The 42,555-nt window shown below is 57.2% G+C and carries 40 protein-coding genes, 1 pseudogene and 1 riboswitch (1 of these 42 cut by a window edge); of the genes and pseudogenes, 28 read left to right on the forward strand and 13 right to left on the reverse strand.

Going from position 1 to position 42,555, the window contains the following annotated elements; genetic code table 11:
* The 4 genes from ACU6HM_RS18520 to ACU6HM_RS18535 form a co-directional block, all read left to right on the forward strand.
* A protein-coding gene (locus tag ACU6HM_RS18520) for a hypothetical protein (protein WP_021446777.1) crosses the window boundary here: on the forward strand, positions 1 to 388 show its 3' portion. Its footprint begins 29 nt before the window's first position; 388 of the gene's 417 nt are visible here — the last part of the coding sequence; its start codon lies off the left edge, out of view; it ends in the stop codon at positions 386 to 388.
* A 56-nt stretch (positions 389 to 444) separates the two neighbouring features.
* Complete coding sequence (locus ACU6HM_RS18525) at positions 445 to 1,062, forward strand: SCO family protein (protein WP_446764181.1); 618 nt, start codon at positions 445 to 447, stop codon at positions 1,060 to 1,062.
* A 20-nt stretch (positions 1,063 to 1,082) separates the two neighbouring features.
* The gene (locus ACU6HM_RS18530; RefSeq protein ID WP_021446778.1) at positions 1,083 to 1,562 is read left to right on the forward strand and encodes a copper chaperone PCu(A)C; all 480 of its coding nucleotides are present in this window, start codon (positions 1,083 to 1,085) and stop codon (positions 1,560 to 1,562) included.
* Between the two features lie 326 nt (positions 1,563 to 1,888).
* On the forward strand, positions 1,889 to 2,458 hold the full coding sequence (locus ACU6HM_RS18535) for an HdeD family acid-resistance protein (protein WP_009460967.1): 570 nt from the start codon (positions 1,889 to 1,891) through the stop codon (positions 2,456 to 2,458).
* A gap of 201 nt (positions 2,459 to 2,659) precedes the next feature.
* Here the strand turns inward: ACU6HM_RS18535 and ACU6HM_RS18540 are convergent, their stop codons facing one another.
* The 5 genes from ACU6HM_RS18540 to ACU6HM_RS18560 form a co-directional block, all read right to left on the reverse strand.
* On the reverse strand, positions 2,660 to 3,274 hold the full coding sequence (locus tag ACU6HM_RS18540; RefSeq protein WP_446764182.1) for an HAD-IB family hydrolase: 615 nt from the start codon (positions 3,272 to 3,274) through the stop codon (positions 2,660 to 2,662).
* A gap of 69 nt (positions 3,275 to 3,343) precedes the next feature.
* Positions 3,344 to 4,723: an NCS2 family permease gene (locus ACU6HM_RS18545; RefSeq protein ID WP_021446779.1), complete on the reverse strand. Its 1,380-nt coding sequence runs from the start codon at positions 4,721 to 4,723 to the stop codon at positions 3,344 to 3,346.
* A 316-nt stretch (positions 4,724 to 5,039) separates the two neighbouring features.
* Complete coding sequence (locus ACU6HM_RS18550) at positions 5,040 to 6,791, reverse strand: FUSC family protein (protein ID WP_021446780.1); 1,752 nt, start codon at positions 6,789 to 6,791, stop codon at positions 5,040 to 5,042.
* Complete coding sequence (gene mdtN / locus ACU6HM_RS18555; protein ID WP_021446781.1) at positions 6,778 to 7,827, reverse strand: multidrug transporter subunit MdtN; 1,050 nt, start codon at positions 7,825 to 7,827, stop codon at positions 6,778 to 6,780. Before mdtN ends, ACU6HM_RS18550 begins: the two co-directional genes overlap by 14 nt.
* Positions 7,828 to 7,834: 7 nt before the next feature.
* The gene (locus tag ACU6HM_RS18560) at positions 7,835 to 8,089 is read right to left on the reverse strand and encodes a YtcA family lipoprotein (protein ID WP_446764183.1); all 255 of its coding nucleotides are present in this window, start codon (positions 8,087 to 8,089) and stop codon (positions 7,835 to 7,837) included.
* 202 nt (positions 8,090 to 8,291) lie between these two features.
* Between ACU6HM_RS18560 and ACU6HM_RS18565 the strand changes: the two genes are divergently transcribed.
* The 4 genes from ACU6HM_RS18565 to ACU6HM_RS18580 are packed head-to-tail and all read left to right on the forward strand — an operon-like array spanning position 8,292 to position 13,648.
* Positions 8,292 to 9,926 carry a Na+/H+ antiporter gene (locus ACU6HM_RS18565; RefSeq protein WP_446764184.1) on the forward strand — a complete coding sequence of 545 codons (1,635 nt, stop codon included), beginning with the start codon at positions 8,292 to 8,294 and terminating at the stop codon, positions 9,924 to 9,926.
* Between the two features lie 41 nt (positions 9,927 to 9,967).
* Complete coding sequence (locus ACU6HM_RS18570; protein WP_446764185.1) at positions 9,968 to 11,440, forward strand: amidohydrolase family protein; 1,473 nt, start codon at positions 9,968 to 9,970, stop codon at positions 11,438 to 11,440.
* A gap of 20 nt (positions 11,441 to 11,460) precedes the next feature.
* Positions 11,461 to 12,147, forward strand: a complete 687-nt coding sequence (locus ACU6HM_RS18575; RefSeq protein ID WP_203144911.1) for a MarC family NAAT transporter — start codon at positions 11,461 to 11,463, stop codon at positions 12,145 to 12,147.
* Positions 12,148 to 12,157: 10 nt separating this feature from the next.
* Positions 12,158 to 13,648 (forward strand): TolC family protein, encoded by a 1,491-nt coding sequence (locus tag ACU6HM_RS18580; protein WP_446764186.1) that lies wholly within the window; start codon positions 12,158 to 12,160, stop codon positions 13,646 to 13,648.
* 99 nt (positions 13,649 to 13,747) lie between these two features.
* Here the strand turns inward: ACU6HM_RS18580 and ACU6HM_RS18585 are convergent, their stop codons facing one another.
* Entirely contained in the window at positions 13,748 to 14,881 is a 1,134-nt protein-coding gene (locus ACU6HM_RS18585) for an aminotransferase class V-fold PLP-dependent enzyme (RefSeq protein WP_446764187.1), read from the reverse strand.
* Between the two features lie 236 nt (positions 14,882 to 15,117).
* Between ACU6HM_RS18585 and ACU6HM_RS18590 the strand changes: the two genes are divergently transcribed.
* Positions 15,118 to 15,786, forward strand: coding sequence for a metallophosphoesterase (locus tag ACU6HM_RS18590; RefSeq protein WP_035268369.1), 669 nt, complete (start codon positions 15,118 to 15,120; stop codon positions 15,784 to 15,786).
* A gap of 1,109 nt (positions 15,787 to 16,895) precedes the next feature.
* Here ACU6HM_RS18590 and ACU6HM_RS18595 read toward each other — a convergent pair.
* The 4 genes from ACU6HM_RS18595 to ACU6HM_RS18610 are packed head-to-tail and all read right to left on the reverse strand — an operon-like array spanning position 16,896 to position 21,072.
* Positions 16,896 to 17,984: a c-type cytochrome gene (locus ACU6HM_RS18595; protein ID WP_446764188.1), complete on the reverse strand. Its 1,089-nt coding sequence runs from the start codon at positions 17,982 to 17,984 to the stop codon at positions 16,896 to 16,898.
* A gap of 21 nt (positions 17,985 to 18,005) precedes the next feature.
* A complete protein-coding gene (locus tag ACU6HM_RS18600; RefSeq protein ID WP_035269192.1) occupies positions 18,006 to 18,821 on the reverse strand; it encodes a c-type cytochrome in 816 nt (271 codons plus the stop codon).
* 8 nt (positions 18,822 to 18,829) lie between these two features.
* Positions 18,830 to 19,480 carry a cbb3-type cytochrome c oxidase subunit II gene (locus tag ACU6HM_RS18605; protein ID WP_009461016.1) on the reverse strand — a complete coding sequence of 217 codons (651 nt, stop codon included), beginning with the start codon at positions 19,478 to 19,480 and terminating at the stop codon, positions 18,830 to 18,832.
* Positions 19,477 to 21,072: a cbb3-type cytochrome c oxidase subunit I gene (locus ACU6HM_RS18610; protein WP_031232271.1), complete on the reverse strand. Its 1,596-nt coding sequence runs from the start codon at positions 21,070 to 21,072 to the stop codon at positions 19,477 to 19,479. The genes ACU6HM_RS18605 and ACU6HM_RS18610 overlap by 4 nt, the downstream gene beginning before the upstream one ends.
* Before the next feature lie 252 nt (positions 21,073 to 21,324).
* On the opposite strand from ACU6HM_RS18610, the gene ACU6HM_RS18615 reads away from it, so the two are divergent.
* Together ACU6HM_RS18615 and ACU6HM_RS18620 are read left to right on the forward strand one after the other, a co-directional pair.
* The gene (locus ACU6HM_RS18615) at positions 21,325 to 21,987 is read left to right on the forward strand and encodes a response regulator (protein ID WP_021446792.1); all 663 of its coding nucleotides are present in this window, start codon (positions 21,325 to 21,327) and stop codon (positions 21,985 to 21,987) included.
* Between the two features lie 12 nt (positions 21,988 to 21,999).
* A complete protein-coding gene (locus tag ACU6HM_RS18620; protein WP_324576222.1) occupies positions 22,000 to 23,352 on the forward strand; it encodes an ATP-binding protein in 1,353 nt (450 codons plus the stop codon).
* A gap of 92 nt (positions 23,353 to 23,444) precedes the next feature.
* Here the strand turns inward: ACU6HM_RS18620 and ACU6HM_RS18625 are convergent, their stop codons facing one another.
* Positions 23,445 to 23,654, reverse strand: a complete 210-nt coding sequence (locus ACU6HM_RS18625) for a cold-shock protein (protein ID WP_009461028.1) — start codon at positions 23,652 to 23,654, stop codon at positions 23,445 to 23,447.
* 404 nt (positions 23,655 to 24,058) lie between these two features.
* On the opposite strand from ACU6HM_RS18625, the gene ACU6HM_RS18630 reads away from it, so the two are divergent.
* The 11 genes from ACU6HM_RS18630 (at position 24,059) to ACU6HM_RS18680 (ending at position 34,801) form a co-directional block, all read left to right on the forward strand.
* Entirely contained in the window at positions 24,059 to 25,387 is a 1,329-nt protein-coding gene (locus ACU6HM_RS18630) for an FAD-dependent oxidoreductase (RefSeq protein WP_446764189.1), read from the forward strand.
* Positions 25,374 to 25,877, forward strand: coding sequence for a thiosulfate oxidation carrier protein SoxY (locus ACU6HM_RS18635; protein WP_254499519.1), 504 nt, complete (start codon positions 25,374 to 25,376; stop codon positions 25,875 to 25,877). Before ACU6HM_RS18630 ends, ACU6HM_RS18635 begins: the two co-directional genes overlap by 14 nt.
* Positions 25,878 to 25,890: 13 nt before the next feature.
* A complete protein-coding gene (soxZ, locus tag ACU6HM_RS18640) occupies positions 25,891 to 26,217 on the forward strand; it encodes a thiosulfate oxidation carrier complex protein SoxZ (RefSeq protein ID WP_009461038.1) in 327 nt (108 codons plus the stop codon).
* Positions 26,218 to 26,382: 165 nt separating this feature from the next.
* Positions 26,383 to 26,736 (forward strand): c-type cytochrome, encoded by a 354-nt coding sequence (locus ACU6HM_RS18645; protein ID WP_052159242.1) that lies wholly within the window; start codon positions 26,383 to 26,385, stop codon positions 26,734 to 26,736.
* Between the two features lie 2 nt (positions 26,737 to 26,738).
* Entirely contained in the window at positions 26,739 to 28,034 is a 1,296-nt protein-coding gene (locus ACU6HM_RS18650) for an NAD(P)/FAD-dependent oxidoreductase (RefSeq protein WP_026484494.1), read from the forward strand.
* A gap of 33 nt (positions 28,035 to 28,067) precedes the next feature.
* Complete coding sequence (locus ACU6HM_RS18655) at positions 28,068 to 29,075, forward strand: YeeE/YedE family protein (protein ID WP_258866301.1); 1,008 nt, start codon at positions 28,068 to 28,070, stop codon at positions 29,073 to 29,075.
* 98 nt (positions 29,076 to 29,173) lie between these two features.
* Positions 29,174 to 29,656 carry an isochorismatase family protein gene (locus ACU6HM_RS18660; protein WP_035269181.1) on the forward strand — a complete coding sequence of 161 codons (483 nt, stop codon included), beginning with the start codon at positions 29,174 to 29,176 and terminating at the stop codon, positions 29,654 to 29,656.
* 285 nt (positions 29,657 to 29,941) lie between these two features.
* Positions 29,942 to 31,303 (forward strand): SLC13 family permease, encoded by a 1,362-nt coding sequence (locus ACU6HM_RS18665; RefSeq protein ID WP_374697947.1) that lies wholly within the window; start codon positions 29,942 to 29,944, stop codon positions 31,301 to 31,303.
* Between the two features lie 581 nt (positions 31,304 to 31,884).
* Positions 31,885 to 33,546, forward strand: a complete 1,662-nt coding sequence (locus ACU6HM_RS18670; RefSeq protein ID WP_446764190.1) for a PepSY-associated TM helix domain-containing protein — start codon at positions 31,885 to 31,887, stop codon at positions 33,544 to 33,546.
* Positions 33,543 to 33,839, forward strand: a complete 297-nt coding sequence (locus ACU6HM_RS18675) for a DUF3649 domain-containing protein (RefSeq protein WP_060186954.1) — start codon at positions 33,543 to 33,545, stop codon at positions 33,837 to 33,839. Before ACU6HM_RS18670 ends, ACU6HM_RS18675 begins: the two co-directional genes overlap by 4 nt.
* A complete protein-coding gene (locus ACU6HM_RS18680; RefSeq protein WP_446764191.1) occupies positions 33,836 to 34,801 on the forward strand; it encodes a DUF3325 domain-containing protein in 966 nt (321 codons plus the stop codon). The genes ACU6HM_RS18675 and ACU6HM_RS18680 overlap by 4 nt, the downstream gene beginning before the upstream one ends.
* Positions 34,802 to 34,896: 95 nt before the next feature.
* Here ACU6HM_RS18680 and ACU6HM_RS18685 read toward each other — a convergent pair whose 3' ends face one another.
* Positions 34,897 to 35,322 carry a nuclear transport factor 2 family protein gene (locus tag ACU6HM_RS18685; protein WP_250756978.1) on the reverse strand — a complete coding sequence of 142 codons (426 nt, stop codon included), beginning with the start codon at positions 35,320 to 35,322 and terminating at the stop codon, positions 34,897 to 34,899.
* A 183-nt stretch (positions 35,323 to 35,505) separates the two neighbouring features.
* Here ACU6HM_RS18685 and aqpZ point away from each other — a divergent pair, with 183 nt between their 5' ends.
* The 5 genes and pseudogenes from aqpZ to ACU6HM_RS18710 all read left to right on the forward strand — a co-directional run.
* Positions 35,506 to 36,204 (forward strand): aquaporin Z, encoded by a 699-nt coding sequence (gene aqpZ / locus ACU6HM_RS18690; RefSeq protein ID WP_446764192.1) that lies wholly within the window; start codon positions 35,506 to 35,508, stop codon positions 36,202 to 36,204.
* A 247-nt stretch (positions 36,205 to 36,451) separates the two neighbouring features.
* On the forward strand, positions 36,452 to 36,871 hold the full coding sequence (locus ACU6HM_RS18695; RefSeq protein ID WP_081055479.1) for a lysozyme inhibitor LprI family protein: 420 nt from the start codon (positions 36,452 to 36,454) through the stop codon (positions 36,869 to 36,871).
* Positions 36,872 to 36,875: 4 nt separating this feature from the next.
* The gene (locus ACU6HM_RS18700; RefSeq protein ID WP_446764193.1) at positions 36,876 to 37,814 is read left to right on the forward strand and encodes a LysR substrate-binding domain-containing protein; all 939 of its coding nucleotides are present in this window, start codon (positions 36,876 to 36,878) and stop codon (positions 37,812 to 37,814) included.
* 145 nt (positions 37,815 to 37,959) lie between these two features.
* Positions 37,960 to 38,835 carry a DMT family transporter gene (locus ACU6HM_RS18705; RefSeq protein WP_446764194.1) on the forward strand — a complete coding sequence of 292 codons (876 nt, stop codon included), beginning with the start codon at positions 37,960 to 37,962 and terminating at the stop codon, positions 38,833 to 38,835.
* Between the two features lie 25 nt (positions 38,836 to 38,860).
* A pseudogene (locus ACU6HM_RS18710) lies at positions 38,861 to 39,115 on the forward strand (DoxX family protein); the annotation flags it as partial.
* A 51-nt stretch (positions 39,116 to 39,166) separates the two neighbouring features.
* Here ACU6HM_RS18710 and ACU6HM_RS18715 read toward each other — a convergent pair.
* Positions 39,167 to 40,111, reverse strand: a complete 945-nt coding sequence (locus ACU6HM_RS18715) for a rhodanese-like domain-containing protein (RefSeq protein WP_060186948.1) — start codon at positions 40,109 to 40,111, stop codon at positions 39,167 to 39,169.
* Between the two features lie 290 nt (positions 40,112 to 40,401).
* Positions 40,402 to 40,491: riboswitch (glycine riboswitch) on the forward strand.
* A 378-nt stretch (positions 40,492 to 40,869) separates the two neighbouring features.
* On the opposite strand from ACU6HM_RS18715, the gene ACU6HM_RS18720 reads away from it, so the two are divergent.
* On the forward strand, positions 40,870 to 42,276 hold the full coding sequence (locus ACU6HM_RS18720) for an amino acid permease (RefSeq protein ID WP_031232286.1): 1,407 nt from the start codon (positions 40,870 to 40,872) through the stop codon (positions 42,274 to 42,276).
* The last annotated feature ends 279 nt before the right edge of the window (positions 42,277 to 42,555 follow it).

Here is a 42,555-nt window from a genome sequence, read left to right on the forward strand (position 1 = left end):
AGGTACTCGCAGCCGGTTTTTACTGGTGCTGGCAATCTGCGCCCTGCTTTTGCGTGGTCTGATCCCCAATGGCTACATGCCCAGCGCCGACCCTGCCAATGCAGCCGCGCTCAGCCTGTGCGTTCAGGGCGACCCTTTCCTGGCGCAATGGAGCAGCCAGCTACCTGGCGGCCCGAAGCACGACGAACAACACAGCCTGCATGCGGCCTGTCTGTTCGCCCAGGCCCAGGCGCAAAAAGCCTTGAATGATGATCCCAGCCCTGCCTGGAATCTGACACCTACACCACGACATACCTGGGACACTGCCCAACAGGCGGCGGTTCCCGTTCTTCCCCTGACGGGCCCGCCCCTGAGTGCGCGCGGTCCCCCCTCCACGCTCGTTTCCTGACCAGCCTCGGCTGCCCGGCGCAGCCATCTTATGTTGTCAATTAGCGGGATATTTCTATGAACGCCTCCTTCTCACGCCGCCAGCTCCTGCTTGCCATGCTGGCGACTCCTCTGGTCCTGAGCGCCTGCGGCGACAAGGCCCCCAAGCAGCCCGCCTTTCGCAATCTGGAAGGTGTAGACATGAGCAGTGCCGACTTTGCCAAGGATTTCAGCTTGCTGGATACCGAAGGCCAACGTCACACCATGGCCGACTATCGCGGCAAGATCGTGCTGATCTTCTTTGGTTTTACCCAATGCCCCGACGTCTGCCCCACAGCCCTGACTCGTGCCGTCGACATCAAGGAACAGTTGGGCGAGGATGGCGACAAGCTGCAAGTCTTGTTTATCTCCATTGACCCGGAGCGCGACACGCCCGAACTGCTGCAGGCCTACATGCAGGCTTTCGACCCCAGTTTCGTGGCCCTGCGCCCCACCGAGGAAGAGCTGGCCAAAACCGCCAGCGACTTCAAAGTCTTCTATCAAAAGGTTCCTACCGGCTCCAGCTACACCATGGACCACAGCGCCTTGACCTATGTGTATGACACACAAGGCAAGTTGCAGATCGCCCTGCGTCATACGCAAACGGCTGAAGAAGCCGTGGCTGATATCCGCCAGGTACTGGCGCTGAGCAAGTGAACCCCAACAGGATTACCAACATGAAACGTACTATTGCTCGCTCTCTTTTTTCCCTGGCCGCCTTGCTGAGCCTGCCCACTCTGGCCCAGGCCGAAGTCACCGTGACCGATCCCTGGGTTCGCGCCACGGTTCCCGGCCAGCAAGCCACCGGCGCCTTCATGGTGCTGCAATCCACCGACAACGCCCAATTGCTGGGCGCCAGCAGCAGCTTGAGCAAACAGGTAGAGGTACACGAAATGGCGATGGAAAACGAAGTCATGCGCATGCGCCAGGTTGAAAAAATCGACCTGCCCGCTGGCAAGGCTGTGGAACTGAAACCCGGCGGCTACCACATCATGCTGCTGGGTCTGGACAAACAGGTTGAGGCGGGCAGTTCCGTGGATCTCACCCTGGAAATCCAGAATGCCGCCGGTCAAAAGGAAGAGCTGAAAATCAGCGCTCCGGTCCGTGCCTTGAACACCAAGGCTGGCCAGGGTCACCAGGGCGCACACGGCCACTAAGGCCCTGTTCCCACCCCTTCAAACCGCCTGTTTTACCGGTTTGAAGGGCTTTGTTTCAGACTTCCGGGTTTTCCATAATTGGCTGGTTTTGATTAGCTAACGTACATTGAAACCACTGACATAGTGTCAGTAAGCTGTCTGAAACACAGCTTTCCCAAACTGTCATCATGACAGTTCACCGCCGCCAGAGCGGCCCATAGGCCCTACCGCAACGGTAGGGCCTTCGTGTTTCTGCAGCAGGCTCTTTGCATATCACTAGGCCCTTGCCCGGGTCTGGAGTAAAGTTAAGACCGTAGCGTCGGTTTAACCTTGCAAGGAGTACATAGATGGCTCTAAGTCCACATGACAACAATCGCTCTGAGTTGCTACGTCAACTGCCCTTGAAACCAGGATGGTTTATTGGTTTGGGCATCGCCCTGATTATTCTGGGTCTGATCGCCTTGATCTACGTGGTTGGCGCCACGGTTGCCAGCGTGGTGTACGTCGGCATCCTGATGACCATAGGCGGCGTGCTGCATCTGGCTCATGCATGGAGTTCCAAAGGCTGGCGCGGCTTTCTGTTCTGGAGCTTGAGCGGCATTTTGTACTTGTTCGCCGGTTTGATTGCCATCAGCAACCCCTTGGTAGGTGCCACCGTCCTGACCCTGATTTTTGGCGCCTTCCTGATTGCTTCCGGCGCATTCCGACTCTGGATCTGGTTTCAGAACCGGGCCCAGGCAGGTGGCGGCTGGATGGCCTTTTCCGGCCTGATTACACTGGCAGCCGGTTTGATCATTGCCGCAGGCTGGCCCGGCAATAGTGTATGGATTCTGGGCCTGATACTGGGTATTGATTTGCTGACCCAAGGTTGGGCCAGCTTGTTGATTGGTATGGCAATCAAGCGCAATCAGAACTAAACCATCGGCCAGGATCAAACCCCTGCGTCGGGATTGATCTCCGCTGACTAAATCACTGCAAATCACTCCGAAAAAATGCCCGACCAGAAGCAGATTCTGGTCGGGCATTTTGCTATCTTGATCTCCCGCCCTGGACTGTAGATCTGCCACCAGGCTGCCAAGCCTGCAACTCACGCGGTACAGAGCAAACCCTACAATCGACTATCGGACTCCCAGAGCTGGCAGAGCGGCATCCCGTCCCCGCAGCCAGGGCTGACGCGTATGGGCCAGCATCTGCGCATCACCGGGGCTATCACCATAGGCCATATCCAGCTCCACGGGTTTATCTCCCAGCCACGCCTGCAAGCGATTCACCTTCTCCTGCCCCCAGCAATTGGCGCTGGCCATGCCCACACAACCTTGTTGATCATCAAAGGCCAACTCTGTCGCCAGCACCTGAGCCATTCCCTGTGCTTGCCCCCAGGGCTGTAAATAAATGGACGGCGAGGCACTGACCAGCACCACCGTATCTCCCCGCTCTCGATGGGCACGGACTCGCTCCATCATTTCCGGGCGGACAATCTGCGGCACATAGTCCCGCACGTAAGTGGCGGCTAAAGCCTGAACCTGCTCCCGGCTCAAACCACCCAAGGCACTGCGTAGAAAACGGTGCTTGATCGCCTGACGACGCTGCGGACCGCGATCCCAGACCAGGACGCGAGGCACGCAAGCTAAATAGGCACGAATACAGACTGGCCAGCCTCGCATGCGACGTATAAAGTCCTGCAAGCTGTCCCGGTCTGTAATCGTGCCATCAAAATCAAATGCGACCAGCACAGGTACCCCTTTGGTTTTCAGAAAAAGGGCTAGTGTAAAGGGGAACACCAGCCCTTCCCAAGCCCTGCTTTATAAGGCCCAGCCACCCAGGTAGAAAACAACCAAGGCAATGGCAATCAGAACCGTGCCCACATTCAGACGACGCAGTTCACCCGAGAACAGGCGACCCAGCACCAGCGTGCAAAAGCCCAGCATGATGCCTGTGACGATATTGACGGTCAGCACGATAAACACGGCGCACACCAGACCCGCCATGGTGTCGACCGTATCTTCGGTATTCAGATGACGCACGCCGCCCAGCATCAGCAAGCCCACATACATCAAGGCAGGCGCAGTCGCATAGGAAGGCACCAGACCGGCCAAAGGCGACAAGAAGATCAGCATCAGGAAACCCAGGCCAACCACCACCGCGGTCAGACCGGTACGTCCCCCGGCGGCTGTGCCGGCAGCTGATTCAATATAGGCGGCGGCAGGCGAAGCCCCCAAGCTGGCTGACACCAAAGAGCTGAGCGAGTCCGTCGTCAGGGCGCGACTGCCATTGATGATCTGGCCATCCTTGTCCAATTGCCCGGCATTGCCCGCGACCGCACGAATCGTGCCGGTCGCATCAAACACGGCCGTCATCACCAGAGCCAGCACACTGGGCAGGACGACCGCATTCAAGGCCCCGCCTATGTCCATGGCACCGATCAAGGAGTTCTCGCCCAGCAGGCTAGGCATGGCAAACAGGCCAGTAAAACGCACATTGGGATCGAAGATCAGGCCTACCGCCGACAGACCCAAGATCACCAGCAAGATACCGCCCGTGACACGACGGCGCTCCAGGCCAAAAATCGCTGCCAGACCCAGCACACTCAGCCAGACCGGCATGGACGTGACGTCCCCCAGGGCAACCGGCAGACCTGCGCCCGTATTACGGGTCACCAGACCTACCTCGTTGGAGGCGATCATCAGCAAGAACAGGCCAATTCCGATACCCGTGCCATGCGCGATGCCCAGGGGCAAATTGCGCAGAATCCAGGTACGAATCCCAGTGGCGGAAATCAGGGTAAAGATCAGGCCCATCAGGAACACGGCACCCAGGGCGACGGCCGGGCTAAGTTGCTGGCCCAGCACCAAGTCAAAAGCCAAGAACGCAGTCAAGGACAAGGCACAGCCCACCGCAATGGGCAGATTCGCCCACAGCCCCATCAGCAGGGAGCCAAAAGCACTGGTCAGACACACGGCCACAAAGACCGACGAGGTATCAAAGCCCGCCTTGCCCAGCATGGACGGTACGACAAATACGGAATAAACCATTGCCAGGAATGTCGTCAGCCCTGCCAAGACCTCCTGACGCAGAGAACTGCCGCGCTCTGTATAAGCAAAATGTTTCTGCAACCAACCGCCAGCAAGCGGAGGGACCAGGGCCTCCTGCCCTGGCCGCAATGCGGATTCTTGCTCAGCCATACTTCATGCTCCTTTATCAGTATTGTGATGTCTGAAACGGTACGTTGCCGTCATCAGGAATCAGTAATGGACAGTTCCAGCCCCAAAGGGGGCAAGAGACTTCTCACACGCTGAATCAAAGAAAACGCCGAGCAAAGACGAGTCCTGCCCTGCCCGCAACAAGGTGCAGACATAGGCAGAAAGAAGTAGGTATGCGGGGGTGTCTCCGACCGAACCGAGGCCTTTTCGGCGCTTCTTTTGATCCCGATAATGGGAAGTGAGGGCCATTCTACGAGCCGTCAAGGACGGGAAAATCACCTCTAGGTAATGAGGGTTATCAATCGCTTCGGTGGCGAGATACAGGCATATAGGCTTGGCCGATGAACTGCTGGCGCAACTGCTGCCATTGACGTTGCATATCCTGGGCCTGCTGCTGGTCGGGTCGCAAACGCTCTGGTTCCAAGTGCATCAGAGCCAATCCATATTTGGCCGCCGACAGCTCCTGCGCGACGCTGGCTGACTGCTGCACCGCCTGGGCGGGACGTTCCTGCCATAAGCTGCCCAGGCCGCTCAAACTGTCAGAAGCCTTGGCCAAACGCTGACGTACCGAACCTGCAATACTGACAGGCCAGATCTGGGTAAACATCACGTACATCACCGCATTGCCCAGCAAAATACCGATCACCCGATCACGGGCTGAATCCAGATCAAAGCTGGGACCAAAGCCCTGCAAGGTCACCAGATAAAAGGCAAAGGCAATTTGAATGCCGGCATACGAGATACGTTCCGGGCCATAAAATACCCAGGCCCCTAACAGGGACACCAGAAATACCACGACCATCAAGCCGCCAATATCCAGCAGATGCGGCATCACAAACAAGATGGTGATAAAGCCCAGTGCCGCCCCCAGCAAACAGCCCACAATCCGCAAGGTCAGCTTGTGTACGGTTTCCCCGGTAGAGCCCAAAGCGGCCACGTAGCAGGTAATCATGGCGGTATGAATGCCCTGCCAGTCTGCCGCGCTATAGATCAGATAACAAAGCACCGCTGCTGCCGTCGCCTTCAAGGCATGGTGCTGATAAACAGGATTACTAAAGGCGTCGGGCACCATGAAGGAGCCATGTTCCGGATCCGCTTTGCCAATAGACACTGCCCCCGACAAGGCCAGCAAGGCATCGCGCAAATCTTGTTCGGCCAAAGAACTGGAGGCTGACAGCTCGGGCAGATCATTCATCTGCGGCAAACGCCCTTGTTCAATATCCTGTGCGCTGCGTTCACAAATCTGGGCAAATGCTGTGGCCTGCTCATTGTCCAGATGCTGATCGCGCAAGACGGCAACCGCCAGCAAGGCTCGGTAGGTATTCAAGATGGTCTGATCCAGTTCTGCCTGCTCTTGTGCAGGCCGCAAATGAAACAGCCGTATCCAGCCCAGTCGCTTCTGTTGTGCACTGACTCCCAAAGCCAGTTCGTCCCACAAATCCTGCGTATCTGCCTGCCCCATCAAGCCCTGGGCCGACAAACGCAAACGCGCTGCCAGCTCACGGCGCAACACCTTGTGCGGGTACAAACCAAAACAGAGATTGAAGATCAGCACCAGGCCCATGGGGGCGCAGGTCATCAACCAGGCATAAAGCACGGCACGGGTAGCAATCTCGCCAAAGGGCACATAGCCCAACAAGGTCAGCACAAAGGCGATGACCAAGGCAATAATCCCGCCCAAAGGCCCCAGCTTGCTGGCTACCCCGAGAAACAACAGCACAAAGGAGGTCAGCACCATGGCCAGCAAACGCCAGGCCGGATACTGAATCGTGACCTGAATCAGTGGCACCATCAGCAGCACCACAATGGACACCAGCACCACCAGAGCCAGCGCCAGTACCGAGCTCTCGCCGGCATCGGACTTCATCACAAAGAAGATCACAAAGCAGCTGACGGCAGACTCGGGAATACCGTAGTTCATGGCCAGCAGCACCATCAAGGCGCACAGCACCGCCACGCGCCAGCTTTGCGCCAGACGACCGGGGGTGGGCTGCAAGTCTTGCCAGACCAGCCGCGCCAGACCCGACACGCCGGTCTTAGCAGTTGCCATCGCGATGAATAATGGTGGTGGCCGAGGCACCCATGCGCATCAAGTCCTCGGGCGGGGCATCCAGACGGATACGCACCGGAAAGCGTTGCGCTACCCGTACCCAATTCATGGATTTCTGAATATAGGGCAGGCTGCGCGGCAGATTGATCTGCTCCTGACTACTGACGCCCCAACCAATTTCCTCTACCTTGCCCGAGAGCTTGCGCGACGGATCGGACATCACATACACCGTGGCGCAGGCCCCTGGCTTGATCTCCTTCAGATCCGTTTCACGGTACATTCCCGTGACATACCAGGAATCCGTATCCAGCAAGGTAAAGACAGAAGTGCCGGGCATCAGATGTTCCCCCGAGCCGATACGCAAACCCACGATACGACCGTTGTGCGGTGCCTTGACCTGAGTATGTTCCAGGTCACGCTGGGCCATCGCCAAACCTGCCTGTCGCGCTTGCACCATGGCTTCTTCTGCCTGCGTATTGCCGACCAGAGCCTGAGCAGCCCCGGATTGCTCTGTTGCCTGTTTCAAGGTGACTTGAGCATCACGCAGCAAGGTATTGGCTTCATCCAATTGCTGTTGGGAGACATAGCCCTTGGCCGCCAGATTCGCCAAGCGACGCTGGCTTTGCGTGGCCATCGTCAAATTGGTTTTAGCGCGGGTAATCTGATCATCGGCAATGACGGCGTTATGCCCTTCTGCGCGCACAGCCCGTTGCTTCATGTCCAGCGTAGCCTGAGCCAGCGCCAGTTCAGCCTGGGCCTGTTCCAGACGCAGCTGATAAAACACCGGGTCTACGGTAAAGAGCAGCTCATCGCGGCTGACGAACTGACCGTCACGCACCATCATGCGCTCAATATGCCCAGGCAAGGAGCTGGAGATGTGCACCACATCGGCACCGATCACCGCGTCTTCGGACAAAGGGTTGTTCGCAGAGCGCTGCAAATACCACCATGCCAAGACAATGGCGGCGACAACAATCAGCACGCTCAGCAGGCGGGCAGCGCCTTTACGGGGGGAGGATTTCTGTGCCTGGGTCATGGCTCAGTCACTCGAAGAATAGAAGAAGTGCGGCAAAGGTCAGTGCCAGCGTCAAGCAGGCATAGACAGGCAAACGCATGGGCAGGGCATCATCCACTCCCGCACGAATCAGCCCCCAACGAATCAGTAAGGTCAGCAGCACGGCTACCAGCACACACACCAGCCAGGCCGGGAAATACGAACCCGCCATATAGACCGAAGGTGCAAGAGAACATCCCCCCAACAAGGGCAAGACAGCCAGACCGGCTAGTAGCGCACGCATGCGTGGCATCTCCCTGATTATTGTTAAACCGATCTGCGCATGGCGCCCTGATCGCTGCGATGAATTGTACCCGAGCCTGTCAAATACATCATTTATATCTCTGCCGGATTAAGCAACTGTGTATCTATGATTTTCACGAGTATAGTGACAAACATCTTTCTGATAGGGTCTCAATAACCTCGGTTATTTACACAGAGTTGCCATGGATGACGTAAACCTGACTTTAAGCATGCTGGCCGCCGTTTTAATCAGCAACAGCGTGGTCAAGATAATACCTGTTGCCATCCCTGCCCCTCTCGTACAGATTTTGCTCGGCTTTCTGATTGCCGGCTGGTTCAATCATGGGATGACCCTGAATCCGGATCTGTTCTTTTATCTGTTTCTGCCGCCCTTATTATTTCTGGATGGCTGGCGCATTTCCAAGGAAAGTTTAATTCGGGACCGAATTGGCATTCTGGTTCTGGCTTTTATTCTGGTCTTTTTAACGGTATTCGGATTAGGCCACGTGCTGCACTGGCTCATTCCTGCCATGCCTTTGCCAGTGGCCTTCGCCTTGGCCGCCATTGTCTCGCCAACTGACCCAGTTGCCGTCTCGGCTATTACCCGCCGCGTGCCTCTGCCGCCACGACTGCAGGCCTTGCTGGAGGGTGAATCCCTGTTCAATGATGCCAGCGGTCTGGTTGCGTTTCGACTTGCTGTAGCCCTGGCCCTGGGCGGCTCTTTTTCCATCTCGTCTGCCAGCCAGAACTTCCTGTGGTTAACGCTGGCCGGCCTGGTCGTGGGCGTAGTGACCACGCGTGCCCTGCTTTTTCTGCGTAATCTCTTTGTGCGCCGCTGGGGCGAAGAGCCAGGGCCAGAAGTTCTGTTCAGCCTGCTTCTGCCTTTTGCGTCCTACTTCCTGGCCGAACAAATGGAGGCCTCTGGCATTCTGGCCGCTGTCGCGGCAGGCGTGACCATGAGCTACGCCGAGCTCTCGGGCAATGCACTGGCAGCCACCCGTATGCAGCGCAAGACCGTCTGGGACACCTTGCAACTTAGTTTGAATGGCATGATGTTCGTCCTGCTGGGCGAGCAACTACCCGCTATCTTTCGCGGAGCGGTACAGGTTGTCCAGGAGACCGGCCACCACAATCCAGCCTGGCTGCTGGTTTACGCGGTCGCCATGTGTACCACCCTGATTTTGCTGCGTTTTCTATGCGTTTACACTTACCTGTGGCTACGACGTGGCCTGTCCCTGCTGGGCTTGCATCATGATGCTGAGACCGCCCAAGCCAACCCGCGCCTGGTGCTGGTGCTGTCCATTGCCGGGGTACGAGGTGCCGTCACCCTGGCCGGTGTCATGACCTTGCCGCTCACTCTTGCCGATGGCAGTCCCTTTCCTGCCCGAGATCTGGCTATTTTCCTGGCCTCCGTCGTCATTATCGTGTCACTGCTGACGGCCAGCCTGGCCCTGCCACCCATCATGAAACGAGTAAGCTTCCCTGCCCTGCGCCGACGTCAGGAGCAGGAAGAACGGGCCGAGCAAGCCGTACGTCACGCCAGCGCCCAGTCGGTGGCGCAGACATTGAATGACTTGATTGCTCACAATCCCCAGTCCTCAGGGGCGCGTTACACGGCCATGGCCGACCGCGTCCTGGGCACTATTGCTCACAGCCCTCAAGGCGACGGACTGGAGCCGGATCTGGCAGAACAAGCACTGGAAAAAGACATGCAAATCCGAGCCATCCACGCCGCGCGTGAGGCCGTTTACACTTTAGCTCGCACACACCAGATATCCGATGAAATCGCTCGCGAACGGGTCCGCCTGCTGGATCTGATCGAACTGCGTATGTCTTGAGTCCGCCTTCCTTTCATTTATCGTTGATTTTTTAGGACGCCATGCAGACTTACTCCTACCTGGGCCAGTCCCCTGCCCTGCGCCAACAACGCCAAGCCTATCGTCATGGCTTGCCAGCCTGTGTTTGCGCCCACCCCTCCATTCCCTTCATTCACAAGCGCTTGAGTGCATCAGCCAGTTTCGCCCCCAGCGCGGCCCCTGCAGGCCCGGCCTTCCAATCCAATAATGCCCTGGATCAGAAACCCATCGCCCTGGCTCCCAAACTGATCCTGAGCAATCTGCGCCTGTTTGATGGTGAAACAACAGAGCTGAAAAAAGGGCTGGCCGTCCAGATTGACCAGGGCCGCATCACTGCCGTCATGCCGGTTGCCGAGATTCCGGCCGACGCCACCGTCATGGACTGCCAGAACAAAGTCTTGATGCCTGGCCTGATCGACGCCCACTGGCATAGCCTCTTGTGCGCTGTCGACCAGATGACCGCCATGATGGCCGACCCGGCTGACCTGCATTTGATTGCCAGCAAAGAGGCCGAGCGCACCTTGCTGCGCGGCTTTACCACCGTGCGCGATGCCGGTGGCCCCAGCTTCTCCTTGAAACGCGGTATTGATATGGGCTTGCTGCATGGCCCGCGCATCTATCCTAGCGGCGCCATGATTGCGCAAACCGGCGGCCATGCAGACTTTCGTATGCGCTACGAAGTGCCACGCGCAGAAGGCGAGCTAAGCCACACCGAACGAGCAGGTGTAACCTGCATTGCCGATGGTGCCGACCAAGTCCTGCGTCGTGTTCGGGAGCAACTGATGCTGGGCGCCAGCCAGATCAAGCTGATGGCCGGGGGTGGTGTCACCTCCTTGTACGACCCACTGGAAGGACTGCAATTTAGTGATGCCGAACTGCGTGCCGCGGTGGGCGCCGCCAGCGACTGGGGCACCTACGTGATGGTGCACGTGTACTGCGCTCGTGGTATTCAGCGTGCGATCAAGGCTGGCGTGAAATCCATCGAACACGGCCAACTTGCCGACGAAGAAACCGCCCGCATGATGGCTGGCGAAGGCGTGTGGTGGAGCCTGCAGCCCTTTTTGGCCGATGAAGACGCCAACGTCCAGCACGACCCACGCAGCAAGGCCAAGCAACAACAAGTTGCCGTAGGAACCGTACGTGCCTACGAGCTGGCCGATAAATATCAGATCCAGACCGCCTGGGGCACGGACATTCTGTTCACCCCCGCCCATCTACCACACCATGGCCGCATGTTGTCCAAGCTGACCCGTTTTTACAGCCCGCTCAAGGTGCTGAAAATGGCGACCGGAGATAATGGCCGGCTGCTGCAACTGTCGGGCCTGCGCCAACCGTACGAAGGCGAGCTGGGCGTAATCCGAGCCGGTGCCCTGGCCGATCTGCTGTTGATTGATGGCGAACCCGAACAAAGCCTGAGCTTTCTGGAGCAGCCCGAACAGAACCTGCTCTTGATCATCAAGGACGGCAAGATTTACAAGAACGCCCTGCCCGGCTGAAACCTCATCAAGGAGTTCCCATGCCCAACGAAGTGATGCAGTTATTCAAATTGCTTGGTCTGGGGCTGGCATTTTTGCTGCCCCTGGCCAATCCCTTGACCTCAATGGTGATGTACCTGTCATTGGGCGAAACCTTGAGCGCAGCAGAAAAGAAGCAGCAACTGCGTCAGGCGACGCTGTATGTCATTCTGGCCTTGCTGATTACCTACTACGCCGGTTTGTGGATTACTTCGGCACTGGGCATTTCCATGGTGGACATGCGTATCGGGGGCGGGCTGATTGTGGCGTATATCGGCTTTCGCATGCTGTTTCCTCCCACTGTCAGCGACGTGGTTTCCAAGGCAGCCGATCAGAACACCGCCGCCCACAACAATATCGCCTTCGTTCCACTGACCCTGCCCTCTACAGTCGGTCCCGGCACTATGGCTCTGGTCATCAGTGCCTCCTCCAAAATGGCTGGCATGCGCGGGCACTATGCGGAATGGGTGCTGGTGGCCACGCCCATCATTCTGGCCATCCTGATTGGTTTGATCTTTTTCATTTGCCTGCGCTCCTCGCTCAGCATCGTGCGTGTGATCGGGCATAACGGCGTCGATGCCATTTCACGCATCATGGGGTTCTTGCTGGTCTGCATGGCCGTACAACTCGTCCTTGAAGGCGGACAGCAGTATGCTGCTACGCTGCTGACTCATCCTGCTGCCTCCTGAATTTATGTCTATGACTTGTTTTCCTGCATTGCGTCTGACTCTGGCTGTGACGGCCGCCCTGACTCTGGCCGCCTGCGCGGCGCCTGATCACAAACCCATGGCCCAGGCCATGCCCGAGCAAGATGCGCCGGAACCACCTCGCCTGACATTGGCCGAATACAGCGGCCCGGATCAAAGCCAGCCAGCGCCCCGCGTGCAAGCCCATCACGAATACAGCCTGTCAGAACTGATCGACCTGGCCCAACGCCTGAACCCCAGCACCCGCATTGCCTGGGGCGAGGCTCAACAAGCCGCAGAAGCTGCCGGTATGGTGGAAAGCACCTACCTGCCCCTGATCTCCGCCAGCGTGGTGGGCGGCTATATGCGCAGCGACCGCGACAGCAGCGTGCACATTCTGGGTAGAGAAATCGATGTGGATTACGACACCCATTTAAGTGGCGCCGTTCCTTCCCTGACCTTGAAGTGGCTTCTGTTCGACTTTGGCAAACGCGCCGCCTTGCAAGAGGCGGCCGACAAACTGGCCATGGCCAGCCGGATTACCTTCAGTGGTGTGCATCAGGCCGTGATTGCGGAAGTATCCATCAGCTACTTCAACTACAACTCGGCCCGCCAGCGCGAGCAAATCTCTGCCCAAGGGCTGAAAAATGCGGCACTGATTGAAGATATCGCCCTGGAGCGGCAGCGCAATGGGCTGGGCACCCAGATTGAAGTCGCGCAGGCACGACAACTGAAAGCCCAGGCTCGTTTGCACCATGTGAATGCCAGCACTCTGGCACGTCAGTCTTATCAAACGTTGCTGGGTGCAATTGGCCTGTCCCCGGAAACGGAGCTGAAAGTCGCCGATAGCGCCACCCGCCCCCTGCCCGAGAATCTGGATATCCCTGGCAATGACACACTGAAAAAAGCCATCGCCCAGCGGCCCGATGTACAGGCCCTGCAAGCCGCCCATCAGGCCAGTCTGGCAGGCATAGACTCAGCCGAAGCCAGTTTCATGCCCAAGTTGGCCTTGATGGGTTTTATTTCCAAACGCATGGGTTCATTAAGTGTAGGCAGCCTGCCCGAAGTCAGCCCGCAATCCTCCTCCCGAGGCGCCGTGCTGGCCCTGAATATCCCGATCTACGACGCTGGGCTACGCAACAAGCAAGTGCGCGAAGCCCAGTTGCGTGCCGACACCGCGCGCGAACGCGTTGCCAAAACCGAGCAAGACGCCTACAAGCAAATGATCATCGCTGCCGACGCACTGCGAGCTGCTCTGGAGTCTCATCAAGCCGCCACCAGCCTGGTCGAGGCGGCCCAGATCACCTACCAAGGTGCGCTGGAATCCTACCAGGAAGGCTTGACCAGCATGACCTTGCTGACCGAAGCGCACAGCGGTCTATTAGGAGCACAAGAAGCCCAGACTATGGCTCATACCGCAGGTTTGGTCGGCTCTGTGAACCTGGCCTTTGCCATGGGCGAACTCAATCAAGCCCCCAAAACCCCTGGGGATGCCACCAAGTAGTAGGCAAAGAAGAAGCAAGCCGAACTCTACTTGGGAGCAAAAATAAAAAGGGAGCCATGCAAGGCTCCCTTCTCCTGTAGCAACCGCTACTGCAGCAACTTACTGCTCTTCAATCGCATCCAGCGCCTTGGCCAAACGCTCCACCGAGCGTTCCAGATTGTTCAGCTTGTCCAGGCCAAACAGACCAATTCGGAAGGTCTTGAAATCAGCAGCTTCATCACACTGCAAAGGCACACCCGAGGCGGCTTGCAAACCAGCCTTGGCAAACTTCGCGGCCGAATGTATCCCGTCGTCCGTGGTGTAGCACACCACTACGCCCGGTGCCTCGAAGCCCGGTGCCGCCACGCTGCGGAAACCATGTTCGCGGAGCAGAGCGCGCACTTTGCGGCCCAGCTCCAGCTGACGATTGCGGATCCAGTCAAAGCCCAGAGCTTCCGTCTCGGCCATCGCCTCTTGCAGCACTTTCAAGGAGTCGGTAGGCAAGGTGGCGTGGTAGGCATGAGCCCCGTTCTCATACGTTTCCATGATCTGCAGCCACTTGCGCAGATCGCAGGCAAAACTGGTGCTGGTCGTGGTTTCAATGTGTTGACGAGCACGCTCGCTTAACATCACCAGACCGCAACATGCCGAGCCGGTCCACCCCTTTTGCGGCGCGCTGATCAGCACGTCCACACCCACATCCTTCATATCCACCCACACGGTGCCCGATGCAATGCAATCCAGCACAAACAGACCGCCCACCGCATGTACGGCATCCGCAACCTGACGCATATAGTCATCGGGCAACATGATGCCGGAGGCCGTTTCCACATGCGGCGCAAACACCAGGGCCGGTTTTTCAGCCTGAATTGCGGCAACCACTTCTTCGATAGGTGCAGGCGCATAAGCGGCTTGCTTGCCCTCCTCGATCGGGCGGGCTTTCAGAACCGTGGTGCTGGCGGGAATGGAACCCATGTCAAAAATCTGAGTCCAGCGGTAGCTGAACCAACCATTGCGTATCACCATGCACTTGCGGTCCGTTGCAAACTGACGGGCCACCGCTTCCATGCCAAACGAGCCACTGCCCGGCACCACAATCGCCGAATGTGCCTGATAGACCTGCTTGAGCGTGCGGGAGATTTCGCGCATCACTTCCTGGAAGGTCTTGGACATATGGTTCAAGGCGCGGTCGGTGTAGACCACCGAATATTCAAGCAGGCCGTCCGGATCAACGGGAGTGCTGGTTTGAGACATGAAAACCTCGGAATTCTGGTAGAGAAGATATAAGGATCAAAGGATTTTAGACCAAGCAGCTCTGTACAGGCGACTTGCCCCCAAGCTTCGTCCGGCTGCAGCCAAATCACAACTCAAACTCTTCGCTATGGGCTGTTCTGCAGGAGGTGTTATTGCGCTTCTTCTGCTTTCTTGACTCGGCCTGCCGCCCTGAGTACCGTGATGAGCACGTTTGATCTAGTCCGGGTTTCATCATCATGCAGGTAGCACACTTCAGCCAGAACACCTTGGGACGCGATATTGCGGTTGGCGATATTCACGGTTGCTTCTCCAAGCTGAAAACGTCTTTAAAGCGGATTCGTTTTGATCCGTCCAAGGACCGCCTTTTTTCGGTGGGCGATCTGGTGGATCGCGGTCCGGAGTCGCATCATGTTCTGGAGTGGCTGGACCTGCCCTGGTTTCATGCAATTTGTGGCAATCACGAGCAGCTGACCTGGCGGCGGGCGATTGGGCAGCCTATTCAGGAAGTGGACCATCGCGTGCATGGTGGGCTATGGCTGGACGATTGCACCTCAGACGAGCAGGCACTGATCGCTCAACGTCTGCAAGCCCTGCCTTTGGCGATGGAAATAGAAACGCCCTTGGGACTGGTGGGTATGGTTCATGCCGACTTTCCCTACGACAATTGGCAGCACATTCATACCGAGGGTTTTGATGCCAATGACCGCTATGTCTGTATGTGGTCTAGGGATCGCTATGTGACTGGCTACGATGGCATGGTAGAGGGTCTTCGGGCTTTGGTGCATGGGCATCAGACGACGCACAAGATGCGGCAATTAGGGAATGTGTTTTTCATTGATACCGGCGGGTGGCTGGATCATGGGCATTTCACCTTGCTGGATTTGAAGCGCTTGGTGGCTTTGTAGGGTCTTTCGGCTCTTCGCTCTCGATTAAAAAGATTGTTTTTGCCTAATTAGTTTCTGGGAAGGCGCTGTTTCGGTCCTGCTGGGGTGTCGGGGCTGAGCACTGGCCGGCGCTGCGCGCCGGTACCCCAGCAAGACCGAAACAGCTCTCAGCGATTATTTGCAAAGACAATCCTTATGCGGCAACTGATTGCTGCTTATTGGTTTACTGAGTGCTGATGGCTAATGGCTAATGGCTAATGGCTGATGTTCGACTCGCCTTGAACACGGAATCAATGACACTACGTCTGATGACGTACAAACCTGTCTTCGTCAATGTCGGTACTGGCCTCGTCTCTCGATGTACCTACGATTACCTGAACAACAACCATGGTGACAGGCGCTTTGGCTTCAAAGACAAGCTACATGCTACAGATTACAAACTACAGCTTGGTGCTCCAGGAGATCCTCAACAAGATTCATGCTCCAGTGAAGCACCAGGCACTCGATAATTAGCAGTTGGCCCGATTTCTCTATCCCCCACCCTCTCCGCCAACTGTTGAAAACGACGATTAGCCAATAAACCTCGCCCCTCCCCCTCAAGCCCCCTGCGCACCTACGGCAACAGAAAAAACCACATATAGCCAGATCCCAAAAGAACGGAAGTCTCATATTGATAGTCATTGTGAGCCGGTCTGGGCCGGGGGGCCGTCCTCTGGGCGATTCAGGCGTCTTGCCGCAGGCGGGCTTGCTATTCGGGGTTCAAGCGTCCTGTTGTTTGAGCGAAATGCTTGTGCCTTGTCCGGGGGACAAGGCACTTTCGCGAGTTCAGGATGCGCCCGAATAGCAAGCCTGACCAGGGCACCGGTGCGCAGCACCGGCAAGGAGCCAAGCCCGGAGGACGGCCCCCCGGCCCAGACCGGCGTTTTCACGAGTCACTATCTAAACATGCAGGCTCTCTGCACTCCTTATCTCCCAATCCTCCTGCTCCACACACCCCCACTCCTCAACACTCAGGAAAACGAAGAAGAAGAAGAAGAAGAAGAAGAAGAAGCCCAAAACAAAACCGCCTCAGTTCCCAAAAGAAACTGAGGCGGTCTCATCTTCAAACAAACAGCAAACAGGCCAAAGGCTTACTTCTCCACGCCCCCACCCAAGATCACGCCGTTCACCTCCTTACCGTAGTAACTTTCCTCGCCATCATGGAACTCCACACGCGCTTGCTCAACCGTCCCCTTCTGACGAGCATCCTTGGGACGCTCATGACTGTTGATGTAAGCCGCTACGTCCCAGGCCTCCTGATCCGACAAGGAGAACGGTTTACCCAAAGGCATATTGGCCTTGATGAAACCAGCAGCCGTATCAATACGAGCCATCCCCGCACCCCAGTTATACGAGTTGGGACCCCACAAAGGCGGAAACACCACGCCACTTTCGGCATCCTTCTGCCCCTGGCCATCGACCGCATGACACAAGACACAGTTGTTGGCGTAAACCTCTTTACCGCGTGCTACGTCATAGCCCAGTTCGGTCTTTTTAACTTTGGGGAAACCAGCACCTGGCAACTTCTGACCCGTAGGCGCCCCATCGGACATCCAGTACATATAAGTCATCAAGTCACGGTACACATCGCTGCCAGCGGGCGGCGCAACACCCGAAGGCGAAGCCTGCGCATTCATGGAGTAGGTAAAACAGCCAATAATGCGATCTTCCAGCGTGCTGATCGCCTTGGTCTTGGCACGATAGGCGGGATAGCTGACATAGGCTCCCCACATAGGCGCAGAGTGTTCACGACGACCACCGTCCAGGTGGCAGTTCACACAAGCCAAGGTATTGCCCACGTGATCCGACACCGTGGTCGAGGTTTCCATAAAGATCTTGTGACCGCGACGAACCGCCTCGCCATACGGCGTATCCGGAATGCTGCTCTCTGGCGGTGGCAAGTAGTAACCATCTGCGCCTACCGGCATACCAGCCGTGACCGAATGCTTGTCCTTGCTCTGCGCCTTGCGATCGGCTTCCATGGCCTCACGACTATAGGTGGCCTCGCCAACCTGGATGGTGCCCTTGTCGGGCGAACCCAGGGAAAAGGACAACCAGCCCTTGGCATTCAAACCATAGCCAATCGCAAAAAGCAGCACACCAATACCGGCCCCCCAGGCCAGTCTGCGTCCACCCGACATGGTGGATTTGCTGCGACCATTTTTTTGAGTGTCTTTCATAAAAAGCTCTCTGTTCTGATCTTATTTCGCCTGCTTGCCATTGGCTGGCAGCGAGGCGGCGTAATAGGAAACCGCATACAGGTCCTCGTAGGACAAGCGCGATGCGATGTCATCCATCAGGCTTTGCGGCGAGTTGTGACGATGGCCGCCTTTCCAGGCCGACAACTGACTGAACAAATACTCGGCCTGTTGCGCAGCCAAAGGCGGGAAAGATGTACCTACACCTTCACCCTGACTGCCGTGGCAGCTGATACATGCAGGCACGTTCTGCTTCCAGTCCCCTTTATGGAACAGGGCTTCGCCACGGGCCAGGTTCGCTTCCGAACTGGGCACATTAATGGCAGGAGCAGGCAGCTTGGCGTAGTAAGCAGCCAGCTCTTTCATATCCTCAGGCTTCAAACCGCGAGCTACGTACTGCATGGACTCGTTCAGGCGTGTACCTTGAGCAAAATCCTCCAGTTGCTTGAGCAGATACGCCTCGGGTATACCGGCCAAACGAGGAGTGATGCCTGCGCCTTCACCGGCCTCACCGTGGCAGGAAGCACAGCTCCACACACTGCCCTGCCCCGAATGCACCAGTACGGGCGCATCCTTCAGTGCGGGGATGGCGGGCACCACAGGGGTACCGCCTGCATTGGAAGCAACGATAGCGGCGGTCGGCTTGTCCGCTGCGGCATGTGGCGCCAGATCGTGCAGGTAAAGACCCACACCGGCCAAGGCCAACGCGAACAGCACAGCCAACAGGAAGATCGGAATGGGACGCGGTGGCTCCCACGGCTCGAAGGTGGGGTCGATATTCTCGACCTGGGGCGAACTAGAAACTTTTTCCATTGTCATGACTTGTCCTATTTAGCGCCCGAATCCGTCGAGGCTTCAGCGGGGCGGCGATCGTAGCCACGGTCACGTTTATCCAGTTCCTGCGCGCTGGTCGCATAGGTGCGATCCAGAGCCAGCAGGTACTCCACCAAGTCCAGCGCTTCCTTGCGAGCAACCACATGCTTGCCCGCAGGCTGCAGGGACTCTGGCAAACGCACCACTACATCGCCTTCGGAAACCTGGTCTTTCAGCTCGAACATATAGGGATAGGACGGCATCAGGCTCCAGTCAAAAATCGCACGGGGCTGATACAGGTGGGTCAAATGCCAGTCACGGCTTTTCATGCGCGCACCGACGTTAAACAGGTCCGGGCCGGTACGCATGGTGCCCAGCAGGTGGGGCGAATCGTAAAAGTAATCGCCCGGTGTGGACGCACGGCCCCAGCCACGTGCCGTATCAAACAGGGTTTGACCGGTAGAGCGTGGCTGCTGGCTGTGACAGTACAAACAGCCGTTGGCCACGTACTCGTCACGCCCCAGCAGTTGCTGGGCGGTATAGGGTTGCAACTGCTCCGGCGGTTCCGAGGTACGCAATTGCCAGGCTGGCAAAATCACCAGCATCAAGGTAGCCAGCAGCAATACGCCAATGGCCCCGATTAGTAAAGGTAAGAGTCGATTCATGACGCATCTGCCCGAGCAAGTGTAGGAGTCGCATTAACAGCGGAACCTTTGCGCAGCAAGAGCAAGGCAAAGTGAGCCGCAAAGACAAAGTGGCCCAGTGTCATCATGGTGCCGCCAATAGAGCGGGCTTCCAGATACGGAACCATCTTGCGAGTGATCTCGCCAAAACTTGAACCTGGGTCCATCAAGCCCATGCCCTGCACCACACCGGCAATGCTCAGAGCCAGCACGTAGATCGTGAAGCCTGCCGTCACCAGCCAGAAATGGGTTTTGATCAGAGCCGGGAAGGGCCAGCGACGTCCCAGAATGTGCGGCATCATGTAGTACAGCGTGCCGAACATCACCATGGACACAAAGCCGTAAGCACCCAGGTGAGCGTGACCGACGGTGTAATGCGTGAAGTGCGTCACTGAGTTCACCGAGCGGATGGCTTCCAGCGAACCCTGGAAGGAGGACAAGGTGTACATCAGCGCGCCAATCCAGACGAAACGCAGGGCCATGGATTGCTTGAAGGCCCACAGGTTCTGCGCAACGGTTACGTGCTGGTTAATGGCCACGGCAATCACCGGCACAAACATCATGATGCTGTGCACCACGGACAAGGTGACGGCCCAGGTTGGCACCGGACCGCCCATCAAGTGGTGAATACCGACCTGGCTGTAGAACAGCGCCAGACTCCAGAAACCCAGCAAGGACACGTTGTAGGAATACACGGGCTTGCCGATGATCTTGGGAATGATGTAGTACGCCGCACCCACACCCATAGGCGTCAGCCACAGACCCAGCACGTTATGAGCAAACCACCAGTTCACGGTTGCTTGCTGAGCACCGATGTGCAGACCGGGGATGTTGGACACCAGAAACAGGAACGGAAACCAGACCATGCCGGCCAGGAAATACCAGCCCGACACATAGATGTGGCGCGATTTGCGGTTGGCGGCGGTTTCAATGGCAGGCCAGGCCAGGAAAAAGCCCCCTACTGCCAACAGAATGTCGATCTGCCAGGGGAATTCCAGCCACTCGATCCCGTCGGACCAGCCATTGGCCACGGCAATCGTGCCGCCCAATACCCCCAGGGTCCACAAGGCAGCGCCGAAGTACACCATATTGGGACGTCGCAAAGGCGTATGAAAAATACGCGGCAGCAACCACAAGGCCACGCCAATCCCGGTCACCGATAACCAGCCGTAAGCCACGATGTTCAGGTGCAAGGTACGCGCACGACCAAAGGTCACTTGTGCCACGTCAGCCAGCCAGTCGGGCCAATGCAATTTCAGCGAGGCCATCACGCCAAACACCGAACCGATCAGCAGCCAGGTAATCCCGACCGTGACCAGAAGCAGAACCGGCCCCCGACCACTGCGGTCAATACCGGCACGCAAAACGTCAAAGCGATGTGTCTGTGCTTCGTTCTCCCCCCCAAAGGAAGCACTATCATCCGGCTGACCAAGCTCACCTTTCATGAAGATGGTCTCAGCTTCGTTCTTCCCAACGAAGATCAGCTTGTTTGCCACGGCCCAGACAAGAATGCCTAGTGCCACCAAAGAGGCGACAAAACTGGTCGCCAGTAATATTCCTAATATAGGAGTCATGTGAATAAATGCCCGATATCTGTCATGCGGCTAAGCCTAAAGAAACGTCATTGCCCAAGCCGGTTTTATTAAAAAAGTAAGTACCGAGATACAAATGCAATGCAATCTACATCACAGTAGAGGATCAGGATTAAGGCCAAATTAAGAGAACTTTCCCTCTCGCCCCTGCCCTCAAGGCTGCTAACATGAGCGCCGAAACGTAATAAAAATCAGGCTTTGCCTGCACAAGCCGCATTTACCACAGGGGGGAGAATGCACGTTTTACTTGTTGAAGATGATGCGCTCGTCGCCAGCGGAATTGTGGCGGGCTTGCGACTGCATGGGCTGACCGTGGACCATGTGGGCACGGCCAGCCTGGCCGACACGGCCTTGCTGTCTTCGCACTTTGATGTCTGTATTCTGGATCTGGGTTTGCCTGATCAGGACGGGCTGACGCTGCTGCGTCGTTGGCGCGAACAAGGCCGCAAACTGCCCATTCTGATTCTGACGGCTCGCGACGCCCTGCATCACCGGGTTGAAGGGCTACTGGGTGGGGGCGATGACTATGTCATCAAACCTTTTGACCTGGACGAGCTGCTGGCACGCCTGCATGTATTGACACGACGTGTGGCGGGCCACGAAACAGATTGCATTGAATATGGGCGGCTCAGTTTCTGTGCCTCCACCGGCCATGTCACCCTGGACGGCAAGCCAGTCAGCCTAGCGCGCCGCGAACTCTCCTTGCTGCGTGCCCTGCTCAGCAAACCGCACACTATCCTGAGTGCCGAACAACTGTGCGACAGCGTCTACGGCTACGATCAGGATCTGGAAAGCAATGCCATCAATGTGCACATCTACCATTTGCGCCGCAAGCTGGGCAGCAATATTGTCGAGACCGTGCGGGGCCTGGGCTACAAACTGGGGCCTGCCGGTTAGGTATTTCACACCATGAGCCTACGCCTTAGATTGCTGCTGGTTATCGGCATTTCCCTGACCGTGCTCTGGAGTGCGGTCGCCACCTGGATGCTGATGGATGCACGCCACTCCTTGCGTGAAGCGCTGGATAGCCGATTGGCAGCATCGGCCCGCATGGTGGCTGGACTGGTTGCCCAATTTCCAAACTTGCAGGAGCTGGCCCAATCCGCGGAGCGTCCCCTGGACATCATTGCCCGCGATGGCGTGGCTTGCGAAATCAGTGTGGTGCGCAGCGAAGTAGAAATTCAGGCGGTCAGCCGAACTGCGGGTAGCCCGGATATGTCACAAGTGGCTTTGGGCTTTGGCACGCACGTGCATGGTGGCAAGCGCTGGCGCACCTTTGTGCTGCGCGAAGGCCATATTCAGATTGCCGCCGCCGACAGCATAGAAATACGCGAAGCACTGGTACGGGAAATCATGCTTTCGGCTGGCCTGCCCTTTGTCGTGGCCTTGTTTGGTAGCCTGCTGCTTTTGTGGGTTGGTATCGGTCACGGCCTGGCTCCCCTGGAGCGGATTCGGGACATGCTGTCGCGCCGTCGTCCCGGGGACGACAGCCCACTGCCCAAGGTCAAAGTCCCGGTTGAGCTGCAACCCTTGCTGCGAACCCTTGAAGAACTGCTGGAGCGGCAACAAGCCGCCATCATGCGCGAACGCCGCTTTACCGACAGCGCCGCCCACGAACTGCGTACACCCCTTACCGGAATCAAAACCCATATTCAAGTTGCCCATCTGGCTGCCCAACGTCCTGGAGAACGCAACACGCTGGATACGGCCTTGAGCCAGGCAGACCAGGGCGTACAACAGCTACAGAACATTTTGCAGCGGCTGCTGGAGTTGGCACGGCTGGACGGGCAAAGCGCCCGAATGGAAAGTAGCCAGGCCGACGAGGCGGTATACGCTGCCCTGCATGCCCTTAAAGCCATCTACGGCGGCACCATAGACCAGATCACGCTGGATATACGCAGCAAACCCGGCCCGGTGCAGATTGAGAAATCCCTGCTGACAGTGGCCGTACAGAACCTGATCGACAATGCCTTGCGCTATACCAAAGCCCAGCAACCGATCAGCTTGCGGATTGAAGCAGGAGAGCCGGGCTATCTGCGTCTCAGCGTGCTGGACCACGGTCCCGGATTAAGCGACAGCGAACGGGATCTGGCCATGAACCGTTTTTGGCGCGGCTCGCAACAACAGGCGGGCTATGGCTTGGGCTTGTCGATTGTGAACGCTATCGCCACCCAGCATGGCGGAACGCTGGAGCTGCTGAATCGCAAAAGTGGCGGACTGGAAGCGCGTCTGACCGTGCCCCTTGCCGACCAGGGCAACTAAAACCAAGCCACGCAATAAAAAAGGCCGGAGCCCATCAGGGTCCGGCCTTTTCTGTTTGACGCGGTGCTTGCCTGTTTCAGGCAAGCCCATCATCAAAGAATTTGGATTTTAGTTGCGCATGGGCCTTTTTGGCCTGCACCTTCGATGAAGGAAACGCGTTGGTTCTCTTCCAGAGTTTTGAACCCGGTTCCCTGAATTTCACTGTGGTGTGCGAAGAGATCCTTGCCGCCGTTCTCCGGCACGATGAATCCGAAGCCTTTTTCGCTGTTGAACCACTTCACAATACCAATTTCTGTCTTCAAAATAAGTCCTAAATGTAATGACGATCAGAGAAAAAAATTTTCTCTCCCTGAACTATCCTCCGATTGCGTCCACAAAGATAGCTCCGTTACTTTTTAATTGTAAAAATCCGGAAATTCTGTTGTTTCCTGAGCCTGTCCATCCTGTTTGTCTAGCCCCGCCCTTGCATCCGGGATGCCGCTGCGCACCGCGTCCGGGCCAACTGCCCCTGCCATCCCCCACACAAGAACGCCTGGTGAAAAGCGCCGCCATTTCAGCGCCAAACGGTATTTGAGGCCTGAACAACTCACTTCAGCCGATAAAAAATCCCCACGCAATCAAAGCACTCTTGGCTATACTGGCTCGCACTTAGCGGTCTACTTATCCTGATTGACGTGTGTCATGTCATGATCACGAGGAACATACAATGAATCGTAGAAACTTCCTGCTGGCCACGCCCGCTGCCGCATTTGGAACCCTGGTTCTGCCCTCCACCAGCCAGTCTGCCCCCGCCATCATCACCAACACCAGCCAAATCCTGCCGCGCCACACCAAAGGCCCGCGCATTGTCATTTGTGGGGGCGGCTGGGGCGGAATGACGGCCGCCAAGCACCTGTCCAAACTGGTGCCCCAGGCACAAGTGGTGTTGATCGAGCGCAACCCCACGTTCTGGTCAGGCCCCATGAGCAACAAGTGGCTGATTGACATCGTCAACACGGATTTCCTGAACCACGACATGCTGGCGCCCTCCATCAAGTACGGCTACAGCCTGGTTCATGCCGAAGTCACCGCCATCGAGCGCGACAAGAAAACCGTGCGCACGACGCAAGGCGCGCTGGAGTACGACTACCTGATCCTGTCGGGCGGCATACGCAATGCCTACGATGCCTGGTTTGGCAATGACACCTACGCGGCGGAATACACCCGCCAGCACTTTCCCAACGCCTACATCCCGAATGCCGAGATGTTTGCCTTGAAGAACAAGCTCAAGGCTTTCAAGGGCGGCACCATTGTGATGACGCTGCCCCCGCCACCGCATCGCTGCCCACCCTCGCCCTACGAGCGCGCCTGTTTGATGGCCTGGCATATCAAGACCAACAGGATTCCAGGCAAGATCATCATTCTGGATCCCAAGCCCACCATTGCCCCGATTGGCGAGGGATACCGCGCAGCCTTCCAGGAGCTGTACCCGGACATCATCACCCACGTCCCCAATGCCCGAGTGCGTGAGGTCGATCCCTTCAAGAAACACATCAAGACCACCGCCGGCGATTTTGAGTTTGACGACGCGGTGCTGATGCCCCCGCACCAGGCCGCCGATATGGTCTGGAACGCAGGCCTGGTCGGTACAGGCCCCGATGGCAAACCCACGGGCTGGGCCAATATTGACCCACGCCTGTTCACTGCCCGCGACGACGACAATGTCTACGTGGTGGGGGACTCCATGGGCTTTATTTCCGACCAGTTCGGCCACTACCCCAAGAGCGCCCACGTGGCACACGCCGTAGCCAAGATTGTTTCCCAGAACCTGGCCGAACGTATCGCGGGCAAGGAAGTGGTGCCCGTGCTGCCGGATAATCTTTGCTACATGATGGTCAACGGAGATCCGCAAGAAGAAATCTCGGTCAAGTTTGAATACGAGCTGGACGCAAGCGGCAAGGTTCTGCAAACCCAGATCGATATGGATGTCCGTACCTCCGACCTTGTTCAAGAAGACTTCCAGTGGATCAAGACCCGTTTCAATGACTTCCTCTAAACTTCCCTCCCGTTTTGTCCGCCGCCGCCAGCTTGTACTGGGCAGTGCCGCCGGACTGGGTGCCGCGTGGCTGCCCATCAATCTGCATGCGCAAGTTGCCTTTGATCAATTGCTGAAACCGGCCACTGCGGCCCAGGTCCAAGCCATTGTGGACGAGTTCCTGAAAGGCGTCAGCCCAGAAGAAAAAGGCATGAAGCTGGATATGCCCGCTCTGGGCGACAACCCCGCCGCAGTGCCCGTCAAAGTGGTGCTGGACTTGCCCGCGAGCGACGATGTGTACTGCCAGGAACTGATCATTCTGGCCCAGGGCAACCCGCATCCACTGGCCTGCCGCTTCAACTTCACGGCCCTGGCCGGAACAACGGAAGTGGCCGTTCGTCTGCGTCTGATTGAAACCCAAACCATCCGCGCCCTGGCACGGTTAAGCGATGGCCGCGTCCTGAGCGCCCAGCATCACATCACGGTGACTGCTGGCGGCTGCGGCATGTAAACAAGGGGCACTCATGAGTAAACCACGTATCTGGATCAGCAATGCCAAGCCCAAGGCGGGCGACATTGTGCGCGTGCGCGCCCTGGTCGAACACCGCATGGAAAGCGGTCTGCGCCTGAGCAAGGAAGGCCAGGTTGTGCCGCGCAACATCATCCACGAATTCAAGGCCACCTTTAACGGCGAGCCCTTGTTCAACTGGCAGCCGGAAACCGCGATTTCCCAAAACCCGTACATTGAATTTACCTTTGTCGCACGACGTTCCGGCGCTCTGGAAATGAGCTGGACGGACGATCAAGGCGCTGTCATTACCGGCCAGACGGAGCTGAGCATCAGCGACTGATTGCGGACCAGTTCCAGCCCGGCCCCCTGACCTGCCCCATTCAGCGCCCTTAACGGGCGCTGAGTTCATAACAGTGTTCTATATAGTCATACAAGGTGGGCGTAAGGGGAATGCTACGCTGAGCGTCCTTTCCTACAACGATGCACATTGACAAGAAGAATGCCCATGTCCCTCTCTCTGGTAGGTCGTCTCCTTTTTGCCCCCGCCTTGCTCGTGGCCAGCAGTGCCACCGCACCGGCCTGGGCCAGTTCCACGCTGGACATCAAAACGGTGGCCAGCTCCTGTGCGAACTGTCACGGCCCGGATGGGCGTTCCACGACCATCATTCCCTCGCTGGCTGGCCGCCCCGAAGCGGTGTTGCTGGAGCAACTGCGCGCCTTTGCTTCCGATACGCCCCCGGCTGGCACCACCATCATGAGTCGCCTGGTCAAAGGCTACCAGGATGCGGATCTGGAAGCCCTGGCACGTTATTTCTCTGCAGTCTCCTCCACCCCTCGCAGCGTTGCGGAAGGACGTTAAGAATGAGCACCCCCTTGAACTCCTCCCGTCGCCAGTGGCTGAGCCGTGTCGGTAAAACCAGTGTGGCTGGTCTGGCCTTGAGCACCCTGCCTGTGTACGCGCGCAGCAGCTCGGCCCATGTCGTTGTGGTCGGTGGCGGCTTTGGCGGTGCAACCGCTGCCCGTTACTTGAAGCGCGGTGATCCATCCCTGAAAGTCACCTTGATTGAACCGGCCACCACCTTTTACACCTGCCCGTTCACCAATCTGTATCTGGCCGGTTTGCGCCGTTTTGAACAGCAAGGCCACGGTTTTGATGATTTGCGTGCAGCCGGGATCGACGTGATTCACGACCTGGCCACCGCAGTCGACTCCCAGGCCAAAACCCTGACCTTGGCCAAGGGCCAGAAGCTGTCTTACGACAAACTGCTGCTCTCACCCGGTATTGATTTTCGCTGGAACACGCTGGAAGGCTATGACGAGGCCGCTTCCTTGCTGGCCCCGCACGCCTGGAAAGCGGGCGATCAAACCCGTTTGCTGAAAAGTCAGCTGGATGCCATGCCCGACGGCGGCACCTTCATTATGGTAGCCCCCGAAAACCCCTTCCGCTGCCCGCCCGGCCCTTACGAGCGCGCCAGCATGGTGGCTCACTACTTCAAGCAGAACAAACCCAAATCCAAGATCCTGATTCTGGATGCCAAAGACAGCTTCTCCAAACAGGGCCTGTTCCAGGATGGCTGGAAACAAGTCTATGGCGACATGATCGAATGGGTGCCGTTCTCCAAAGACGGCAAAGTCACTCGCGTGGATGCCGCCAAGCTGAGCGTGGAAACCGAGTTTGGCGAGATCCACAAAGCCGATGTGCTGAACGTGATCCCGCCACAAAAAGCCGGAGCCATTGCCGAACAGGCCGGTGTCACCAACGCCAGCGGCTGGGTGCCAATTGACCCGCATACCTTCGAGTCCGAGCAGGTCAAGGACATCTATGTGGTGGGCGATGCCACCATTGCCTCACCCATGCCCAAGTCCGGTTTCTCTGCCAATACGCAAGCCAAGCTGGCAGCGGCTGCCATCATTAATGCCTTGAGCGGCAAGCCTGCGCCACAGGCCACACTGAGCAATACCTGCTACAGTTTGATCGCTCCCGACTATGGCATTTCTGTGGGGCACTTGTACGCCTTTGCCGATGACAAGTTGGCTGAAGCGTCCGGCGGGGTCAGCCCTAAAGAAGCCAGCCCGGCCTTTCGCAAGCAGGAAGCCCAGTATGGCGAGGCCTGGTATGCCGCGATCAGTCGCGACATCTGGGGCACCAAAGGCTAAGTGGTTCCAACCCGGTCCTAACATCCAGCGCACATGATGAATACAGAACTTGTACTGTGGGTCAGCTTGGCCATTGGCCTGCTCTTTGGCATTAGTGGCCAGCTCAGTGGTTTTTGCTTTTATCGTGGCTTGACCGAGCGCTGGTCCGGGCGTAGCGGCTACAAGCTTCAGGGCTTTGCCCTGGCGCTGGCCGTGGCCCTGGCCGGGACACAACTGGCGGCGGGCTACGGGCTGATCAGTCTGGACAAGGTCCTGTACCTGAACCCCACTTTCTCCTGGCTGCTGGTGCCGCTTGGAGGTGTGCTCTTTGGGGCAGGCATGACCCTGGCCAATGGCTGCGGCGCCCGAGCCCTGGTTCTGTTGGGACAGGGAAATCTGCGTTCCTTTGTTGTCGTGCTTTGTCTGGGTATCGCCGCCTATGTCACCTTGACGGGCCTGCTGGCGCCGCTGCGCATGAGCATCGCCCAAGCCAGCAGTGTCACCTTGCCCGCAGCGACCCTGTCCGAGGGTCCCCTCCGCTCTATGGTGATTGCCCTCCTCGTCGCCGCCCTGATCGCTTTTGCCTTACTGCGTCGCCAGGACGGCCAACGCCTGAATGACCTGCTGGCCGGAGCATTTGTAGGGCTGCTGATTGTGGCAGGCTGGCTGACTACCGGCTGGCTGGGCGATGATCCCTTCGAGCCTTTACCCGTCAGCTCGCTGAGCTTTGTCGCCCCGATTGGGGAAAGCATTCAATACGCCATGATCTCCACCGGCATGAGCCCGCGCTTTACCATCATGATTGTGGTGGGTGTGGTGGCCGGTTCCTTGCTGAGCGCCCTGCTGCGTCGTCGCTGGAAGCTGGAAGGTTTTGAGTCGCCCCGCCACATGCTGCGCTCCATGGCAGGCGGTGCCTTGATGGGCGTAGGTGGCGTGCTGGCCCTGGGCTGCACCATAGGCCAGGGCTTAAGCGGCTTGTCCACCTTGTCGGCCACCTCCTTGCTGGCGGTGCTGGGCATTATCGTCGGTGCACGTCTGACCTGGACCCGCCCAAGCGCCTGACTCCGTGTTTCAATAAGGGCTTGATTGACGGCGCTTCAGAATGGCCCTGGCGAGCTCCGCCTGACATTCGCTGAAGCACTCTTACCGAGCCCACTGCAATGCGACAGATCCTGCTTGTTGTCGATGTGCAAAGCTGCTTTTCACCGCCCCCCTGGCTGATCGACGGCATTAACGCCCTGAGCACCCGCCTGCCTTGCGCGGCCTTGATTGAACTGCACGACGAGTCTCAAACCCCTTTTTCCAGTCAGCTAGGCTGGTGTCCGCCGCGCAGCGATCGCTGCCTGGTCGATGCCAAACAAATCTTCATCAAGCACGGCTACGCCCCCAGCCCCGCTGCAATGGAATATTTGCAGCAATGTCAGGCTGATCGGATTCTGGTCTGCGGCATTCAAACCGATACCTGCGTGCTGGCTGCCGGGTTTGCCTTGTTTGATGCCGGGCTGCACCCCACCCTGATTACGGATCTGACGGTTGGCTCGTCCCTGGATCGCTCCGGCGAGCTGGGTATCAAATTGTGGAAACATCACTTCGGGAGCACGATCCACAGCAGCGAACTACTGGCTGAACTGGACCGGCAATAATCCCGCGCATGGGCGCGTAAAGCCGGACTTGGCTCAGCAACCCAAAGGTAGCGCCCACACGCGTCAAGCCACTACTCTGCAGCGAACCGCTCATCAAATCCGCCCCCCTGTTCTCTCTGCTGCACCAGACAAATGCTGATTGAACATTCAACCATCGCGCCCCTGATTAATCATTACGTTTAGCGTAATCATTCACCCATAAGCTTTATTGATAGCCCTATACCGCCACTGATATGGTCGTTTCCAGAAACCTGCAAAAGGTTCAATTACAAGGAGACGAGACATATGCATTGGCTATCCATTGCCGTATTAGGAGGCATGTTCGTACTGGCGACCGCCCTACCCATCAATATGGGGCTGATTGCTTTTGTAGGCGCTTTTCTGGTGGGTACGCTGGTGGCGGGCATGGGCGCCAAGGAAATCATGAGCGGCTTTCCGGCTGACCTGTTTCTAACACTGGCCGGTATTACCTATTTGTTCGCGCTGGCTCAAAACAATGGCACCATCAACTGGCTGGTCAGCATGGCCGTGCGAGCCGTGCGTGGCCGAATCGCCGCCATTCCCTGGATCATGTTTCTGATCACGGCCGCATTGACCGCTGTGGGTGCCGTCAGCCCGGCCGCCGTTGCCATCATTGCCCCGATTGCGCTGGGCTTTGCCCGCCAGTACGGCATCAACCCGCTCTTGATGGGTTTGCTGGTGATTCATGGCGCCCAAGGGGGCGGCTTCTCCCCCATCAGTATTTACGGTGGCATCACCAACCGTGTGGTCAGCGCCGCCGGTTTGCCCTTGAATGAAATGGCCACCATGATGGCCAGCCTGAGCATCAACTTGGCCGTGTCCATTTTGCTATTCGTGTGGATGGGTGGTTTGAAACTGATGCGCCAGAAAGTGGACTTAAGTTCGGCAGACGTAAACGTTGCCCGCGTGGCCCATGGCTCGGGTGGTCCGCAAGTGTTTGGCGACGCTGAAGCCGAAGCCTTTGGTGAAGAGCGCAAGACCGCCCGGAAAAGCCCCGATGCCCTGGTCGAAGCCGGTAATGGTGCCAACGAGGCCCCCCACTGGTATCGCGTTCTTACCTTGGTCGGCCTGTTCATCCTGGCCGTGCTGACTTTGTTTTTCAAACAGGATATTGGCTTTACCTCGATCACCATCGGTCTGGTACTGACCTTGATGGCCCCCAATCTGCAAAAACGCGCACTGGGCCAAGTGTCCTGGCCTGAAATCATGCTGATTGTGGGTGTCAGCACCTATGTGGGCGTGATGGAATCCATGGGCACGATTGATTTTGTCGGCCATAGTGTTGCCCAGCTGACCTCTCCCTTGATGGCGGCCTTGCTGCTGCTTTTTGTGGGCGCGGTCGTGTCGGCGTTTGCCTCCTCCACCGCCGTGCTGGGTTCGCTGATTCCGCTGGCGGTGCCCTTTCTGCAAGGCGATGGCGGCGTGGGGCCGGTGGGCTTTATTGCGGCTATGGCCGTATCCTCCACCATTGTGGACGTCAGCCCCTTTTCCACCAATGGCGCACTGGTACTGGCCAATGCCCAGGGAGTGTCGCGTGATGCCTTCTTCCGTCAGCTATTGCTGTACGGTGCTGCCGTCACGGTTATTGCCCCGGTCGTCGTCTGGCTGCTGTTTGTGGTGCTCTAAAACTCCCGGCGAAGCAGAAATCCAGCTGGCCCCGGCACTTTGCTAGCCGGGGCCTTTTTGATGGGGATTCTGACCTCATCAACCGGCAGTTAACGCTCTCTGGTCCAACTCCATAGACCATAAGATTTGCTAGTGGCGTGGAATGCCTGCAAGGCATATTCCCTTCTGCCTCATCCCGGCGTTCAGCCCTCAGCCCGGAACCGACAAGACTTATTCCCGCCCGAGTCTCACCAGCTCATCGCCCCGCCTCCCTCTCAACCGCGTTTTTCCCTATGGAAAACGCCAAAACAGCTATGGCGCCGCATTAATTTCTGAATAAAGCCTTGAAAGCTGGAAATTCCCAACACCGGAATGAGAATGATTGCTATTATTCTGCCGTTGTTTCAAGCCTGATGCCCTCTTCCCCTCTCTGTCACCAAGAACTTGCTTACTGAAAAGCGAAGCTTGCGTGATGAGCGCAGCGTACAAGAATGGCGGACTCCATCCGTCACCCACCGTTGCCAAGCAAGCACGGCTTTTCTCGGTTTAATGATCATCAATCCAGCATCCGGAGACGGTGTTGTAGTAGGAGGCGCGTCAGCGTGAAAGAGTCATTTCGCCAATGTATGGCATGGCTGCATACCTGGGTCGGTCTGGTGGTGGGCTGGGTCCTGTTTTTCGTCTTCGTCACTGGCACGGCTGGCTATGTGGACGATGAAATCACTCGCTGGATGGAGCCGGAGCGCCCCTTGCCCATGCAAGTCCTGCCCGAGCAATCCAGCCAGATGCTGGATAAGGCCCTGACGCAGTTGCAAGCGCATGCCCCGGCAGAGTCCAAAGCCTGGACCATTACCCTGCCGCATCAAGCCCTGAACCCGCGTGCCACGCAAGGGCTATCCATCGCCTGGGAAGAAATGCCCCAGCCCGGTCAACGCGGCCGTCGCGGGGGAGAAGAACTGGACCCTGTCACCGGCCAGATTCAGCCGGAAGTGGAACCCCGCGCAACTGCTGGTGGCACCGGCCTGTACCGCATGCATTACGCCTTGCACTACCTCCCCTATCCGGTCGCTATCTGGCTGGTCGGTATCTGTACCATGCTGATGCTGCTGGCCGTGATTACGGGCGTGGTGACTCACAAGAAAATCTTCACCGACTTTTTCACCTTCAGGCCCGGCAAGGGGCAGCGTTCCTGGCTGGACGCGCACAATATCGTCAGCGTCATGTCCCTGCCCTTTTTCCTGATGATTACCTATACGGGCCTGATTTTTTTCATGTCCATCTACATGCCGACCGGACGAGAAGTCATGTACGGCGCGACAGAAGAAGGACGGCAGGCTTACTTCCAGGATATTCGTCAGCAAAAACGCGACTTCCTGCCCGTGAGCATGCCGCAGGCTCCCCTGGGCCAGATGATGCACAGCGCAGAACAAGCCTGGGGCAAGAACAGCATTGCCTCGGTGCAGATTACCCATCCGGCAGATAGCCAAGCCTATGTAGAACTGCGTCGCACCGGCGTCACGGGCGTGTACTGGACCCGTGCCGAGACCCTGCACTTTAACGCCTCTGATGGCAGCCTCATGGAGCCGGAGGACAATAGCAATGTCACCGGAGACACTCACCGCGTATTGCTGGCCTTGCACGAAGGAGTGTTTGCCGAATGGTGGTTGCGCTGGCTGTACTTTATTTCAGGCTTGCTGGGCTGCGCCGTCATTGGGACAGGTCTGGTGCTGTGGACGGTAAAGCGTCGTACCCAGCATCAAAAACGCAAGGCCAAAGCCGCCCCGCTTAGCGCATCCGAGCGTTTTGATGCCGCTGGCCTGCGTTTAGTAGAAATCCTGAATGCCGGCACTCTGGCCGGTTTGCCCTTGGGGCTGGCGGCCTACTTCTGGGCCAACCGCCTTTTGCCTGTGAATATGGCCGACCGCGCCGCCTGGGAGTTTCATGCTCTGTTCCTGGTCTGGGGCTGGTCCTTCCTGTATGCCTCCTGGCGACCCTTGAAGCGCGCCTGGCTGGAGCTGCTGTACCTGACAGCCTCCGCCTACGCCTTGATTCCTGTCCTGAACCTGCTGACGACCGACCGTCACCTGGGTGTCACCGTCATCCATGGTGACTGGGGCCTGGCAGGCTTTGACCTGACCATGTTTGGCCTGGCCGCCATCTTTGTCTATATCGCCATCAAAATGAAACGCAAATGGCACATTGCCAGCCTGCCTAAAAAAGCCGCTGCCCCGGCCAGCTTGCAAACTGCGGGAGTGAACGGATGAGTGGACTGACTTCCCGCTACCGCCTGCAAGTGCTCTCGCGCATTGTGGCAGCCACTGTCGGCGGCTACGCCCTGGCAGCCGCTGCCACGGTATTGCTGACTTTGCTCTGGCCTCTGCCCAAAGCCCAGGCCGTTCTGGCAGCGAATATGTTGAGCTTTGTCTGGTACACCATCGCCGTCATGTGGGTGTTCAGCACCAAAAGTGCCACTCGCGCTTGGGTGGGCATGGTTCTACCGACGGCTTTGATCGCCTTGCTGAGCGTTCTGTTGATGCCTGCAGGAGTGCTGCCATGATTAATACCAGTCTGTGGCTGAATCTGGCCGTTTTTATCATCAGCCTGGTGGGCTTTATCTGCCTGGCTTTGGCCAGTGATCGCCAGGGGGAATTCCTGCTGCATCGCATGCCCAGCGAGAAGGAAAGGCGGATCTTTCGTCTGCTCGGCTGGCCCTTGCTGGCTGTGGCTTTAGCTCTATGCTGGCAAGGCTGGGGCTGGAGCATGGGCACCGTTGCTTGGCTGGGTTGGCTGACCATGGCCGGTGCCGGGTTGACCTTTTACTTGCCCTGGTGGCCTTGGCAGGAAAAGAAACCTGTGCGGGCCAAACCTGCACCAGTTGCGAAGGCAGCGCCTAAAGCGGTTGGAGGGGGCAATACTGCATCGACATCAAGTGACGCTATAGCTGGGAAAAATGGAGTGGCGGCGGCAAATTCAAGCGCTGCTTCAACTAGCGCTGGGGCTACACGTACAGAGCCAACTCACGCTGGAGTGGCGCCTACAGCATCACGGTTTTCCACACGCAGCCTGGTTTTTGCCAGCGGCCTTTTGGCCATCCCTGCCGCCTTCATGATTTATCTGGCGCAACAAGGCCCCGAGCCTGTATTTGGCCACCATGCCCTGCAAGGCCAGATTGGCCCCTGGTCGTTTGCTCTGGCTGAGACGAATAACAAAGCCCCCATCAGCGGGCCCACCGGCGCTCATCGCAAAGCATTTCAGATTCGCTTTTGCCAGGCCTGCGACCCACATATACGCCGCGCCTATCTGCACGTGAGCAAGCCCGAACCTATGCCTGCGCCCCGTCAAGCTTTCAGCAACACGCGCTGGACACGAGCGGTAGAAATCGTCATTCCGCCCAATAGCGAACTGGAACATCAACTATGGCTAACCGTGGAAGCCAAGAGTGGAGAGATCTACCATCAGGCTTTTGATTTCCACCAGGTATCCCCCATGACGGCGGCGTTCATCCAGCAACAGCCGTAAGCGCGACCCGAATAGAAAGGGCCAAGATTGAACCGCCCCCCGAGTGTTGAACAACAATTCACGCTTTGGTGGGCCCTTCAAATTCCGGCCCTTTTTTATTCCTGGGCAACGCGGGTTCCTTGATGAAACACCATCTGCCAACGCCCCTGACTCTGCTTCCAGATGGAGCTGCGCAAGGATTGCTGCGGCTTTTCATCACCTGATACCTCACACACATAAGTCGCCAGGACTACATCCTCTGACAGGATGGTCAGCTTGAAGTTGCTGAGGTGGCGCTGCACAAAATCCTGTTCGGGCAGATCGCCTAGCACTTCTGCTCTACCCCACGCCGCGCCTCTGGCTCCGAACTCTACAAACTCGTCGGCCAGTAAAGCGCCAAGCGCCGCCACATCCTGACGAGTGGCACGCTCAAACAGGCGCTCTTCAAGAGACAGGATCAAGGATTCAAGGGAATGAGGCACGTGAATGTGGGGGACTTGGGAGTGATATTCAGCGTCAGAATCGTCAACACAATTCTTCATAAACCAGACAAAATCCTACACCTGACACAAGCCGCCACGCCACCGATATTTCTCACATTTACTATAAAAAAACACCACCCTAAACAAAGGAAAATTTTTGACAGTTGTTTTCCTTTCAAGCACTTAGCGCTTCCCGCTTATCGCTAGAATCCAGCCGTGTTAAATGACTAACAGGGCAATATCATGTCTTTATTAAAACGATGCACCGCAGAAACGCTGGGCACTTTCTGGCTGGTCTTTGGGGGCTGCGGAAGTGCGATCTTTGCCGCTGCCTACCCTGAACTGGGGATTGGTTTTGCCGGGGTAGCCCTGGCCTTTGGTCTGACTTTGCTGACCATGTGCTATGCCATCGGCAATATCTCTGGTTGTCACATCAACCCGGCTGTCACGCTGGGCCTGGTCGCTGGGGGACGCTTCCCCGCTCGTGATGCCATTCCCTACATCATTGCCCAGGTTATCGGCGGTCTGCTGGCCGGCGGTGTTCTGTACCTGATCGCCAGCGGCAAAACCGGCTTCGATCCCGTGGCAGGTTTCGCCTCCAACGGCTTTGGCGAGCACTCGCCCGACAACTACAGCCTCAACGCAGCCCTGATCGCAGAAATTGTGCTGACCGCCTTCTTCCTGTTCATCATCATGGGCGCAACCCACAAGCGTGGTCACGCTGGCCTGGCAGGCGTAGCCATTGGTCTGGCACTGACTTTGATTCACCTGATCAGCATCCCTATCACCAACACTTCCGTGAACCCTGCGCGTTCTACTGGCGTGGCCTTCTTCCAGGGCACCTGGGCCATGGAGCAGCTGTGGCTGTTCTGGGTCGCTCCCTTGATTGGTGGTGTGATCGGCGCTCTGGTGTATCGCTTTCTGCACAGCAACGACGAATAAGCTGCACTGACTCCTGCTGACAGAATCATTGAGCCGCATCGGCTTGGACGGGCTATGTGCCCGATTCAAGACGATGCGGCTCAATGCTATTTATGGACCCCAACTGTCACCCTGCAAAGCACCAGGCTTGTCGCGCTTCTGTAGTAGGATTTACACCCTGCCCCAAGCAAAGAGGCAGTACGCGCTGCACCTGGCGACTCAACCCAGACTCATACGCTTATCAACGCCCGCAAACCCGGAGAACCTCATGAAAAAAGCATTGAATACCGGCCTGATCGCTTTAGGACTGAGCTTGATGGCAAGCGCCTCTTCCGTTCAGGCAGCCGACTGCGACAGCATGAGCAATCAAAATGCCATGAACCAGTGCTTTAGCAACGAGTACAAGAACTCGGACGCCGAACTGAACAAGCTCTACAAGGAAATCAGCCATCGTCTGAAAGATGATGCCGATACCCTCAAAGCCTTGCGCAACGCCCAACGGGCCTGGATCAGCTTCAGGGATGCAGAATGCGACTTTGCAGCGATCAACACCGAGGGCGGCAGCATTCACTCCATGCTGATCACCACATGCCGGAATGAATTGACCCAGGCCCGTATCAAGAACTTCAACACCTACCTGTCCTGCGAAGAAGGCGATATGAGCTGCCCGGTTCCACCGGCCATGTAATGACATGCCCGACACCAAACACCCATCCACGCGCGATTTGAACGACCTTTACTACTTTGTACAGGTCGTGGACCACGGGGGATTTGCACCCGCCGGACGGGCTTTGGGCATCCCGAAATCCAAGCTAAGCCGACGCATCACCTTTCTGGAAGAGTCCCTGGGTGTGCGTCTGATTCAGCGCTCCAGCCGCCATTTCAGCGTCACGGAAATTGGCCAGATGTACTACCAGCGCTGTGTGGCCATGCTGGTGGAAGCCGACTCCGCTCAGGACATCATCGAGCGCCATCGCAGCGAGCCGCAAGGCTCAGTACGCATCAGCTGCCCCCTGGCTTTGCTGGACTATGGGGTCAATGAATTGCTGGCCCGCTATATGGCAGCCTATCCGCAGGTCAAGCTGGAAGTGGAAAGCACCAACCGCCGCGTGGACGTGATTCGCGAAGGCTTTGATGTGGCCTTGCGCGTCCGCTTCCCTCCTTTGGAAGACAGCGGTCTGGTGATGAAAGTCCTGGGCGAGAGTACACAGTATCTGGTTGCCAGCCCGGCCCTGATCGAACGCATGGGCGGGCTGCCCAAGCTGGACCAGTTAGGTAGCTGGCCTGCCTTGAGCGACGAGCATCTGCAACGCAATCCCTCCTGGCAACTGCAAACCGCAGAAAACACCCTGATGGAAGTCCCCTATCAACCCCGGCTGGTCTGTGACGACCGCATGACCTTGCTGCAAGCAGCCCTGCAAGGGATTGGCGTGGTTCAAATGCCAGCCATGTTGATTGCCCCTTATATGCAGGACGGCAGGCTGGTGGATGTGGCCCCCGGCTGGAACCCCCGCTCCGGCGTAGTACATGCGGTCTTTCCTTCACGCCGAGGTCTGGTGCCTGCTGTACGCGCTTTGCTGGATTTTCTGGGCCAGGAGTTCGTCACTATTTTGCATACGCCCGCCCCCTGAATCCCTGCTGCAAATTACCCAAAGCCAGCCGCCAAGCAGTCGTTCTAATTATGGAACGCTGATGACCATATTCTTATCTATTCAAGCCATCGTTGCACTTCTATAGTCTCTTCATCAAACTATTCATGATGGGGAGTGCATCGACATGAACGCCAAAATGGCCGCGGCCACCGCCGCTATTCTCTGGGGCTTTACCTACATTCTGACCACGACCTGGTTGCCACCTAATCCCTTGTTCCTGGCTGCTGTCCGGGCGCTGGGAGGCGCCATCGTCCTGCTGGCATTGGTACGCAGCCTGCCGCCCCGTGCCTGGTGGGGGCGCCTGGCCGTGCTGGGCACCCTGAACACCGGCCTGTTCTTTGGTCTGTTCTTTATCGCTGCCACCCGTCTGCCCGGTGGCGTGGCCGCCATCTTCCAGGCGCTGACACCACTGGCCACCATCTTTATCGCCTGGGGCATTTTGCGTGCTCACCCCGCCCTAACGCGGATTGGAGCCGTTCTATTGGGTGCACTGGGCGTGGCGCTGGTTGTCCTGTCCAGCAACGCCACTCTGGATCTGATCGGCATTGCCGCCGCTTTGGGCAGCATGTTGTCCATTGCGATGGGTGGCGTCTTGATGAACAAATGGGGTGCGCCACCTATCCCTTTGCTGGGTTTTACCGGCTGGCAGCTCTTGATTGCCGGTGTGGAACTGAGTGTGGTTGTGCTGCTGACGCAGGACATTCCAAGCCAGCTTATCCCTGTGCATTGGCTGGGCCTGTTCCTGCTGGCAACTGTACTGACGGCTGGTCCCTTCGCGCTATGGTTCAGTGCCATCAAGCAACTGGGCGCCGTCACTGTTGCCCCCTTCATGCTGCTGGTGCCTGTGACCGCTTTTATTCTGGACGCGCTGATCAAGGGCATCTGGCCCACCACGCTGCAACTGGTGGGAGTGGCACTGGTCATGGGTGGACTGGTCTTGAGCCAGCAAACACTGGCCGTCGCACGCTCCACGCTGGAAGCATCTGTCCACAAGCCCTGAACGCCCCACCCAAGGAGGAGGCATCATGAACCACGTCATACAAGAATTACTGCGTTCACGAGTGTATTTTGTACTGGCTACTCTGCTCCTGACCTACATTTTCTGGTGGAGCGGTGTGAATAAGGTTTGGGACTTCAGCGCTGCAAAAAAGGAAATGGCCCACTTCGGACTGGAGCCCCAGGCTTTATTCGCCGTGCTGACTATCACAGTTCAATTGCTGGGCAGTTGGCTGATTATCAGCGCGAGTCGTCTGGCCTGGTTGGGGGCGCTGATGCTGAGTGTCTTTATCTTGCAAAAACGGCAGACATGGTTTGATGTCTGCCGTTTTCTTTTACAAGGCCGGTTCGGGCTGATCCGGGTCGCGCTGTATATCAAAACCAGCGGCCCGCCAGGCTTCCAATCCGCCTTCCAAAGGGCGCACCCGACTATAGCCACTTTGCAGCAAGCGTTTGGACACCAAGGCTGCGGACACCTCATTGGGGCAATCGCAATACACAATAATTTCCCCGTCGGTAATCAAATTCAGCGTGGCCTCACCCAAAGCCAGACTGATCGCCCCCGGAATACGTCCTTGCGCCTGCATCAGGGTCGAACGCACATCCACAATCGTGGGGGGCGTGTCCGAGGACAGCATCTGATGCAACTCTTGCACGCTGACACGCTCCATGCACAAGGATTTCATGAAGCGATGGCGCTGCCACCACTTTCTGGCAATGAATACCGCCAAAGCCAGTGCCAACAGGATTCCACCCACCACTCCCAGACTGATCAGCACATTCAGCAGCTCATCCACCGCCGAGCTGAACAAGGAGCCCAGGAACACGGCAGAGCCCGCCCAGACCGTAGCCCCGATGATGTCGTAAAGCAGGAAGCTTCTTCTGGGCGTTCCCACCGTACCGGCCAGCACACTGGCAATGGAAGCAAAGCCGGGTATGAACTTGGCCACCATCAAGGACGGTGCCCCCCAACGCATATAAATGGATTCGGTCTGCCGAATACAGGAGTCCGGCGACAGTGAAATTTTGCACAACAAAGCCAGCAATTTGCCACCATAGCGTCGCCCAGCCAGATACCAGCCGTAATCCGCAATCATCGCGCCCAGCACGGCAAAGCCCAGCAAGCCCCACAGGCTGTAGCCACCGGACTCGTGCAAGGCACCCGTTACCACCAACACCGGATAGGCCGGCACCGGCGCCCCCGCCTGCTCCACCAGGACATTGAAAAACACGATCAACAGACCGTGTTGCTCGATAAGTTGCAGAATCGATTCGACCATATTGCGAGGTACAAAAATTGCCAGACAGCCGATATTGTAGGCTGGTGTCGGCCGATTTCTGTTTCAACGCTAAAGCATTCCGGCATAGCTTCCATGCAAAAAACACGGCCCCTTTCAAGGGCATCTGGCCAGACTCGACGCCGCCACTTTCATCACGCCCCTGCACTATCCCCGAGGCTGGCTCTGCAGCCACAAAACCCCTCAACAAACAAGAACTAGTCTCATTAAAAGCCTACAGGTTAACGCTAGTAGTCATCGCTTTTTACCTGTCTATACAATAGCGGCGTCAATAACGGTTCAGGTGAGAGTCTTCACTTTGATGAAGCGCCGACGGAGCAACGACCCCGGAATCTCTCAGGCAAAAGAATCCTGAACCTTTGACCATCTGGAGAGAGGCACACCCGTGCCCACCGAAGGGGACCATCGCGAACCGATGGATAAGCTCTCAGGTAAACGGACAGAGGGGGTACAGAGGCCATATGGCCTGTGTTCACCTATTCGTCCGGAGCCTATTTATGAGCAGATAGTCAGGCGCCTTTTCTGGCCGCCTGGCATACCCCACCCCTATTCCCATTTTTATTCGCACACAGGTCTGTTTTGACATTTCATGTCGTCAGAACAAGGAGGACTGCTGTGCGCTCCTCAGCTTATTTAGATCGGCATCAAGAAAACCGTCCTTGAGGACGGGTTGTGCCCTTTGTTTTCTCGCAGCACAGTCATAATTACGCATTTGAACGAAAAAAAATTAGGAGAACAGTGTGTCTCAGCAACATTCATCTGGACTGCAGCGCTCGTTGAAAAACCGGCACCTGCAACTGATAGCAATTGGAGGCGCTATCGGTACAGGGCTATTTATGGGCTCAGGCCGCACCATTAGCCTGGCCGGACCCTCGGTCTTGTTTACCTACATGATCATTGGGTTCTTTTTATTCTTTGTGATGCGGGCGATGGGGGAATTGCTCCTGCATAACCTGGAATACAAATCTTTTGTGGATTTCTCCGCCGATATTCTCGGGCCCACCATGGGTTACTTTCTGGGCTGGAGTTATTGGTTCTGCTGGGTGGTTATCGGTATTGCGGATATTGTCGCCATTACCGGCTATACCCAGTTCTGGTGGCCGGACATTCCGCTCTGGTTACCCGGCCTGGCGTGTATCGCCTTCTTGCTGATCTTTAACTTGCTGTCGGCCAAATTGTTTGGCGAGCTGGAGTTCTGGTTTGCCCTGGTCAAGATCATCGCTATTGTGGCCCTGATTGGTGTGGGTGCTTACCTGCTGTTTACCGGCTTTGTCGGCCCAACCGGCGAAAAAGCCAGCCTGACCCACTTGTGGGATCGCGGCGGCATGTTCCCCAATGGCCTGCATGGTTTCTTTGCGGCCTTCCAGATCGCCATCTTTGCCTTCGTGGGGATCGAGCTGGTGGGTACGGCCTCGGCTGAAACGGCTGACCCTGCCAAGAACCTGCCCAAAGCCATCAACAAGATTCCCGTTCGCGTGATTGTGTTCTACGTGCTGGCCCTGACCGCCATCATGACCGTCACCCCCTGGGACATTGTGGCGCCCAACAAGAGCCCGTTTGTAAACATGTTCTTGCTGATTGGCGTGGGTGCAGCGGCTGCCATCATCAACTTTGTGGTGCTGACCTCGGCCCTGTCGTCGGCCAATAGTGGCATGTTCTCGACCGGCCGCATGCTGTACGGTCTGTCCAAGAACAAGCTGGCTCCAGAGGCATTCAGCCAGTTGTCGCGTAACGGCACTCCCCGTAATGGTCTGATCTATTCTTGCGCCCTTTTGCTGTCCAGCCTGTTCCTGCTTTACGCAGAAGGCGACGTAATGCGTGTGTTCACCATTGTGACCACCGTGGCCAGCATCTGCTTTATCTTTGTCTGGGCCGTGATTCTGATCACCTACCTGAAGTACCGTCGCATTCGTCCGGAGGCCCATGCCGCATCGAGCTACAAAATGCCCTTTGCGATTCCCATGTGCTACCTGACCCTAGCGTTCTTTGCCTTTGCGCTGTACCTGTTCAGCCAAGAAGAAGAAACCCTGATCGGCCTGATGGCTACGCCATTCTGGTTCCTGGCCTTGTTCATCTGCCTGCCTTTCTACAAGAAACGCATGAAGCAAGATCTGGCCCTGGGTCTGGCCGCGCAAAACATGCGCTAAGTTGTTGAAGTACACGGCACGGCTCTACCCGGAGCCGTGCTGATGCAGTCGGGTCTGGCCACGTTCTACACAACTTGGCTGGCACACACTGGCAACACTCCACCTTGCTGTCCCTGGACAGCAGATCTGGAACGAGGCTGGAGCCCGGCAGCAAAAAGCCACCCGAACGTGAACTGCACCCCAAAAGTTGGACATTGATCCGACCTTTGGGGTGTTTTTCATGACGAAATACGATAGTCAGTTCAAGCTGTCCGTTGTTCATCGTTATCTATCAGAACA

This window comes from Alcaligenes sp. RM2 (assembly GCF_052931795.1).

What these genes read in the sequence shown, in the direction of transcription:
- ACU6HM_RS18525 (WP_446764181.1), top strand. Translation starts at nt 445, where the DNA reads ATGAACGCCTCCTTCTCACGCCGCCAGCTCCTGCTTGCCATGCTGGCG.
- ACU6HM_RS18530 (WP_021446778.1), top strand. Translation starts at nt 1,083, where the DNA reads ATGAAACGTACTATTGCTCGCTCTCTTTTTTCCCTGGCCGCCTTGCTG.
- ACU6HM_RS18535 (WP_009460967.1), top strand. Translation starts at nt 1,889, where the DNA reads ATGGCTCTAAGTCCACATGACAACAATCGCTCTGAGTTGCTACGTCAA.
- ACU6HM_RS18545 (WP_021446779.1), bottom strand. Translation starts at nt 4,723, where the DNA reads ATGGCTGAGCAAGAATCCGCATTGCGGCCAGGGCAGGAGGCCCTGGTC.
- ACU6HM_RS18550 (WP_021446780.1), bottom strand. Translation starts at nt 6,791, where the DNA reads ATGGCAACTGCTAAGACCGGCGTGTCGGGTCTGGCGCGGCTGGTCTGG.
- mdtN (WP_021446781.1), bottom strand. Translation starts at nt 7,827, where the DNA reads ATGACCCAGGCACAGAAATCCTCCCCCCGTAAAGGCGCTGCCCGCCTG.
- ACU6HM_RS18560 (WP_446764183.1), bottom strand. Translation starts at nt 8,089, where the DNA reads ATGCGTGCGCTACTAGCCGGTCTGGCTGTCTTGCCCTTGTTGGGGGGA.
- ACU6HM_RS18565 (WP_446764184.1), top strand. Translation starts at nt 8,292, where the DNA reads ATGGATGACGTAAACCTGACTTTAAGCATGCTGGCCGCCGTTTTAATC.
- ACU6HM_RS18570 (WP_446764185.1), top strand. Translation starts at nt 9,968, where the DNA reads ATGCAGACTTACTCCTACCTGGGCCAGTCCCCTGCCCTGCGCCAACAA.
- ACU6HM_RS18575 (WP_203144911.1), top strand. Translation starts at nt 11,461, where the DNA reads ATGCCCAACGAAGTGATGCAGTTATTCAAATTGCTTGGTCTGGGGCTG.
- ACU6HM_RS18580 (WP_446764186.1), top strand. Translation starts at nt 12,158, where the DNA reads ATGACTTGTTTTCCTGCATTGCGTCTGACTCTGGCTGTGACGGCCGCC.
- ACU6HM_RS18585 (WP_446764187.1), bottom strand. Translation starts at nt 14,881, where the DNA reads ATGTCTCAAACCAGCACTCCCGTTGATCCGGACGGCCTGCTTGAATAT.
- ACU6HM_RS18590 (WP_035268369.1), top strand. Translation starts at nt 15,118, where the DNA reads ATGCAGGTAGCACACTTCAGCCAGAACACCTTGGGACGCGATATTGCG.
- ACU6HM_RS18595 (WP_446764188.1), bottom strand. Translation starts at nt 17,984, where the DNA reads ATGAAAGACACTCAAAAAAATGGTCGCAGCAAATCCACCATGTCGGGT.
- ACU6HM_RS18600 (WP_035269192.1), bottom strand. Translation starts at nt 18,821, where the DNA reads ATGACAATGGAAAAAGTTTCTAGTTCGCCCCAGGTCGAGAATATCGAC.
- ACU6HM_RS18605 (WP_009461016.1), bottom strand. Translation starts at nt 19,480, where the DNA reads ATGAATCGACTCTTACCTTTACTAATCGGGGCCATTGGCGTATTGCTG.
- ACU6HM_RS18610 (WP_031232271.1), bottom strand. Translation starts at nt 21,072, where the DNA reads ATGACTCCTATATTAGGAATATTACTGGCGACCAGTTTTGTCGCCTCT.
- ACU6HM_RS18615 (WP_021446792.1), top strand. Translation starts at nt 21,325, where the DNA reads ATGCACGTTTTACTTGTTGAAGATGATGCGCTCGTCGCCAGCGGAATT.
- ACU6HM_RS18620 (WP_324576222.1), top strand. Translation starts at nt 22,000, where the DNA reads ATGAGCCTACGCCTTAGATTGCTGCTGGTTATCGGCATTTCCCTGACC.
- ACU6HM_RS18630 (WP_446764189.1), top strand. Translation starts at nt 24,059, where the DNA reads ATGAATCGTAGAAACTTCCTGCTGGCCACGCCCGCTGCCGCATTTGGA.
- ACU6HM_RS18635 (WP_254499519.1), top strand. Translation starts at nt 25,374, where the DNA reads ATGACTTCCTCTAAACTTCCCTCCCGTTTTGTCCGCCGCCGCCAGCTT.
- soxZ (WP_009461038.1), top strand. Translation starts at nt 25,891, where the DNA reads ATGAGTAAACCACGTATCTGGATCAGCAATGCCAAGCCCAAGGCGGGC.
- ACU6HM_RS18645 (WP_052159242.1), top strand. Translation starts at nt 26,383, where the DNA reads ATGTCCCTCTCTCTGGTAGGTCGTCTCCTTTTTGCCCCCGCCTTGCTC.
- ACU6HM_RS18650 (WP_026484494.1), top strand. Translation starts at nt 26,739, where the DNA reads ATGAGCACCCCCTTGAACTCCTCCCGTCGCCAGTGGCTGAGCCGTGTC.
- ACU6HM_RS18655 (WP_258866301.1), top strand. Translation starts at nt 28,068, where the DNA reads ATGATGAATACAGAACTTGTACTGTGGGTCAGCTTGGCCATTGGCCTG.
- ACU6HM_RS18660 (WP_035269181.1), top strand. Translation starts at nt 29,174, where the DNA reads ATGCGACAGATCCTGCTTGTTGTCGATGTGCAAAGCTGCTTTTCACCG.
- ACU6HM_RS18665 (WP_374697947.1), top strand. Translation starts at nt 29,942, where the DNA reads ATGCATTGGCTATCCATTGCCGTATTAGGAGGCATGTTCGTACTGGCG.
- ACU6HM_RS18675 (WP_060186954.1), top strand. Translation starts at nt 33,543, where the DNA reads ATGAGTGGACTGACTTCCCGCTACCGCCTGCAAGTGCTCTCGCGCATT.
- ACU6HM_RS18680 (WP_446764191.1), top strand. Translation starts at nt 33,836, where the DNA reads ATGATTAATACCAGTCTGTGGCTGAATCTGGCCGTTTTTATCATCAGC.
- ACU6HM_RS18685 (WP_250756978.1), bottom strand. Translation starts at nt 35,322, where the DNA reads ATGAAGAATTGTGTTGACGATTCTGACGCTGAATATCACTCCCAAGTC.
- aqpZ (WP_446764192.1), top strand. Translation starts at nt 35,506, where the DNA reads ATGTCTTTATTAAAACGATGCACCGCAGAAACGCTGGGCACTTTCTGG.
- ACU6HM_RS18695 (WP_081055479.1), top strand. Translation starts at nt 36,452, where the DNA reads ATGAAAAAAGCATTGAATACCGGCCTGATCGCTTTAGGACTGAGCTTG.
- ACU6HM_RS18700 (WP_446764193.1), top strand. Translation starts at nt 36,876, where the DNA reads ATGCCCGACACCAAACACCCATCCACGCGCGATTTGAACGACCTTTAC.
- ACU6HM_RS18705 (WP_446764194.1), top strand. Translation starts at nt 37,960, where the DNA reads ATGAACGCCAAAATGGCCGCGGCCACCGCCGCTATTCTCTGGGGCTTT.
- ACU6HM_RS18715 (WP_060186948.1), bottom strand. Translation starts at nt 40,111, where the DNA reads ATGGTCGAATCGATTCTGCAACTTATCGAGCAACACGGTCTGTTGATC.